The sequence below is a fragment of the Ensifer adhaerens genome, assembly GCF_001270265.1.
GTDB lineage: Bacteria > Pseudomonadota > Alphaproteobacteria > Rhizobiales > Rhizobiaceae > Ensifer > Ensifer adhaerens_B.
The window spans coordinates 171,473-229,143 of the sequence record NZ_LGAP01000003.1 but is presented as its reverse complement, the minus strand read 5'-3'; the positions used below and the strand labels follow the sequence as shown (position 1 = coordinate 229,143).

Sequence of the window (57,671 nt, the reverse complement as noted above, 5' to 3'; positions counted from 1 at the left end):
TTGAGGAACTCGGAGAGGTGTGCACCCGCCTGCTCGAGGGCGGTTCCTCTCACCCGGGCGGCAGGTTCGTCCATCACCGCGAAGCCTGGACAAAGGAAGCGATCATCGGCGCGGCGCTTGCGATCGCCGACTGCGAGGCTGAGAGCGATGCCCAAGCCTTCTTCGAGGCGGCCAAAAAGGCCGGCGTGCCGGTCAACGTCATCGACAAACCGGCCTATTGCCAGTTTCAGTTCGGCTCCATCGTCAATCGCTCGCCTGTCGTCGTGTCCATATCGACCGATGGCGCCGCTCCCATCCTGGCCCAGGCGATCCGTCGCCGCATCGAGACGCTGCTGCCACCGGCTCTGAAGGATTGGGCGTCGCTGGCGCAGGCGATCCGCGACAAGGTCAATGCACGCCTGAAGCCCGGTCTTGGGCGGCGCGTTTTTTGGGAGCGCTTTGTCGATCATGCCTTTCGAGAGACACCGGAGGAGGGTGTAGAGACGCGGCTGGTGACGGAAATGGATCGCCTTGCGGCGAACCGAACTGACACCGGCCGCGTCACGCTCGTCGGCGCCGGCCCCGGCGAGGCGGAGCATCTGACGCTGAAGGCGGTGCGGGCCATGCAGGCAGCTGACGTCATTATATTCGACGACTTGGTCTCTGATGAGGTCCTGGAGCTTGCCCGGCGCGAGGCCAAGCGCCTTCTCATCGGCGACCGCACGAGCTGCCGGCAGGAGGATATCAATGACATGATGGTGTCGTTGGCGCGCGCCGGAAAACGGGTCGTCCGGCTGAAATCCGGCGATGCGATGATTTCCGGATGTGCCGGTGAAGAGATCGCCCGGTTGCAGGAGGACGGCATTCCGGTCGATGTCGTTCCCGGCGTAATAGCCGCCAGTGAGTGGAGAACGGCCAGATCAACCTCGGTTTCACCCGTCCGGTCGAAAACATCGGCTCGTTGAATTTCTCCTCTATTGGGCATGAGCACTATCTGCCAGCGTGATGGACGAGCTCGACCACAGCTACCGCGTCCGCGAATACGCGAATTGCCTGCTTGAACTTTACGAAGCGGACCAGGCGCGGCTCGGTAGCGGAATCTCGGCTATGCCCAGCGTGCACGTGGGCCTCGTAGTGCTCAATACGCTGTTCTCGTCATCTTTGAACAGATGGCTTGGCTTTATCGGTTGGGCCTTTGCCGCCATTATCTTCTATGGTTCCGTTTACGCGGGCTGGCACCACGCCGTTGACGGGTAGTGGCGCTCCTTCGCGAAATTGTCCGCCGGAAGGGCTATGTGCCCAAGGCGAGCCGGTGGAAACTCAGAGTACGGCATCGAGTGTCCGACACTTGGGACAACAATCGGTGAACTACCATTCGCGGCGGCGCGCTCGCAGGCCGAATAGATATCACGACATTCACACCCCGTCCCCGGATAATCCGAGGGCGGGGTTAGCTAGCTTTCTTCAATCCCGCGACCTTCCTAAGGTCGTCGTTCAGTCGACTTTGCCAGCCCTTACCGCAGTTGCGCTTGTAGTGCTCGATTATGTCGGGGTCCAACCGAATGGATATCTGTTGGCGAGGTTTATCGACGGCCGGGCGCCCTCTAGACCTCTTGATGGTCTCAGCTAGGTCGGGGAAAGCTTCCGCAAACGGTCTTGCTTGAGATAACTGCGCATCAGTTGCCTCTGGCGCGTCCGGGTCACTGGCTATCTTGCGTTGGATTTCAACCTCTTCTTTATCGGAGAGGCGGCGAACCTTGCGGGGTTGGTTGGTCATAGTAGGTTCCTTTCCTTTCGGCTAGCGTCACGCATGGAGATGATGGAAATGCCTTCCGTTCCAAGGTGGGCGAACACAACGGCGATAACGCCGTCGCGCTGGAAAGAACTCGCCGTCCAGATCGGCAAAGTCATAGCCGTGCTTGGCTATGTTGGACTGGCGCTTGTGGTTGTTGTAGGTGATCTTCATATATTTTATGTATCACATTTAATTCTGCATGCAAGAATATTGGTGATACGTTTAATGTTGGGAACGCATCTGAACCCTCGCGCAGGAGGCCACAATTTCGCATTCGGTGTTAAGGCCGTGGGTGCGAAGGACGCTTCGAACGGCAGTGGTTTGCGGGCTTTGGGGATTTGCGTCCCAGAGCCCGTAGTTTCAGACTTCAGAGTTTACCATACGTCCGGAGGGGCTGCTTCTCCCGTAGGCTTGACATCACCGGCCGCGCTTTGCGTGAGTTTGCGCGCTATGTCGTAGAATGCATGGACGAGTTTCCCATTGCTGCGTTCGCGCAGGCAGATGAGCGCCTCGTCCATCAGCATTTCCGGGGCATCGATCTTGATCGGCACGAGGCGGGTGTCCTGGCCGAACTCCGCGGAGGAGACGAAACCGACGCCGCCGCCGGCAGCGACGATCTCGCGAACGGCCTCGCGGCCCTCGGCCTCGATGAGCGGCGTCAGCGTGACGCCACACTGTTCGGCCATCGCCTCGAGCTTCTGGCGGGTTTTGGAGCCTCGCTCGCGCATGACGAGCGGATGTTTTGCAAGCTCGGCGAAGGTGACGCTCTGACACGTCGCCAGGGGATAGTCGCGGCTTGTGAAAGCGACGATCGGTGTGGAATTGAGCTTCAGAACGTCGAAGTCGCCCACCTGCGGGATTTCACCGAGAACTCCGATATCCGCCTCATAGGCGTGCAGGCTGGTGATGACCGTCTCCGTGTTGCCTGCGTCGATCGACACCTGCACCGTCGGGTAGGTCCGTCGGAACGCGGCCAGAATGTGCAGCAGATGGTGCGCAGCGTCCGCGACGATCCTAAGCTTTCCGGCCCTTAATGCGCGCGATTCCGAGAGAAGATCGAGTGCCTGCTGCTCGACATCGAACATGCGCCGGGTGACTTCCAGAAGCTGTTGGCCGGACTGGGTGAGCGTGACCTGCTTCTTGTTCCGATTGAAGAGCAGGACGTCATATTCCTCCTCCAGTTTGCGTACCTGGTCGGAGACAGCGGGCTGCGTCAGAAACAGGGCTTCGGCGGCCCGCGAGAACCCGCCGTGGATGGCCACATTGTGAAAGGCACGGAGCTGGACATAGCGCACGGTAACATCCCCACAGATAAATTCTATCGATGGAACCATCAGAACGAACGATTTGATTTATGTAAAGGGGCAAAAGATAGTTTCGGGAGCCCAAACCTTTCCGGAGCGCGCCTATGAACCTTTCGGCCGTCGCCCTCGAACTCGCCGCTGCAACAGTCCTGCTGCTTTACGCCGTCAGCCTCGTCAAGAAGGGTGTCGAAGCTGCCTGCGGCGATGTGGTTACGCGTGCCGTCGGCGGTGCGGGCGGCAGACCGCGCGCAGCGGCCTATGGCTGTCTGATCGCGATTGCCCTGCAGAGTTCGACGGCGGTCGCCATACTCGCCGCGGGCTTTGCCGTAAGCGGAGCGTTGAGCCTTGATGTCGGTCTGGCGGTCCTTCTCGGCGCGGACCTGGGTTCGGCGCTGGTCGTCAAGATCCTGAGTTTCGACCTGCACTGGCTGGCGCCACTATTGATTGCCGGAGGCGGTCTCCTGCATCTCAAGGCGCGATCTCGCAAGCCGGTCGAAGCGGGACGTGCGGTGCTCGGGATCGGACTGCTGCTTCTGTCGCTCCAGATGATCGGCCATGCGACATTGCCGCTTGGTCAAAGCCCGCTGCTGCCCGCAGCAATAGACATGCTCGGCAAGGACCCTCTAACGGTGATGATCGTCGCTGCCGTCTTCACCTGGGGGCTGCATTCCAGCGTCGCGGCTATCCTTTTGATCCTGACCCTTGCTGCAAAAGGTCTGCTGCCGCTCGACGTCGGCATTCCCCTCATCCTTGGTGTCAATCTTGGCGGCGGACTGATCGCCCTGTGGCTGACCCGCGGCCTGAAGATAGAGGGCAGGCGGCTGCCGCTTGGCAATCTCTTCTTCCGCGCGCTGTTCAGTGCCGCCGTCTTCGCGCTGTTTTCCATGCAGGTCTCTTTTGCGTGGCTGCCTGGCGAGACGGTCGCTGCCAAGCTCGTCAATCTGCATGTGCTCTTCAATGCCGCGCTGGTGCTCCTGGGCCTCGTATCGTGTGGTCTGATGGCGCGCTTCGTTCGCCTTCTCACGCCCGAAAACGCCGGGGGAAAAGAAGCCGGTCTTGCAGCGCATGCGAGTGCGCTCGACCGGTCTCTGATCGACAAGCCGGCGCAGGCATTGGCGGCGGCCGCACGCGAAGTCTTGCATATGGGCAACATGATCATGCGCATGCTCGAACCGGTCATGGGGGTGATCGCGTCGCCGACGCCCGAGACGGTCAATGCGCTGCGCCGCGTCGATGAGGACATCCATCGCGCCCATAGCGAGATCAAGCTTTTTATCGCTGCAGTCAATCGAGGCGTGCTGACGGAGGAGCAATCCCGGCGCGGCATCGAACTCACCGAGGCGGCCATTCATCTGGAATATGCCGGTGACGTCGTGTCGAAGAGCCTGTTGCGCATGGCGGAGGAGCGGCTGGAAGGCGCCGGCGCCTTTTCGACTGCAGGCTGGCACGAACTGATGGCGTTGCACGCCGCGGTGTTTTCGAACGTGAAACTTGCCGCCAACCTGCTCGTTTCGCCCGAACCGGTGATTGCCCGCGAGATGGTCCGCCAGAAGGAACACGTGCGCCGGCTGGTGCAGGAAAGCAGTCAAAGCCATCTCGAGCGGCTCAGGCAGGGAGTTGTCGCCAGTATTCACTCGAGCGACATGCACCTGGAGATCGTCCGTGCGCTGAAGGAACTCAATTCGCTGGTCACGACGATGGCCTATCCCCGTCTTCGCGAGACCGGAGATCTGCTCGAAAGCCGTCTCGTTCCGGCGGCCTAGTTGCATAAGTGGAATCTATAGATTTATACAAAAGAACGATTTTACATATATGTCTGCCCGCCGCATTCTCAGTCCCGGAGACGCCAACGTGAGGACGGACAATGCCAAATACCGCTTCTGACAGAACCATCGCACAGCTGGAAACGCCGAGACTCGGCGAGCCCTATCTGCTGACGCCCGGTCCGCTGACGACGGCCTACGAAGTCAAGGAGGCGATGCTCCGGGACTGGGGGTCGTGGGATGGTGATTTCCGCGCGATGACGGCGGAACTGCGTCGCCAGCTTCTCGACATTGCCGGCGATGCGAAGGGCGAGTTCGATTGCGTCCCGATACAGGGCAGCGGTTCGTTCTCGGTCGAGGCGATGCTCGGCAGCTTCGTTCCCCGCGACGGCAAGGTGCTGGTGCTGATCAACGGCGCCTATGGCAAGCGTATCGCCCAGACGCTCGCCTATCTCGGACGCGACCACGTGTCGATCGACAAGGGCGATTACATGCCGCCGCGCGGCCCCGAGGTCGCCGCCGCGCTCAATGCGGATCCGGCCATTACCCATGTCGTCGTCGTTCACTGCGAGACCAGTTCCGGCATCCTCAATCCGCTCAAGGAAATCTCGGAGGTCGTCTATAACAGCGGTCGCAAGCTGCTGGTCGACTCGATGAGTGCCTTCGGCGCCGTTCCGGCCGGGATTGCCGACTTCCGTTACGAGGCGATCGTTTCCTCGGCCAACAAATGCATCGAAGGCGTGCCTGGCTTCGGCTTCGTCATCGCCCGCAGAAGCGAACTGGAGGCCGCCAAGGGCCGCAGCCATTCGCTCAGCCTCGATGTGCACGCACAGTGGGACTACATGAACAAGACCGGCCAGTGGCGGTTCACGCCGCCGACCCATGTTGTCGCCGCGTTCCTGGAGGCGCTTCGCCTGCATCGTGAGGAAGGCGGCGTCGCTGCTCGCGGGGGGCGGTATGCTCGCAACCGCGACGTCATGGTCGCCGGCATGCGCGAGGCAGGCTTCGAGACGCTGCTTGCCGACCGCTGGCTGTCGCCAATCATCGTCACCTTCTTCAGTCCCGCCGATCCGGCTTTCGCCTTCGACCGCTTCTACGAGTTGATGAAGGAGAAGGGTTTCATCATCTACCCCGGCAAGCTGACGGTCGTCGACTCGTTCCGCGTCGGCTGCATCGGCCGCATGGATGAACATGTGATGCGCCGGGTGGTCGAAGCCGCGCGCAGTTCTTTGACCGAAATGGGGGTCGCCAGTGCCGCCCCTCCGGAGATCGCCCTTGCCGAACGCAGCCGTCTCGCCGCTTGAACCGAACGATAGGATTTTCCCGATGAACCAGATGTCCAAGATCAACGTCGCCGTCACCGCCAACCGGCGCACATATCCCTGGCCGAACGTCCCGGCCATCGCCATCTGCCTCGACGGCTGCGAGCCTGCCTATCTCGACGAGGCCATCAAGGCCGGGCTGATGCCGACGCTTGCGCGCATTCGCCAGACGGGCACGGGGCGTACGGCGCTCAGCGTCACCCCGAGCTTCACAACCCCCAACAACCTTCCCACCGCGCCCGGCCGTCCGCCCGCCATTCACGGTATCTGCGGCAACTACCTTTACGAACCGCAGACTGGCAACGAAGTGATGATGAACGACCCGCGCTTCCTGCGCGCGCCGACCATCTTCAAGGCCTTCTACGATGCCGGCGCAAAGGTCGTGGTCGTCACCGCCAAGGACAAGCTGCGTGCGCTGCTTGGTCACGGCCTGAAGTTCGACGAGGGCAGGGCGGTCTGCTTCTCATCCGAAAAGGCCGATAAGTCGACCAAGGCGGAACACGGTATCGAGAACGCTTCGGCCTGGCTTGGCCGCCCGGTGCCGGAGGTCTATTCGGCGGAGCTTTCGGAATTCGTCTTTGCCGCCGGCGTGAAACTGCTGAAGGAGTTCGCTCCTGACGTCATGTACCTGACGACGACCGATTACGTGCAGCACAAATATGCCCCGGGCGTTCCCCAGGCGAACGCCTTCTACGAGATGTTCGACAAGTACCTGACCGAACTCGACGCGCTTGGCGCTGCGATCATCGTGACGGCCGATCACGGCATGAAGCCGAAGCACAAGGCGGACGGTTCGCCCGATGTCATCTACGTGCAGGACGTGCTCGACGAATGGCTCGGCAAGGATGCCGCGCGCGTCATCCTGCCGATTACGGACCCCTACGTCGTGCATCACGGTGCGCTCGGTTCGTTCGCAACTGCTTACCTACCCGAGCGTGCCGACAAGGAAGAGATCATCGAGCGGCTGGCAGCGATCGACGGCATCGACGTCGTTCTTTCGCGACCCGAGGCCTGCATTCGTTTCGAACTGCCGGATGACCGCATCGGCGATATCGTCATCATCTCCTCGGAGAACAAGACACTCGGCACCAGCGAGCATCGCCACGATCTTGCCGCGCTGAACGAGCCGCTGCGCTCGCATGGTGGCCTCACCGAGCAGGAGGTGCCTTTCATTTCGAACCGCAAGCTGCCCGAGCTTACCTCCGCTGCCTCCCTGCGCAACTTCGACGCCTTCTACTATGCGCTGGTCGCAGCGGCACAGCCGGCAAATTAAGGAGCGGACGATGACCAAGGTGGAAACGACATTCGCTCTACGCCACGAGCCCATGCGCATTGTCGGCAAGAAGGTCGATGCCGAGGGGGTGATCGAGGTGCACTATCCCTGGAACGATGCCGTCATCGGTACCGTTCCGGCCGGCAACGCCGAGCACGCCCGCAAGGCCTTCGAGATTGCGGCGGCCTATCAGCCGAAGCTGACGCGATACGAGCGCCAACGCATCCTGCTGAAGGCGGCCGACATGCTGGTCGCCCGCAAGGAGGAGATCTCCGATATCATCACGCTGGAGCTCGGCATATCGAAGCAGGACTCACTCTACGAAGTCGGCCGCGCCTTCGATGTGCTGACGCTGTCGGGCCAGATGTGCATTCGCGATGACGGCGAGATCTTCTCCTGCGACCTCACCCCGCACGGCAAGGCACGCAAGATCTTCACGATGCGCGAGCCGCTGACCGCCATCTCTGCGATCACGCCCTTCAACCACCCGCTCAATATGGTGGCGCACAAGGTGGCGCCGGCGATTGCGACCAACAACTGCGTGGTGCTGAAGCCGACGGAGTTGACGCCGATGACGGCGCTCATCTTCGCCGACATTCTCTATGAGGCGGGATTGCCGCCGGAAATGCTGTCGGTGGTGACCGGCTGGCCGGCGGATATCGGGATGGAAATGATGACCAACCCGAACTTCGACCTTATCACCTTTACCGGCAGCGTGCCGGTGGGCAAGCTGATCGCCGCGAACGCGCACTACAAGCGCCAGATCCTCGAACTCGGCGGCAACGATCCGCTGATCATCCTCAACGACCTGTCGGACGACGACCTGGCAAAGGCGGCCGACCTCGCGGTCGCAGGCGCAACGAAGAACTCGGGCCAGCGCTGCACGGCGGTCAAGCGCATTCTGTGCCAGGAGAGCGTGGCCGATCGTTTCGTGCCGCTCGTTCTGGAACGGGCCAAGAAGCTCCGCTTCGGCGATCCGATGGATCGTGCGACGGAACTGGGCACGGTCGTCCATGCCCGTGCCGCCGAGACGTTTGAGCGTCGGGTGCATCAGGCAGCCGAGCAGGGGGCGGATATCCTCTACGATCCGGGCCGCCGCGGCGCCTTGCTGCCGCCGATCGTGGTCGATCGCGTGCCGCATTCGAGCGAACTGGTGATGGAGGAAACCTTCGCGCCGATCATCCCGATCGTGCGGGCGCCCGACGATGACGATGCCCTGATTGCGCTCTCCAACTCGACCGCCTTCGGTCTGTCGTCCGGGGTCTGCACCAACGACTTCCGCCGCATGCAGAAATACATCGCCGGCCTCAGGGTCGGTACGGTGAACATCTGGGAAGTGCCCGGTTATCGCATCGAAATGTCCCCCTTTGGCGGCATCAAGGATTCGGGCAATGGCTACAAGGAGGGCGTGATCGAGGCGATGAAGAGTTTCACGAACGTCAAGACGTTTTCCCTGCCCTGGTGATCCGGGCCCTGGTGATCTGGGCATCCCCTGCCAAATCACCCTTCCTGGGAGCTGTCGGTCGGCAGCTCCCTTTTTCTTGACGCAAGCTGCGAGACGCTTTGTCAGCATCTGTGGCTCGCGGATGCTAGCATATCCATGAGTGCCCACGTGGCAGCCTTGTGTGCTGCGCGAGGCATGCAAACACTTTGATGTTGCGGGTGTATCATCTGATAGGCTCTGCTCGCCCGGAAGGGATGATCACCATCGCCCGTTACGGGAGAACGGCGCGCTCCTGTCCGCAGCGGCAATTGCGATGAGAATGTTGTTGGTTGTAAGCATTCCCTCCGCTTGGTTTTAAAGGAGACACGGCATGGACCGATTCACTGGCGGTTGCCTGTGCGGCAACGTCCGAATTGTTGCGTCGGGACGGCCATACCGGGTCGGCCTTTGCCACTGTCTCGACTGCCGCAAGCATCACGGGGCGCTTTTTCACGCTTCCGCGATATTCCCTCAGGATGCGGTGACGATCGATGGCGAAACACGCGACTATGCGGGGCGGTTTTTCTGTCCCCGCTGCGGCTCGTCCGTTTTCGCGCGCACAGCAGACGAAATCGAAGTGAGTGTGGGCTCCCTCGATGCCACTGACCAATTGGTGCCAACCTACGAAAGCTGGATCGTCCGTCGCGAGTCCTGGTTGCCGCCGTTTCCGATCACGAGACGATACGACCGCGACCGTGACGCCACGAGCCGCTTTGAGGAGTAGGTCTCACGATCGGTGCGAGGCCGCCGCTATAGGTCATTCCGGAAGACCGGCCTTGCGATAGCCATCAACGAAATGCGCAAGGGTCGCAGCGTCGCGGAATGGCTCCGTCGTGGCCCAGTGGTGGATTGTGAAATTCGGGTTGCCGACGAGAAACAGTTCGACCTCTGCATGCGCCTCGTCGAGCCGGCCCAGTTGGGCAAGGCTTGCCGCCAGGAAGCGCCTTGAGCTTGTGCGATAAGTCTCGTCCCTGCGCAGTGTCTCGACAGCGGCTTCGTATTGGCCGGCCGCATATTGCGCCTGGCCGAGCGTCAGATAGTACCAACTTGCTGGAAACGGGTTCAGCCGGAACGCCTTGCAAATGTGCTCGAGGCCTTCCTCGACCCGCCCGGCCAGGACCGCGATGTCGGATAGCGCCGCCCAGGTGTCAGCCTCGTTCGGGTCGAGCTCGATCGCTGTGGCAAATTCCTGATCCGCCTCGACAAAGCTGCGCTCATAGGCAAGCAGATACGCCAGGATCCAGCGACTGCCGGGATCGTTGGGATCGATCGCGACAGCCTTGCGCGCCAGCTCCAAGGCAGCGCTGCGACCAGGTTCCGTCGGTCCGCCGGAATGTACCCATCCCATCCAGTGGTTCATGGCAAGCCAGCGATAGGCCTCGGCATAATCAGGATCGAGCGAAACTGCGCGCGTGAGCATCAGATGCGCTTCCCGCGCCGCCTGCGGTGAGTCATCCATCAGCTTGCGCGCCCGCACGCAGAGATCGTAGGCCTCGAGATTTTTGGGCCGATGGCGCGGCGGCGGCGCGCGCAGCCGGCCGAGCAGCGCCTCCACGATCTTGCCGGTGACTTCGTCCTGCACGGCAAAGATATCTTCCAGGCTGCGATCGAAGCGTTCCGCCCATAGATGATCGCCACTCACCGCGTCGACCAGTTGGGCGTTGATGCGCACACGCCCCGCGGCGCGGCGCGCGCTGCCCTCCAGCAGGTAGCGCACACCAAGGTCCTCAGCGATCCCGCGCACGTCCATTGGCTTTCCCTTGTAGGCAAAGGCCGAGTTGCGGGCGATGACGAACAGGCCGGAGATCCTGGAGAGGTCGGTGATCAGGTCTTCGGTCAACCCATCCGCGAAGGATTCCTGCTCGGGATCGTTGCTGACATTCACGAAGGGCAGCACGGCTATCGATGGTTTGCTGGGCAGCGGCAGAGGTTTTCGCTTCGCGCCCCCGAGCTCTTCGATGGCCCTGGTGAAGCGGTAGCCGACGCGCGGAACCGTGGAGATCCATTCACCGCCGTCGGCGGCCGGGCCAAGCAGCTTGCGCAACTGTGCGATCTGGACGGTGAGGTTGCCTTCCTCCACGGCCGTGCCCGGCCATGCCGCGTCCATCAACTCGGCCTTTCCAAGGATTTCGCCGGGCCGTCCGACGAGTGCCGCAAGCAGCCTCAGCCCGCGGTGGCCAACGGCAACAGGATCATCGTTCCGAAGGAGTGTTCCCGCATCCGGATCAAGCACGAACGGACCAAAGGCAAAGCGCGATCCCTGCATACGGCGCATCTATAGACCCTTTGGAAGTTTTTGAGAACTTTTTGGGACGGCTTAAGTACGCCGCCGTTCGTATCCTCCAGACTTCATCCTCTTTCAGGTCGAGGCGCTCAGGCCGCTCAAACCCTTGGAGGTTGCCATGGACGATACTCCCACTCTTGCGTCGGCGCCGCATCAGGCATCGCGGCCGAGAACGCCCGTGGGGCCGGCGGAAGTGTCGCGTCGGCACTACAGCCTGGCGACCCTGCGAAGCATTATCGCGACCTGGGACGAGCGGAAACGCGTTCGCTGCGACCTTGAGCGAAAGTTGAAGGAAGATCCCTATCTGATCGACGATATCGGTCTGACCAGACGGCAGGTCGAGGCAGAGATCGCCAAGCCCTTCTGGCAAGCATAAGGCGAAATCTCCATGACTGCCGAAAGCACGATGTTACCGCGAGAGGATCGGATCCCATGGGCCGCGATGGCGGGTATCATCGCGACCGTCACGGTGTTCGCCGTGGCACAGGGTCTGACCTATCCGCTGCTCAGCTTCATCCTGGAGCGGCAGGGGACAACGCCCGGCCTGATCGGCTTGTCGGCGGCGATGACGCCGCTGGGTTTCATTGTATCCGCGCCCTTCATTCCGGCGCTGGCGCGGCGCGTGGGCGGGGCGCGGCTTGCCATTCTGTGTTCGATCCTGGCCGCGCTCGCGCTGGTCGCGATTGCCTGGGCGCAGGACGTCTGGGCCTGGATGCCGCTGCGCTTGCTGCTCGGCTTCTTCGCCAATCCGCTTTACGTGATCAGCGAAACCTGGCTGATGTCGATTACACCAGCGCCGCGCCGGGGCCGCATCATGGGCCTCTATTCATCGATCGTTTCGGGTGGCTTTGCTATCGGCCCGCTGTCGCTCGGGCTGGTCGGCACGCAGGGTTGGCCGCCCTTCATGATCGGCATCGTGGCCTTCCTTCTTTGCGGCCTGATCGTGCTTGCGGTCGTGCCGCGCCTGCCTGATATGCCGCAGGAAGGCGAGGCAACATCGGTCGCCGGCTTTTTCGCACTGGCGCCGCTCCTGTTGTTCGCGGTTTTCACTGCCGCCGCCTTCGAGCAGATCCTGCTTTCCCTGTTCGCGATCTATGGCGCAGCACTCGGCAGCGTCGAGGCGCGCATCACTTCGCTCATCACCTTTTTCATTGCGGGCAATGCCGTGCTGCAGATTGTGCTCGGGCGCGTGGCCGAACAATTTGGCTCGACGCGGACCATGTCATTGTGCGCCCTGGTGTCGCTGGTCGGCTGCCTGCTGCTGCCGTCGATCTTCGACTCGTGGCTCATCTGGCCGCTCGTCTTCGTCTGGGGCGGGGTCTCGTTCGGGATCTACACCATGTCGTTGATCCAGCTCGGCGAGCGTTTCACCGGCCAGGCCCTGATCGCCGGTAACGCCGCCTTCGCGTTCGTATGGGGTATCGGCGGCATCGTGGGTTCGCCCGCGACAGGGCTGGCGATGCAACTGATCGGACATCAGGGGCTGCCATCGTCCCTTGGCCTGCTGTGCTGTGCACTGGCGGTGTTTCTGATGACGGACGGACGGCGGGTCGAGGCAGAGCTCGCCAAGCCCTTAGGCGAACACATCACAACCAGCGGTCTCCTACGGCTTCTCGGAAGGCTGGGCATTTTGGCCACCCATTGGAAAATATGGGGAGGTCGCCTGGCAATCCGGGGACAGAACGACGACTTGAGCGAGGGACAGTTGCTTGAACTGGGCATTTGCCGTGTTGCACGCAGGGAACGCTGGCTTGACGGCTGTGAGACGCTGCTCCCCATGGATTATTTCGAGTACAGCCTCCATCCGGACGTCTCAGAACGCTAGGCTGTGTGGACGGCTTGCGTCCAGTGAGGCTGCGTCTGACCCATAGTTTTTACTTTGACAATGATAAGAATAATAAATTTTACTAATTGAATACGTCCACGCAGAATGCCTCCTGAAGCGTGCGAGACAAGGGCAGCGACAGATTGCCCGCCATGCTTCCCGGATTTTTTCCAGGCCTCCAGAGGAGATTTTCAGCATGAACAGACGCATGTTTTTTATGCTTGCCGGTGCCATGTCCGTGGCTCTTCCCGTCATCGCATCCGCACAGACCGAGCTCACCGTTTACACCGCCGTCGAGGCTGTCGATCTTGATCGTTACAAGGCGACCTTCGAGAAGGCGCATCCCGATATCAAGATCAATTGGGTCCGGGATTCAACCGGCGTCATGACGGCGAAACTGCTTGCCGAGAAGGACAACCCGCAGGCGGACGTTGTCTGGGGGCTTGCTGCCACATCCCTGCTTCTCCTGAAAGCAGAGGGCATGCTGGAAGCGTACCAGCCGAAGGGCGTCGAGGCGCTCGACAAGAAATTCGTTGACGGTGACACGCCGCCGAGCTGGGTCGGCATGGACGCCTATGTGGCAGCACTCTGCTACAACACGGTAGAGGGCGCAAAGCTCGGGCTGACGCCGCCTCAAACCTGGGAAGACCTGACGAAGCCCGAATACAAAGGCCACATCGTCATGCCGAACCCGAGCTCGTCGGGCACCGGCTTCCTCGACGTCTCCGGCTGGATGCAGATGTGGGGCGAAGAGAAGGCCTGGTCCTTCATGGACAAGCTTCACGAGAATATCTCCGCCTATACGCATTCCGGCTCGAAGCCCTGCAAGATGGCCGGCGCCGGTGAGGCCGTCATTGGAGTTTCGTTCGAATTTCCAGGCGCCAAGGCCAAGAGCGCCGGCGCGCCGATTGACATCATCTTCCCCGCCGAAGGGTCGGGCTGGGAGGCCGAGGCGACGGCGATCATTGCCGGCACGGCGAACCTCGATGCGGCCAAGACCCTGGTCGACTGGTCGGTCACCAAGGAAGCCAACGAAATGTACAATGTCGGCTATGCCGTGGTCGCCTATCCGGGCATCGCCAAGACCGTTGAGCATCTGCCTTCCGACATCGCCGCAAAGATGATCGACAACGACTTCGAATGGGCCGCGAACAATCGCGCGATCATCCTGAAGGAATGGCAGAAGCGTTACGACGCGAAGTCGGAACCGAAGAGCTGAGCTCTGATCGATCTCGGGCGGGGTGCACGTGCGCTCCGCCCGTCGCATTCTCCAGAAATCCCTGACAGCCAGCGGAGCTTGCAGATGAGACATGCCATGTCGATCGAACCGACACCCACGAGCATTCCCCGCGCCGCTGACCAGGCGATCACCCCGTCATCCCCCTATCTCGAAATCCGCGATCTCTGGAAGAGCTATGGCGATTTCACGGCGCTGCGCGACATATCGCTCGACATCGGCAAGGGTGAGTTCGTCTGTTTTCTTGGGCCCTCCGGCTGCGGCAAGACGACCCTTTTGCGGGCGATCGCCGGCCTCGATCTGCAGACACGGGGCGTCATCCGGCAAGGCGGCCGCGATATTTCGGTTCTGCCCGCATCGAAGCGCGACTACGGCATCGTCTTCCAGTCCTACGCGCTCTTTCCCAATCTCAGCATCGAGCAGAACATTGCCTTCGGCCTGGAAAATACCGGCCGCTCGAAGGCAGAGGTCGCCGCGCGCATCGCCGAGCTTCTGGAGACGGTCGGGCTTCCGGCTCAGGCAAAGAAATACCCCGCCCAGCTTTCCGGCGGACAGCAGCAGCGTATCGCTCTCGCCCGCGCTATTGCGATCTCCCCCGGCCTGCTTCTGCTCGATGAGCCGCTTTCCGCACTTGATGCCAAGGTGCGTGTGCATCTGCGCCATGAGATCAAGTCGCTGCAAAGGAAACTCGGTGTCACGACCATCATGGTGACGCACGATCAGGAGGAGGCGCTCGCCATGGCGGACCGGATCGTGGTGATGAATCACGGCGTCATTGAACAGGTCGGATCGCCCACCGAAATCTACCGCCACCCGAAGACCCTGTTCGTTGCCGACTTCATCGGCGAGACAAACCAGTTTCCGGCAAAAGTTCTGCCTGATGCTCAGGTCGAGATCGGCCATTCCGCCTTCTGTTGTCCAACGGATGGCTTTGCTACCGGGGATGCGACCACAGCCGTTGTCCGTCCGGTCGATATCATTCCGCACGGTGCCGACGCGCATGCGGTCCATTCGCTCGACCGGCCGGCAACACCGCAGAACCTGATCGATGCCGAAGTGCATGAGATGGAGTTCCTCGGCATGTTCTGGCGTACGCGACTGACCGCACCGCGGCTCGGTGACCGGACGCTCGTCGCCGACTTTTCAGTCAATGCCGTGCGCCGGCTGCACATCGAAACAGGCGGCGTCATCCAGGTCGAGATACCGCGGGAGCGCCTGTTGCTCTATCCGAGGGGCGCGTGACCATGAGCATAACGATCGACTATGCACCATCGCGGAAAAAGCTGCGCCAGCAGGCCTCGCGCGACGATCTCGCCAAACTCGGCTTCATGGCCGTCATCGGGCTCTACCTGATCGTCGCTTTGGGCGCGCCGCTCTTCGTCATGCTGTCGAAGTCGCTTTCGACTTATCGCTTCGATCTGAGTGCCTTCGAGTTTCAGGTGAGCGACGAGACCGGCGCGAACTGGGCAACGGCCGTCACCGCCGATGCGCTCAACAAAGAACTCGGTGTTGTCGCGCAGAAGGACCTTGCCACCAACTCGGACGGACGCCTTGCCGTTACGAAATTCTTCCCGCAATTCAATTTCCGCAGCCCCGTCCATTATCGCATTCGTGGCGTCACGGACGATGCCGCGTTTCTCGTCGGCTCCACCCTGGAGAAGGGCACGGCATGGCGCGAATACGATTCCGCCACATTTCGGCGGGTCGTGCTGCGCCCGGCAAGCACCTTCGGCGTCGAAAACTTCAAGACCTATTTCTCGACGCCGGCGCTTGCCCGCTCGATCTACAATTCAGTCCTGATGGCGTCGATCAGCACGGTGGTGACGGTCTCGATCGCTTTTGCGCTCGCCTATGCACTGACGCGCAGCTGCATGCCGCTCAAGGGGCTGTTCCGGGGCATTCTCACGATACCGATCCTCGTGCCGTCGCTTTTGCCCGGCATTGCGCTCGTCTACCTCTTCGGCAATCAGGGTGTCTTCAGGGACTGGCTGATGGGCTACTCCATCTACGGCCCGATCGGCATCGTCATCGGCTCGGTGTTTTTCACGCTGCCACATGCCTTCCTCATCATCCTGACCGCCTTGTCCGTCGCCGATGCGCGCCACTATGAGGCTGCGGCGTCGCTCAGGGCCAGCAAATGGCGCATCTTCACCACCGTGACGGTGCCGGGCGCGCGTTACGGCCTCGTGTCGGCCGCCTTTGTCGTCTTCACTTTGGTCATCACCGATTTCGGATTGCCCAAGGTGATCGGCGGCCAATACGGCATGCTGGCCGTCGATATCTATAAGCAGGTGATTGGCCAGCAGAATTTCGAGATGGGAGCGGTCGTCTCCGTCATTCTTCTGGTGCCGGCGGTGCTTGCCTTTGCCGTCGATCGCCGGATGCAGAAGCGCCAGGTGGCGCTGCTCTCGGCGCGCGCGGTGCCCTATGCGCCCAAACGCAATGTCCGCATGGACGGCTTCTGCTTTGCCTTCTCATGCCTCGTCAGCCTGTTCATTCTCGGCATGATCGCCATGTGCCAGATCGCGGCGCTGGTGAAGTTCTGGCCATACGACCTGACGTTGACGACGAAGAATTTTGCCTTCGATCTGATGGATGGCGGGGGGTGGGCGGCCTATGCCAACTCGATCAAGCTCGCCTTGCTGACGGCATTCTTCGGCTCGGTGATCGTCTTTGCTGGCGCCTATATGGTCGAGAAGGCGGATGGGTTCCGCTTCGGCCGGGGCATCTTCCATTTCCTCGCCATGATGCCGATGGCCGTGCCGGGCATGGTGCTCGGGCTTGCCTATATCTTCTTCTTCAACAACCCGGCCAATCCGCTCAACTCCATCTATGGCACGATGACGATCCTCGTCGTCTGCACGGTGACGCACTTCTACACCGTCGCGCATCTGACGGCCCTGACCGCGCTGAAGCAGATGGATCCGGAATTCGAATCCGTTGGAGCGTCGCTCAAGCAACCCTTCCACCGGCTTTTCTTCCGGGTCACTTTGCCGGTCTGCCTGCCGGCGATCCTCAACATCGGGATCTATCTCTTCGTCAACGCCATGACGACGGTTTCCGCCGTGGTCTTTCTCTATGCCACGGACACCAAGCTTGCCTCGGTTGCCGTGCTCAACATGGATGACGCGGGCGACATCGCACCGGCTGCCGCAATGGGCATGATGATCTTCTACACCAATGTCGTGGCCAAGCTCATCCACGCGGCGGTTGCCCGTGGACTGCTCGTGCGCACGCAGGCGTGGCGGTAGGCTTTTCGGCATCGGCACAGGGCGGCTTTCGGTCGCCGGAAGTCAGCGCGAAATGCCGCCCTGTGCCGATGCCGTCTCGGGCTAGAGATGGTCGCCTAGGCCACCCTCCTGACTGGCGACACGCGATCACGCATAGGCTGGCGGTGCTCATATGCCGCCAGGCGCGTGCGCTGCGGCGTACAGCCGTAGATGTCCCTGTAGGTCCGGGAGAAATGGGAAGCCGAGGAAAACCCGCATGCCACGGCGATCTCGAAGACGGGAAGCGACGAATTGACGAGCAGCAGGTGCGCCCGTTCCAGCCGCATCTGGAGATAGTAGCGTTTGGGGGACTGCCCCATCTCGCGGCGGAACAGGCGCTCGATCTGACGACGCGACAATCCTGTCGGGGTAGACATTTCGGCAAGTTTCAACGGTTCGGCGAGGTTCGCCTCCATCTGCTCGATGATGCCGATCAGCAAACGGTTGTCGATGCCGACGCGGGTCTGAAGGGGTAGCCGCTGGCGCTCTCCGGCCTTGCGGACCCGTTCCGACAGAGCCACCTCGCAAATGCGATTTGCAACGTCCCGGCCGAGATCGTCTTCGACTATGCGCAGGAACATGTCGAATGGTGCGTTGCCGCCAGCGCAGGTAAAAAGTTCGCCATCGATCTCGAATGCAGTCTGGCGAGCTTTCGCTGCGAAGAACCGTTCGGAGAAATCTGGGAAGTGTTCCCAATGCACGGCACAGCGACGCCCGTCGAGCACGCCGGCGCGCGCCAGACTGTAGAGGCCGCCCGCAAGCCCGGCGACGGGAACCCGGCCCCGCCGGGACATCCGTAGCCAGCCTTCCGCCTTTCCGTCGGCGGGAGGGATGGCGCGGCCGCCGCAGACCACGATCATGTCAGGGCGCCCCGGTCGATGCAGTCCGTCCCGCTCGGAGGTGAGCGCTGCGTCGGCCGCCATGCGCATTCCGCAGCTTGACCGCGCCGCCTGGCCGTCCCGCGTCACGATACGCCAGATATAGTACGGTCTGCCCAGGACATCGTTGGCGAGGCGAAGCGCCTCGAGCGCGGACGTGAATGCGTGCTGCGTGAAGCCGTCAAGCAGGTAGAAGGTGAATCGGCGGCTTTGTGTGCATGCCTGTTGCACGGCCTGCCTCCCTTTCCACTAATGAGTGCCTCAGGACATAATGCAAAGAATAGTTACATTATGCAACATAAATAGACATCGCTTCTGCGCGCTTATGCGCGACTGGACGGTTTGACCCGTCTCAGGTGAGAAGAATGACGGTACAATTGGATTGCGGTGACGCGTTTTGCGGTGCGTCTTGTCAAAACGCCAAAAATGATCGCAGATATCCGCATGTCAGATAGTCAAAACGCTCGAGCCCTTGCCCCCCGCCGTCATGGCGAGATCCTTCGCCGTCTGGCTGCCGACGGTACGGTCAGCATCACCGAGCTTGCGGATTTCTTCGATGTGTCGCGGCAGACGATCCGCCGCGACTTGAAGCATCTGGCGGAGCGCGGCCAGCTTGATCTCGTCCACGGGGGCGCGACACTTTTTGAGGCGACCGAGGCCGCCTTCACGGAGAGGCGTGGGGAGAATGCGGCGGCGAAGGCGTCGATCGGCAGGGCCGCAGCTGGTCTTGTGCGCGACGGCATGGTCGTGTTTCTCGATTCCGGCACGACCACGCTCGCGGTGGCTCATGCGCTGGCAGAGCGGAAGAACCTAACGATTTGCACGACTTCCCTCTCCATCGCACTGCAGATGTGCCGCCAGCCGCTGGTGCGGGTGCACATGCTCGGTGGCGAGATCGATCCGGCGGAAGAGGCGGCCGTCGGCATTGATGCGCTCGAGGCGATCAGCCATTTCCGGGTTGATGTGGCCTTCCTCGGCGGCGGTGGTTTGTCGCCAGATGGCGAGGTGACGGACTTTACCCGCAATGGTGCCGAGCAACGCTCCCGCATGATCGCGATGGCGGCCAAGGCCTATTTCATTCTCGATAGCTCGAAGTTCGGCCGGTTGACGCCGCTGCGTATCCCGCGTTTCGAAGCGGCAACCGGGGTGATCGTCGACGCGCGACCGCCGCAGGCGATCTGCGAAGCGCTGGAACGGCGGGGCCCTGGCCTGATCGTCGCCGCTTGATGTAATATTTTGTAACTTTTTGTCTTGTTATTTGCGTTTCTGTTGTTATGGTGTGGCCTTCCATGGCTTCGGGAGGCTATTTCATGGCTCAGAATTTTCCAACGCAGGCACAGGTCGTCATCATCGGCGGTGGCATTATCGGCTGTTCGGTTGCCTACCACCTGACCAAGCTCGGCTGGACGGACGTCGTGCTCTTGGAGCAGGGGCAACTAAGCGGCGGCACCACCTGGCACGCAGCCGGCCTTGTCGGCCAGCTCCGCAGCCACGCGAACATGACGAGCCTCATCAAATATTCGACGCAGCTCTATAGCGAGCTGGAAGCCGAAACCGGGCTCGCCACCGGCTGGAAGAATTGCGGCTCCGTTTCCGTGGCGCGATCTGCCGACCGCATGACCGTGCTGAAGCGGACCGCCGCGTCTGCCCGCGCACAGGGCGTCGCCATCGAAGTGATTTCACCTAGGGAAGCTCAGGATCTCTGGCCGGTGATGGCGATCGACGACCTGGCGGGTGCCGTCTGGCTGCCCGGTGACGGCAAGGCGAACCCGACCGATCTAACGCAGTCGCTGGCGAAGGGCGCACGCAATCGCGGTGCACGCATTATCGAGCGCGTGCGCGTCACCGGCATCGAGGTTACCGATGGCGCGGTGACCGGCGTCGAAACGGACCAGGGGACGATTGCAGCAGAGATCGTTGTCAATTGCGCCGGCCAATGGGCGCGCAAGGTCGGACTGATGTGCGGCGTGTCGGTGCCACTGCATTCGGCCGAGCACATGTACATCGTGACCGGCAGGATCGACGGCGTGCACCCGGATCTGCCGGTCATGCGCGATCCCGACGGCTACATCTACTTCAAGGAAGAGGTCGGTGGCCTCGTCATGGGTGGTTTCGAACCGGAGGCGAAACCGTGGGGCATGGCGGGCATTCCGGACGATTTCGAATTCGCCTTGCTGCCGGATGACTGGGACCAGTTCGAAATCCTGATGCAAAGCGCCCTGCAGCGGGTGCCACAGCTGGCAACGGCCGAAGTGAAGAAGTTTTACAACGGTCCTGAAAGCTTCACGCCCGACAACAACTTCATTCTCGGCGAGGCGCCGGAGCTGAAAAATTTCTACGTCGGCGCCGGCTTCAATTCGATGGGTATCGCGAGCGCCGGTGGCGCCGGGCGGGCCCTCGCGGAATGGATCGTCAACGGCGCGCCGACCATGGATCTCTGGCCGGTCGATATCCGTCGCTTCGCAACCTTCAACAACAATCCGCGCTGGCTGCATGACCGCGTCAAGGAGACACTCGGGCTGCACTACGCCATGCCCTGGCCCAACCGCGAGCTAGATACGGCGCGGCCCTTCCGCCGCTCGCCGCTCTATGACCGGCTTGCAGCAAGGGGTGCCTGCTTCGGCTCGAAAATGGGCTGGGAGCGGGCCAACTGGTTTGCAGCCGAGGGCGAAAAGCCGGTAACGGAGTATGCCTTTGGCCGGCAGAACTGGCACGAGGCGGTCAAGCGCGAGATGAAGGCAGTTCGCGAGGCGGCCGGCATCTTCGACCAGACCTCCTTTGCCAAGCTCCTGGTCCAGGGGCGCGATGCCGCCGTGGCGCTCAATCGTGTTTGCGCCGCCGATATCGACGTTGCGATCGGCCGCTCCGTCTATACCGGGCTGCTCAATGCGCGCGGCGGTTATGAAAGCGACCTGACCGTGCTGAGGCTTGCTGCGGATCGCTTCCTTCTCATCACCGGCTCGGCGCAGCCGGTGCACGACGCCGACTGGATCCGCAAGAACCTGCCGGCAGACGCGCATGTGGCGCTCACCGACGTCACCTCCGCCTACGCGGTCCTCGCCCTCATGGGCCCAAGCGCGCGAGACATCCTGTCGCGACTGACGTCGGTCGATCTCTCCAATGCCGCTTTTCCCTTCGCGACAGTCAGGGAGATCGATATCGGCTATGCCACGGCCTATGCCAACCGCATGACCTATGTCGGTGAGCTGGGCTGGGAGCTGATCGTGCCGACGGAGTTCGCAGTCGGTGTCTCCGAGGCGTTGCACGAGCTCGGGCGCGATTTCGGGCTGACCGATTGCGGTTACTATGCGCTGGAGGCACTTCGGCTGGAAAAGGGCTATCGCGCCTGGAGCCGCGAGCTGACACCGGACATCAACCCTTACGAGGCGGGCCTTGCCTTCGCGCTCTCCTTCGACAAGCCGGGTGGCTTCATCGGCCGCGACGCATTGATCGCAGCCAAGGAGAAGGGGGGGGCCACGCGGCGCGTCGTGCAGTTCACGGTGGATGATCCATCGCCCATGCTATGGGGCGGTGAGCTGGTCCTTCGCGATGGCAAGCCGGTCGGTGAAGTCCGCTCGGCCGCCTACGGTCACACGCTCGGCCGCTCAGTCGCCCTTGGCCTCATCGAACATTCCACTGGCATCAACAAGGCGTTCGTGGAGGCCGGTCGGTTCGAAGTCGAGCTCGCTGGCATCAGGTTTTCTGTGACCGCACACCTCTCACCGGCCTATGATCCGAAAGCCCTCAGGGTCAGATCTTAGGCAGGGTCAATGTATGCAGATCGGGCTGGAGACCGATGAGCGAGCCATAGGCGCAAACGTCGGTGATCCGTAAAGGCAAGGCCGAGTTTTCGGCCTTCGCCGGCAGAGGGTCACGTCGGCGTGCTGGCGAGCGGCACTCGGAAATATGGCTCGCCGGAGGCAGTGGCTTCAAAGTTTCCGTGAACCTCGAAGGTTGTCTGAAGGTAGCTGGTGTTGGCCAGTGCCTGGCTCCGACCTTCAAAAATGAGCTTGCCCTTGGAGAGCAGTATGACGTTGTCGGCCACGGCCATCGCATGATTTAGGTCGTGGATGGCAAGCACGACCGCGATGCCCCGCTCGGTGCTCAGCCGATCAAGCAGTTCCAGGACTTCGACCTGATGACCGATATCGAGGAATGAGGTCGGTTCGTCCAGCAGGAGGATTTCCGCCTCCTGCGCCAATGCAGCTGCGATCCAGGCCCGTTGACGTTCTCCTCCCGAAAGATTGGCGAGATCACGGTCTGAGAGCGCGACGAGGCCCGTCTGCTCAAGCGCCCAGTCGACGACTGCGAGATCCTTCCGCGAAAAGCTCTGGAACAGACCGAGATGCGCGAACCGGCCCTGGCGAACGAGTTGCTCGACGGACATGTTCTCGGGAGATGTCGGGTTCTGCGGCAGGAAGGAGAGCCGCTTGGCAAGGTCGCGCCGCCTCCAGGTTTCGATCGGCTTGGTATCAAGGCTGACTGTGCCGCGTGTACAGCGTGCAAGGCCGGCCAAAGCATGCAGCGCCGTACTCTTGCCGGAGCCGTTCGGACCGATCAGCGACGTAATCTCGCCCGGGCGCACCTCGATCGACAATCCGTCCAGTGCGGTCATCGCTCCGTATTTGATAGTAATCTCGTCGGCTCTCAACGGCATAGCGGCCTCATCGATATCGGCGGAGCAGGAAAAGCAGGAACGGCGCACCAGCAAAGGCTGTGACCACTCCGATCGGGATTTCTTCGGGGCCGCCGACCAGTCGGCCCGCCAGATCCGCTCCGGTCACAAGCGCCGCTCCGATCAGCGCGGCAAATGGGATGACCAGTGCGAAATGTCTGCCGGCGACGAAGCGCGCCAGGTGCGGCACGACGAGGCCGACGAAGATCAGCGGCCCAACGGCACCCACGGCGCTGGCGGCCAGGATCGAGGCGACGCCAAGCGTCAGGCTGAAGTACAGCCGGTACGAAAGACCGAAGGATCGTGCAACATCCTCATCGAAACGCAACATCAGCACCGGCCGATAGAGCGTCGGCAGGACGGCAAGGCCGGCCACAGTAAACGGCAGCAGGAAGAGCACGTGTTCCCATCCGCGCGCATAGAGACTGCCTGAAAGCCACTGCATGACGATCTCGAAACGCGAGCTGCCCCAGCCGACGACGATGCCCATGGCAATGGCATGCAGGAAGGCGCCGATGGCGATTCCGCACAGCGTCAGTTGCAGCGCGGCCATGCGTTTGGCGATTGCAAGACTGTAGATGACAAGGCCGCTCATCAGCCCTCCGACACAGCCTACCAGTGGCAGCCAGGAAACGGGCAGTGTGTAAAGCGCGTTGGCATCTGAGTTGAAGCGATAGACGGCAAAGAACAGGAACACCGTCACCGCAAGGGTAGCGCCCTGCGATATGCCGATGATGGTTGGGTCGGCGAGCGGATTGCGGGTGATGGACTGCAGCAGCGTCCCGGCGACCGCGAAATGAATGCCGGCCAGTATTCCTGTCAGAATGCGGGGAAGGCGGATCGTCAGAATGATCAGGTCCGACTGTTCAGAGCCGTTGCCGGCCAGTGCCGCAATCACCTCGGTCGTGGGGATATCAACGACGCCGAGGAGAACCGCGATCAATATCAGGCCCACAGCCAGAAGTGTGAGGGCGAGGATGCCGCGCGTTGGCGTCGCGCGTGTTGCACTGTTGGTGCTTGAGGTCATGGGCGTGGTCCCGTCGTCATTCCCAGACGCCGTCGCTGGATCAGATAGATGAACACCGGGCCACCGATCAACGCCGTGAAGATGCCGACAGGGATTTCGCGCGGAGCCGCGACGGAGCGTGCCAATGCGTCCGCCGTCACCAACAGGGCTCCACCGAGTGCGATGTTGAGCAGGATCGCCCAGAGCGTGTCTGCCGGTCGCAGAAGACGAACGAGGTGGGGAGCAGCGAGGCCGATGAATGCGATCGGGCCGGCGACAGGCGTCACGCCGGCAACCAGAATGATGGCGCAGATCAGCACGATCGGCTTCCAGACGGCGGTGTTGACGCCCATGCCTGCCGCCGCCTCGTCGCCAAGACCGAACAGTCCAATCACCCGGTGGCTGACAAGCGCGCCGAGGAGGCCGATGACGATCCAGGGTAGCATGTAAACGACCTGTGGCCAGGAGCGACCCTGGAACCCACCGGAAAGCCAGAACAGCACCGATGGGGATTGCGGACCGCCGCGCAGCAGCACACAGGTTGTGATTGCGCTCAGGAAAAGCGCGACCGTAACGCCAGAAAGCGCAAAATGGAGTGGCGAGCCCCGTCGGCCGTTCGATGCAAAAAGCGTCAGCGCTGCCGCGCCCACGCCGCCTGCCATGCCGATCGGCGGATAGTAGGCGGACGATACGTCGGGAAAGAATATGAAGGTCGTGACGATCGCCGTGACGGCTCCAGCCGAGACACCCGTCAGGTCAGGCGCTGCAAGCGGATTTCGCGTCACCGATTGAAGCAGGAAGCCGGCGGTCGCCAGTGCCGCCCCCGCGAGGAACGCGGCCAGGCTGCGTGGCATCCGAAGCGTCCAGACGATAAATCCGTCGGTCCCCTGATTTGGAGACAGGAGCGCGCCGACGGCCTTGGCAAGGGTCATGGGCTTGGCTCCGTAGAGCAGCCCGAGAACGAACATGACGAGTGCGCCTGCCAGAATGAATAGAAGTGAGGACGCGGAACGCGAGTGCCGTCTCATGACATGGACCGGGAAAATTCGAGCTTGGCGGCCGTCTGCTCAAAGAGAAACACCATGCCGACCCCGGCGGCGACCAGACCTGCGCCCATCCCGAGCCAGACGCCATATGCGCCGAGCTCCGTCTGCGTGCCAAGCACCCAGGCCAGCGGCAGGCCGAACGCCCAATAGCAGGCAATCGTTATCCAGAACCCGTGGCCCGCCCGGCCGACACTGCGCACTGCGCCAACGCCGATATTCTGGACGAAGTCGAACACTTGAATGAACGCGGCCATCACTATGAGGATAAGGGCTATCCCATGAGCTTGGGCGGCTGACGCCGGATCGAGTGAAAACAGTCGCAGGATCGGCCCGGGAAACAGGCCGAACAGCACCGAGAAGAGGCCGACGACAGCCAGGCCGAGGCAGAAGCCGCTACGCCCAACGCGCAGGGCTCCATTCCTGTCCTTGCTGCCGAGCGCCTCGCTGACGCCCACGGATGTCGCATGCGACATCCCAATCGACAGCATGAAGACGACATACATGATCTGATTGACCACCGCGTGCGCTGCAAGTGCTGAAGCGCCAAATGCGCCCATCATCAGCGCGATTGAAAGTGTAAAGCCCGCCTCCGATCCGTAGGAGCCTGCGGTCGGCAAGCCAATCGCGAGCAGCCGGCGGAAAGACCCAAGAACCTCGGCGCGGGACTTCACCGGCGCAAACCGGGTCGTTCGATGCGTCGCGACTGCGACCGCGACAAATTGCAGGAGGAAGGAAATCGAGCTGGAGGCAGCAACGCCGGGTATGCCAAGCATAGGCAGACCGAAAGCACCGAACAGGAAGCCGTAGTCGAAGACCGCGTTGATGACGACGGTTCCCAATGTGATCGCGAGCAGGACGTTGGCTTTGCGCCGTCCCACCACCACACCTCGGTAGGCATAGAACCAGAATAGAGGGATGTAGCCGGGTGCAATGAAAATCAGGTAATCGCGGACTTGCGCCGAAATGTCCGGATCTTGCCCGAACCATTCCAGCGTGGACCCTGCCAAGGCGAGCATGACCGCTGCAGCAACGGCCGCGATCGACGCCATGATCAGGGCGGCCGCAAGATGCTCCCTGCCCACATCCTCGCCCCTGTCCTGCGCCACCAGGTTGGATGCTCCGATGAGCATCCCGAACCCCATCGTCCGCAGCAGGTTGAACAAGGTATAGCCGAGTGCGCCGACCGCAATCGCAGCGCCACCGGACCAGCCGAGCATCACCATGTCGGTCGTTGAAATGGCGACCTGAGCGAGTTGGATGAATGAAAGCGGTAGCGCCAACTCGGCGATGCGCCGCGCTTCGTGAAGGGTAGGGGTGCTGTCTGACACTGCGAAGGTCCGGATTGGGCCGGCCCCCGAAGGGCCGGAAACTTGGTGCTACTTGACCGATTCCGGTATCAACTTGCGGGCCTCGGCCTTGACGTCCACGGCCTGGAACGTCTCGGGATGAAGCAGATGTGCGGCTTCCTTCAGCACGAGTTCGCGGGCGATCGGCCCATGCGCTTCAACCCAATGATCGCCGACATAGTGGACGCGACCGTTCTTTACGGCGCTCAGCTGTTGCCAGATCGGATTGTTCTCCTGAGGACGGTCCGGACCATAGTCGTAGACGAAGATAACCTCGGGATCCTTCTCCAGCATCGTTTCGAGGCTCATTTCCAGGCCCCAGTTGTCGGGTACTGATGGTGTCGGATTCTGGCCGCCGATGTTGTCACCTCCGAGTGCTACGAGAATGGCGGCCGTCATGTTCTCCGAACGAAAGACCCACGGCGTCTCTCCACCCCACATCACGACGAAACGCGGATGCACATCCTTTGGAGCTTTCGCTGCGTAGGCTTCAAGGTCTGCCTTGAACTGTTTGTTCAGTTCCTGACCGCGTTCCGGCTTGCCAAGGATCGTTGCCAATTGGCCGATCGTGCGGTCGCTGTCGGCATATAGTTCGAGGTTGTAGGCCAGATACGGTGCTACTTTCTGATACTGGACGGCATTGCCTTCCGTGTAGCGCCGGATGGCGACGGTTATGTCGGGCTTGGCCTCGGCGAGCAGCTCGAGATTTGGAGCGGCGCGCTGACCAATCTGCTTAACGCCCTCCAGGTAACCACCCAGGAAGTCAGGATTACGGCCCTCGACCATGTAGGTGGCGGCGACTGGCTTGATACCAAGGGCGAGTGCTACATCCGCAGCGAAATATGATACCGACGCCACCCGCTTCGCGTCGGCCGGCACTGCAACGATCACGCCACGGTCGTCAATGACGTTGAGCGTTGAAGGCGATTGGGCGTTGGCGGGCAGCACGCATGCATTCCAGGCAAGGAAAGCAGCTATGGCATGTCCTGCGGCCGCGGCGCGGCCCAAGCTGGCGTGTAGCATCAGGGTCTCCATCGATGTGTGGTCCCGGCATGTGCCAGGCATGAATAATGATCATCTCAGCAAGCCGTTGCGGGACCGGCTCGGTTCCCACATCGGGGATCTCAGCCTTTACAGCGCTTTGCTTTATGCGATTGTTGATATTAATAGTCCACTTTAAAGCAATCGAAAGTTTCTCAAGCGAGCATGAAAAAAACTCAAGCCGAAAGCCTGAAAAACCCTCCGTTGAACACCCTCATTGCGTTCTCAGCCGCAAGCAGGCGCGGCAGCCTGACATTGGCGGCTGCGGAAATGCACCTCACTCCCGGGGCCGTGAGCCGGCAAGTGAAGCAACTGGAAGATGCGCTTGGGGTGACCTTGTTTCACCGGTCCCACAACGCCATCACGCTGACGGATGCCGGACAGCGTTTCCTAACGTACGTGAATGCGGCTCTCGCGATGCTCGAGACGGGCGCGCGTGGTTTGAACACGCAACGGTCGCGGCTCGTTATCCAGGCTCCGATAACTCTCGCCCGTCGATGGTTGATCCCGCGCATCGGGTCGTTCCGGCAGGAGAACCCGACCGCCGATCTTGTCATCCAATCGCTGGCGCTGGGCTCGCTTGAGAGACCCGACCTAACGATAACATATCGACGAAGCGCTGATGCTGCGGAAGTCGCGTCGGCGTTCTTGTTGGACAGGACGATGGCGGTTTGCTCGCCGAAATTGATAGCCGGAAGCAGGGGCCAGTTCGAGGCCAGTGACATCCTCGAATTGCCCATCCTGCTGGACACAGCAGACGCATGGTCTTGGCGGTGCTGGTGCAATTCCGCGGGCCTCACGTTCGAGCCGCGGGGCGGCAGCATCGCGTTCGACACCGACGAGGCGTCGATTGACGCCTGTATTTCGGGCTTGGGAGTGGGGCAGGCGAGTCCGCTGTTTATCGAACACGAACTGAGATCGGGTCAGCTTGTAGCCTTGACGGCATCGGTGGCACCCGTCGTCGGCGCTTACGACATTTCAAAGCCTGTCGAATTTGGAATGGCGGGAATTTTCCTGGATTGGTTGGAAAAATGGACGAACGTCGGAGCCGAATGACAGAGTTGGCAGGCAACAACGTGGCCCGGGTCGTGTCATTTGCCGCCGGAAAACCGTTGAGATCGTCGCCAGATCGCCTGCTTTCTTCAGCAGCAAGTCAAACCAAAAACCCATAAATGCAGGCGGTGTCACCGTCTGCCAGGCGATGTTAGCTTGCCTTCGGGAGGAAACCGAAGGAGCTGACCATGCCAAAATCGATTGTCAACGCCGTGGGCACCCCGCTTTTTTACAGTGGACCATCCACTGCGTGGTTCTCTGCGACGGGTTCGGGGCCAGTGCTTTACGGCACTCAGGCAAACGACTCGATCTGGGGCGATGGCTCCGTCAATGTCACCATGGCGGGCGGTAAAGGTGATGACATTTACTATCTCTATTCGAGCATCAACCGCGCTATGGAGACGGCTGGAGCTGGTGTCGACACCATCAACACGTGGATGAGCTATACCCTACCCGAGAATTTTGAGAACTTGACGGTCACCGGCAGCGGCCGGCATGCTTTCGGCAACAACGCCGACAATATTATCTCGGGGGCTTCAGGTAGCCAGACGATCGACGGTCGCGGCGGCAACGACATTCTGGTCGGCGGCGGCGGCGCGGACATCTTCGTCGTCGGTCGAGGTGGCGGCAGTGATCTGATCGTCGACTTCGACAGTTCCGATACGGTCCGGCTGAATGGTTACGATCTAACAAGCTTCCAACAGGTCATCAGCCTTGCGACGCAGGAAGGCGCAGATTTAAGGCTGAACCTCGGCGATGGCGAGAGCTTGTTATTCGCAGACACGACCGTGGCTGATCTCGCGCCGGAGCAATTTCAGCTCAGTCTCGATCGCTCCAACCTTGCGCTGAGTTTTGCCGACGAGTTTGACAGTCTCTCCCTTCATGATGGCGATCAGGGCGTATGGGATGCCAAGTTCTGGTGGGCGCCTGAAAAAGGCGGAACCTTGGCCAGCAATGGCGAACTGCAGTGGTACATCAATCCCGCCCATGCGGGGACAGCCGCAATCAATCCGTTTTCGGTCGAAGATGGCGTCCTGACGATCAAGGCAGAGCCGACGCCGGATGCACTGAAACCAGAGATCGACGGGTACGAATACACGTCCGGCATGCTGACGACGTACTCGACCTTTGCGCAGACCTACGGCTATTTCGAAATCAGAGCGGACATGCCAGCCGAAACGGGCACTTGGCCGGCGTTCTGGCTGTTGCCGGCAGATGGCACCTGGCCTCCCGAACTCGATGTTGTCGAGATGCGGGGGCAGCAGCCGAACACTGTCAACGTAACGGTGCACAGCAACGAGACCGGCGAACAGACAAGCGAGACGACCGCAGTCAAGGTAGCCAGTACCGAAGGGTTCCATACCTACGGCGTCCTATGGGAAGAGGATGAGATCGTCTGGTATTTCGACGACGTCGCCGTGGCGCGCGCCGATACGCCCTCCGACATGCACGAACCCATGTACATGGTGGTCAATCTCGCCGTGGGAGGAGCAGCGGGGCAGCCGAACACAGACTTCGGCGACGGAGCGGAAATGCGGATCGACTACATTCATGCTTACTCTCTGGATGAAACGCAGTCGGCGAGTGGCGAAGCGCAGTCTATGGACGACTGGCTATCCTGATTTCTCGGGTAGGTGATGGAGCATCAAGAGGTTGCCCTCGGCCGGGCCGAGTCAGCCGATTGGCGTTTGAGACTTTAGGCTGCCGTGCGGCCTGTGCCAGTCGAAAATGTGGCAGCGAGGTCTGCAGGCCGCGAAAGCACGGCTTTTCTGGTTGATCCATTGCGCCTTGGCCCGCTCCGATTCGCCGGCTGGCCAGCAAGGATCGGCAGCAAAATGACAAGCTTGCCGGCATCGAGGAGACGGGACGCGATCGCCTCGCGGGTCGTTTGAATGGTTTCTTTCGTTTCCACCATCAGGGTGGGCGTGACACGCGGCTTCACTGGCTTCAACGCCGGCGTCTCGGGCCAGAAGGCCCGGGATATCGGCAACCGGATCGACCAGGTCCTCGCTCTCGATTTCAACCTCATCATCGTCGATGCCGGAACCAACGACAGGCCGCTCGGCTCCCATCCGGGATGCACGCGGGGATCGTGGACGACAGCGATGTCGAGCTGGCCATGGGTCAACACCTCCGCCCATGTCGCCCAGCCCCTTGCCGACGACCGGATATGCTGTTCGCTGGCATCGTGATTCTGCTGGACGAGGGAGGTCCCGACCCTGCTGCCATGGATCGGAGATGTGACTGCCATGTTCCGGTACCGGGCGCCGGCGTATCAATGCAATTGACATCGCCTGTATCCTGGATACAATTTGCCTCGATCTTGGGAGGGATCTATGAGCCAAACCTTCGAATGGCGAAGTCAATCGCGCCTTCTCGACGAAGTTGCCCAGGCGCTTCGCGAGCGCATCTATGCCGGCGTCTATGCACCTGGGGCGACGTTGCGCCAGGAGCGGATCGCCGCCGAGTTCGGCATCAGTCGCACGCCGCTTCGTGAAGCCTTGCGGGTGCTGGAGCGTGACGGGCTCGTGGTCAACAAGCCCGGCAGTGGCGTCAGGGTGGCCACCGCCGACCTGCCGAAGCTTCTGGACGCCTATGCCGTGCGCGAGGCGATGGACGGAGTGGCAGCACGCAACGCCGCCGAGCGCGCAACCGCATCAGAAATCAAGGAGCTCGCGAAACAGATCGAGCGGCAGGAAAAGGTCGTCGAGCGCTGGGATCCCGGCGCATACACCCAGTCGAACGTCGTCTTTCATGAGGCTATCGTCAGCGCCTCGCGCAATGCGTCGTTGGCGTCGCTCGGACCACTTCTGCGGATGACCTCGCAGGTCTTTGCTCCGGCCTTTTCGCTTTCCAGCGAACGCGCCAGCACTGCTGTTGCCGAGCACCGGCTGATTGTCGAGGCGATTGCGGCAAGGGATCCTGATCAGGCTGAGAAGCTGGCGCGTGCGCATATCCATGCGACGGCAATGAGATTGAAAACGCTCCTCCCGCAGGGCGAGACCGACAATGAGGCATGATGTGAAGACCTACGGCAATTTCATCGCGAACAAATGGCAGGACGCAGTCGGCGGCGAACACATCGCCGTCAGGGATCCCTCCAACGGCCAGGAGTTCGCGCGCATCGCCCGGGGAACCCGGGACGACATCGATCTGGCCGTGCGCTCGGCACGCGCGGCTCTCTCCGGCGATTGGGGGCAGATGACCGCAACCGAGCGCGGGCGGGTGCTGAGCCGAATCTCGGGGGCAGTGCTGCGCAACATCAACCTCTTGACGGAACTCGAAGCGCAGGACGTCGGCAAACCCCTGACGCAGGCGCGAGCGGATGTCGTCGCGCTTGCCCGCTATCTCGAATTCTATGGTGGCGCCGCCGACAAGGTGCATGGCGACACCATCCCCTACCAGAACGGCTTCACCGTTCTGACCGTTTACGAGCCGCATGGGGTCACCGGGCATATCATCCCGTGGAACTATCCGATGCAGATCCTTGGTCGCAGCCTTGGCGCCGCACTTGCGATGGGCAATGCGGCCGTGGTCAAGCCGGCCGAGGAGGCTTGCCTGACCATCCTGGAGTTTGCGCGCATCGCCGAAGAAGAGGGCCTACCGCCCGGAGCGCTGAACGTCGTCACCGGATTTGGCTCGGAAGCGGGTGCCGCACTTTCCGAACACCCTGATGTCAATCACATCTCGTTTACCGGCTCGGTCCGCACAGGAGAACAGGTGCAGGCGGCGGCGGCGAAGAATGCGGTGCCGGTGACGCTTGAGCTCGGCGGCAAGTCGGCGCAGATCGTCTTTGCCGATGCGGACCTCGACCGGGCTGTTCCCTTCCTGGTGAATGCCGGGATCCAGAACGCCGGCCAGACCTGTTCGGCCTCGTCGCGCATCCTCATCGAGCGCGCCATCTACGAAGAGGTCGTGGCGCGGATGAGCGAAAGATATCGCGCGCTCAAGGTCGGTCCGGCCGACGCCGATCTGTCGCTCGGCCCGGTCGTCTCGCACAGGCAAAAGGCGATCGTCGAGGGCTTCCTTGCCGATGCTGCGAAGGATGGCCTGAGGATTGCGGCGCAGGGCGAGATCGTCGCCGATGCACCCGCTGAAGGCGCCTATGTCGCACCGACGTTGCTGCGCGACGTGCCGCATGACCATCGCACGGTACAGGAGGAAATCTTCGGCCCGGTTCAGGTGATCATGCCGTTCGACGGCGAAGAGGAAGCCGTTCGTCTCGCGAACGGCACCTCATACGGTCTCGTCTGCGGCGTCTGGACCAACGACGGCGGCAGGCAATTGCGCATGGCGCGCGCCGTCCACGCCGGTCAGGTCTTCGTCAACAACTACGGCGCGGGCGGCGGCGTTGAGCTGCCCTTTGGTGGCGTCAAGAAATCGGGGCATGGCCGCGAGAAGGGTTTCGAAGCCCTCTACGGCTTTGCCAGCATGAAAACCATCTCGGTTTACCACGGCTAGTTCAGCGTCGGGAGGAACAAATGTCACTAGAAGGTAAGGTCGCTCTCATCACCGGCGCGGGCTCCGGCTTCGGCGAGGGTATTGCGAAGCGTTTCATCGAAGGCGGTGCAAAGGTGGTCGTTGTCGACCGCGATGCCGCCGGGGCGGAGCGGGTGGCCAAGGAACTCGGCAGCAATGCGTTTGCTGTCGTCGCTGATATCGCCAAGCAGTCGGATGTCGATGCCGCCGTTGCGGCAGGGCTCGAGAAATTCGCGCGCATCGATATTCTGGTCAACAATGCCGGCATCGGCCACAAGCCGCAGAATGCCGAACTTGTCGAGCCGGACGAGTTCGACCGGATCCTCGGCGTCAATGTGCGCGGCGTCTATCTCATGACGCGCGCGCTGCTGCCACACATGAAGGAGAACAAGTCCGGCGTGATCGTCAATATCGCCTCCACCGGCGCCAACCGGCCGCGGCCGAACCTAGCCTGGTACAATGCGACCAAGGGCTGGGTGGTCTCCGCGACCAAGGCGCTGGCGATCGAACTCGCGCCCTTCAACATTCGCGTTGTCGCACTCAATCCCGTTGCCGGCGAAACGCCGCTTTTGGCGACCTTCATGGGCGAGGACAGCGAGGAAATTCGCAAGAAGTTCCGCGATTCCATTCCCTTGGGACGCTTGCTGAAGCCCGAGGATCTCGCCGAGGCTGCAGCCTTCGTCGCATCGCCGCAGGCGTCGATGATCACCGGCGTTGCACTGGACGTCGACGGCGGACGTTCGATCTGATGACTACAGCGCCGCGCGTCTTTTGAGACGCGCTAAGGTCGCTGTAGCACTTTGATTGACTGCATGTTTCTGTCCTTCAATCGGATACGATTAACGGAAACATGCAGTGGGACCATAAACAACGAAACCGCAAAGCGGGGGAACCATGCTTAACTTGACGAAATGGGCGCTTGCCTCGTGCTTCATTGCCGCATCGCTGACGACGGCGATGGCCAAGGATACGATTACCGTCGGCCAGGTGCTGGAGCCGCCGGGCCTCGACCCAACCGCGGGTGCCGCCGCGCCGATCCGCTACATCACCTATGGTAACCTATTCGAAGGTCTGGTGCGCGTGGTGGAGGATGGCACCGTGAAGCCACTCTTGGCCGAGAGCTGGACCGTCTCCGATGACCAGAAGACTTACAGCTTCAAGCTTCGTCAGGGCGTCAAGTTCCACGACGGGACGCCCTTCGACTGCTCGATCGTGAAATTCTCCTATGAACGCGCCGTATCGGCCGACTCGACCAATGCCCAGAAGGGCCTCTTCGAGCCGATCGAAAAGACCGAATGCCCGGATCCGGCCACGGCGGTCGTGACGCTCAAGCGCCCGGCGTCCAACTTCCTGTTCAACATGGCCTGGGGTGACGCGGTCATGATTGCGCCGTCATCGGCGGCCGACAACAAGACCAAGCCTGTTGGTACCGGCCCCTTCACGTTCAAGGAGTGGGCGAAGGGCGACAAGGTCGTTTTGGAAAAGAACGCCGACTACTGGGGCGAACCGGCCAAGCTCACCGAAGTCACCTTCAAGTTCATCAGCGACCCGTCGGCGGCCGCAGCGGCCGTACTCGCCGGCAATGTCGATGCGTTCCCGATGTTCCAGGCCGCCGAACTCGTCAGCCAGTTCCAGAGCGATCCCAACCTTCAGGTCGAGGTCGGCAGCACCTCCGGCAAGGTCGTGCTCTCCCTCAACAATGCGCGCAAGCCGTTTAACGACGTCAGGGTCCGCCAGGCGCTTGCCCATGCAATCGACCGGAAGGCGCTGGTCGAAGGCACCTATTCGGGTTTCGGCACGACGATCGGTTCGCACTATTCACCGGTGGAGCCCGGCTATGTCGATCTGAACGAAACCTATCCCTATGACCCGGGCAAGGCGCAGCAATTGCTGCAGGAGGCGGGCGCCGAAGGCCTGGAGATGACCATCATGCTGCCGCCGCCGGCCTATGCGCGCCGCGGCGGCGAGATTGTCGCCGCAATGCTCAGCGAAGTCGGCGTCAAGGTGAACCTCGTTCCGATCGAATTCGCGCAATGGCTCGACCAGGTATTCAAGAACTCGGATTTCGACGCGACGATCATCGCGCATGCCGAGGCTCGCGATCTCGATATCTATGCTCGCGACAAATATTACTTCAACTACCAGAACCCGGAATACAAGGCGCTCTACAAGTCCTTCACGCTCGCTTCGACGGAAGCCGAGCAGCTGGATCTCGCCGGCCAGCTCCAGCGCAAGCTGGCGGCCGACGAGCCGAACGTCTTCCTCTATGCGCTGCCGAAGATCGGCGTCTGGAACAAGAAGGTGAAGGGCCTCTGGAAGAACATGCCGGTGCCGGCCGACGACCAGACCCAGACCTATTGGGAAAACTGACGATTGGCATCCGCCCCTCATCCGAGGGGCGGATGCAGATCAGCCGCTGACCGCCGCACCCGGTGGCGGTCAACGCTCGCTCATTCCGGGAGGTTGATGTGATTTCCTTTATTGGCGGTCGCCTCGTGTCGCTCGTTTTGACGACACTGGTCGCCTCAGTCATCGTCTTTCTGCTGATGCAGGTGCTGCCCGGAGACCCGGCGGTGCTGATGCTCGGCATGAACGCCGACCCGGACGCGATTGCGGCACTGCACCGGCAACTCGGCCTCGATCAACCGATCTGGATTCGCTATCTCCACTGGATCGGCGGCTTCGTCGTCGGCGATTTCGGCATGAGCCTTACCTATTCGGTGCCGATCCGCGAACTGCTCGGGCCGCGCATCCTGGTGACGTTGCCTCTCGCTCTGCTCTCCATGGCGATCTCCGTCGTCGTCGCCATCGCGATCGGCGTCTATGCCGCGGCCAATCGCGGCAAGACCGGCGACACCGTCGTCATGGGCATCGCCCAGGTGGGCGTCGCCATCCCGAATTTCTGGCTTGCCCTGCTCTTCATTCTGCTGTTCGCGCTGAAACTCGCCTGGTTCCCGGCCTCCGGCTTTGCCGGCTGGGAAGGCGGCATCTGGAGCGGCCTGCACTCCCTCATCCTTCCGGCCTTTGCGCTCGGCCTGCCGCTCGCCGCCATTCTCGGGCGCGTCACCCGCTCGGCCGTCATCGAAACGCTCGGGGAGGATTTCATCCGCACCGCCCGCGCCAAGGGCCTTACCCGCTCAGGCGCTCTCTGGAAGCATGCGGTGCCGAACGCACTCATCCCTGTCGTCACGATCATCGGCCTGCAGTTTTCCTTCCTGCTTGCCGGCACGATCATCATCGAGAACGTCTTCAACCTGCCGGGCATCGGCCGCCTGGTCTTTCAGGCGATTGCTCAGCGCGACCTGGTGACGGTCCAGACGCTGGTGACGCTGTTGGCTGCCTCCGTGATCACCATCAATTTCCTCATCGATCTGGTCTACGGCTATCTGGATCCGCGCCTGTCGCGGGGAGGCCACTGATGAGCAACCCAGCGATCGCTTCAGAGCCCGGTCTGTTGTCCAAGCTGCTTGGCAGCCGAAGCCTGATGTTCGGCGTCACGGTCACCGCCATCCTCGTGGCGATGGCCCTGGTTTCCTATGTCTGGACGCCGTTCTCGCCGACAGCGATGAACTTCCGCGACAAGCTTCAGGGGCCGAGCCTTGCCCATTGGTTCGGTACCGACAATTTCGGTCGCGACATCCTTTCGATGATCATGGTCGGCGCGCGCAATTCGATCACCGTTTCGATCGTCGCGGTGCTGGTCGGCGCCGGCATCGGCGTACCGCTCGGCGCCTGGGCTGCAGCGCGCGGCGGTTGGGTCGACGGCCTGGTCATGCGCATGAGCGACCTTGCCTTCGCCTTTCCAGCACTGCTGACCGCGGTCATCATCACCGCCATCTTCGGCCCCGGCGCGACCAATGCCATGATCGCCATCGGCATCTTCAATATTCCCGTCTTTGCCCGCGTGACCCGCGGCGCTTCGATGGGGCTGTGGAAGCGCGAATATGTGCAGGCGGCGCGCTGCGCCGGTCGCGGCGACGTGGCGATCACGCTTCTGCACATCCTACCCAACATCAACCACGTGCTCCTGGTCCAGGTGACGATCCAGTTCGCCTTAGCGATCGTAGCCGAAGCCGGTCTTTCCTATGTCGGCCTCGGCACACAGCCGCCGATGCCGAGCTGGGGCAAGATGCTGAACGATGCCCAGACCTTCATCTATCAGGCCCCGTGGCTTGCCATCTTCCCGGGACTTGCAATCACGTTCGCCGTGCTCGGCCTCAACCTCTTGGGCGATGGCCTGCGCGACATTCTCGATCCGCGCGTGAGGCGGCAAAGATGACGAAACCCTTGCTTCAAATGGCCGCAATGTCGGTCGAGCTGTCAGCGGGCACGAGCCAGGTCGATATCGTCTGCGATGTCGATCTCGAGCTCAACCGCGGTGAGCGCCTCGGTATCGTCGGGGAATCCGGCAGCGGCAAATCCATGACGGCGCTTGCCGTGATGGGCCTGCTGCCGCAACGCATGCGGGTTCGCGGCGAGTTGCTGTTCGACGGCCGGAACCTCACAGGCCTGCCGGAAGCCGAGTACTGCAGCTATCGCGGCCGGCGCATCGCGATGATCTTTCAGGAACCGATGACCGCGCTCAACCCGGTAAAGTCGATCGGCGCCCAAATCGCCGAAGGGCGGCGGCTTCATCTCGGTGAAACCAGGGCCGATGCCGAGAAGAAGGCGCGTGCGCTTCTGGACCGGGTCGGTCTGCCGGCGCCGCGCTTCAATCTGGACCTTTACCCGCACCAGCTCTCCGGCGGCCAGAGGCAGCGCGTGATGATCGCCATGGCGATCGCCTGCGAACCGGACCTGTTGATCGCCGACGAGCCGACGACCGCGCTCGACGTGACGGTGCAGGCACAGATCCTCGATCTGCTCGACGACCTGATCGAAGACACCGGCACGGCGCTCATGCTGATCACCCACGATCTCGGCGTCGTCTCCGAAATGACCGACCGCATCGCGGTCATGTATGCCGGACGCATCATCGAAACGGGGCGCACCGACGATGTGTTCGCGCGGATGGCGCATCCTTATGCGAGGGGCCTGTTCGCCGCGTCTCCGCATGGAGCTGCACTGGCACCGCGTCAATCCGGCGAGGGAAGGCCGAGGTTGAACGCCATCCCCGGCATCGTTCCGGACCCCTTTGGCCGTCCACCCCATTGTTCCTTCGCCGAGCGCTGCGCCTTTGTTCAGCCGGATTGCCAGCGGGCGATACCGACCCTGGACTTGATCGACACCGACAGGAATGTTGAGCATCGCGCCGCTTGCTTTCATCCACGCGAAAGGATGGTGGCACCATGAGCGACGTTATTCTGAGGACCACCGACCTGGTGCGCGAATACCAGTTGCCGCGCCCATCGATCTTTTCGAAACAGACCAGCTTGCGCGTCCTGCACGGCGTCAGCATCGAGCTTGCCGCGGGCAAGAGCCTCGGCATCGTCGGGGAAAGCGGTTCCGGCAAGTCGACGCTTGCGCGCGCCGTCATGGGGCTGGAACGCCCGCAGTCAGGGCAGGTTTCCATTGCCGGCAAGGATATTTATGCGCTGGACCGCTCAGGGTTGCGCGAGGCGCGCAGGGGATTTCAGGCGATCTTCCAGGACCCCTACGGCTCGCTCGATCCGCGCCATACGGTCCGGACGATCGTCTCCGAGCCGATCTTTTCGCTGGAGCGCGGAACCAGCACCACTGAGCGCAACCGGCGCGTTGCAGAGGTGTTGGAGGCGGTCGGCTTGCCACTGGCGTCGGCCGACAAATATCCGCATGAGTTCTCCGGCGGCCAGCGCCAGCGCATCGCAATTGCGCGCGCACTCATCACCCGACCGGCGTTGATCGTTGCCGACGAACCGGTTTCGGCGCTCGACGTCTCTATCCAGGCGCAGGTCCTGAACCTGATGATGGATCTGCAGGAGGGGCTCGGCCTTTCCTATCTGTTCATCAGCCACGATCTGGGCGTGGTTCGCGCCATCACCGACCGGGTCGCGGTCATGCATCTCGGCCGGATCGTCGAAGAGGGACCGACAAGTGACGTGTTCGACAACCCTCGTCATCCCTATACGCAGGCGCTGGTGGCCGCCGTGCCGAAGCCGTTTTCCGGACGCCGCAAGCGGGTCCGCTCCGATGCGCCGCCGCCGACGCCGGTTCACACCGCAACGACGGCAGCCGGCTGCGCCTATGCCGCCGTCTGCCCGCGCAGGCAGGATCTCTGTCTGACCCAAACGCCCGAGGCCAAGCCGGTGACCCCGGCTTGGTCTGCCCGCTGTCACTTCGCCTAGATCAGTTCCTTGAAACAGTGACGTGATCTAACTTTTTGAAATGACGCAACTCCGGACGGAAGACCGTTTTACACTTTCCTGGAGTTGCTCTTGTTGCAGGAATTTTCACCCATGTCCGATCTCGCTGATTTCTCCGCCGTCGATCTTGTCGAGGCTTATCGCCTGCGAAAGCTCTCTCCTGTTGATGTCGTTGATGCCGTGATCGCGCGCATCGATGCCTCGGAGCCGAAGCTCAATGCGCTATGGGCCTACGATCCGGATGAGGCGCGTGAAGGCGCAAAAGCATCAGAAGCGCGTTGGGCCAAAAACGAACCTCTGGGCGCGATCGATGGCGTGCCGGTGACGATCAAGGAGAACATCGCGACGAAGGGAACGGCCGTGCCGCTTGGCTGCGCCGCCGTGCCGCTGGTGCCGGCCTCCGAAGACGCGCCGCCGGCGGCGCGCACCCGCGAGGCGGGCGGCATCATTCTGGCCAAGACCACCATGCCGGACTACGGCATGCTCTCGTCCGGCCTTTCCAGCTTCCACAAACTGGCCCGCAATCCATGGGACCTGTCGACCAATCCCGGCGGCTCGAGCGCCGGTGCGGGGGCGGCTGCGGCCGCCGGTTACGGCCCGCTGCATATCGGCACCGATATCGGCGGTTCTGTTCGCCTGCCGGCCGGCTGGTGCGGCATCGTTGGTCTGAAACCGTCGGCGGGCCGAATCCCGATCAATCCGCCCTTCATCGGCCGCGTGGCCGGCCCGATGACCCGCACCGTGGCCGACACGGCGCTTTACATGTCGGTGCTGTCGAAGCCGGATGCGCGCGACACGATGTCCTTGCCCTATGCCGATATTCCCTGGCTCGACCTCGACCGCGATGTAAAAGGCTTGAAGATCGGCCTGTGGCTCGATGCCGGCTTCGGCCAGGCGGTGAGCGAGGAAACAGCGCAGGCAGTCAGCCAAGCGGCGAAGCTCTTCGCCGATGCCGGTGCGATCATCGAGCCTGTCGCGCCTTTCCTGACCCGCGAGATGATCGATGGTCTCGATCGCTTCTGGCGGGCGCGTGGCTGGGAGGACGTATCGCGCCTGGCGCCGGAACAGCAGGCGCAGATATTGCCCTACATCTTCAACTGGATCGAGACGGCCAAGGACTTTTCCGGCCGTGACGTCTATACCGGCTTCGCCCAGATCGACGCCATGCGGGGTGCCATCCACGCAGCGCTGACCGGCTTTGATTTCATCCTCTCGCCGACGGCACCGACAGCGTCCTACCCCGCCGAATGGGCCTCGCCGATCAACGACCCGCAAAAACCGTTCGAACACATCGCCTTCACGGTTGCCGTGAACATGGGCGGTCAGCCGGCGATCTCGCTCAATTGCGGTTATACCGCCGGCGGCCTGCCGATCGGGCTCCAGATCATTGGCCAACAGTTTGACGATATCGGCGTCCTGCGCCTCGCGCGGTCCTTCGAAACCCTGCGCCCGCAGCAGCGGCCCTGGCCCAAGGTCACGGCATGAGCCACACGATGCGCTACACCGTCGAAAGCGACGATCTCGAGAACATCCTCTCACGCTTGCTCGACGTGATGCGCCGCCTGGGTGTCAGCGTCTCGAAGCTTGCCGTCGAGGTCGATGGCGGGCAAGCGAGGCTCGACATCGACGTGTCGTCGGCCTCGCACGCCGTTTCCAACACGCTTCGGGAGCGCATCGCCCAGATTGCGGGAACGCAGCCCGCGCAGGATCTCGAACATGGTGGGTGCGCCGCTGTATCCTAGTCAGACGAAGCTCCGCACAAACACCAACGCGGCGAACCACCGCCAAAACGACAACCACAGAACAATTTAACAGGAGTGCCGAAATGGCCGATCGTAAGCTTTTCATCCTTCCCGGCGACGGCATCGGCCCGGAAGCCATGGCGGAAGTCCGCAAAATCATCGCCTACATGAATGCCGAGCTTGGTAGCGGCTTCGTGACGGATGAAGGCCTTGTCGGCGGCTCGGCCTATGACGCCCACGGCCAGGCGATTTCGGAAGGGGACATGGCAAAGGCGCTCGGCGCCGACTCCGTGCTGTTTGGTGCCGTCGGTGGTCCGAAGTGGGATGCGGTGCCCTATGAGGTTCGTCCGGAAGCCGGCCTGCTGCGGCTGCGCAAGGACCTGCAGCTGTTCGCCAACCTGCGCCCGGCGATCTGCTACCCGGCGCTTTCCGCCGCCTCGTCGCTGAAGCCGGAACTGGTCGAAGGCCTCGACATCCTGATCGTGCGCGAGCTGACCGGCGGCGTCTATTTCGGCGAGCCGAAGGAAATCATCGATCTCGGCAACGGCCAGAAGCGCGGCATCGACACCCAGGTCTACGACACCTACGAGATCGAGCGCATCGCCGGTGTTGCCTTCGAACTGGCCCGCACCCGCAACAACCGCGTCTGCTCGATGGAAAAGCGCAACGTCATGAAGTCGGGCGTGTTGTGGAACCAGGTGGTCACCGAAACCCACAAGGCGAAATATTCCGACGTCCAGCTCGAACACATGCTGGCGGATGCCGGCGGCATGCAGCTGGTGCGCCAGCCCAAGCAGTTCGACGTCATCGTCACCGACAACCTGTTCGGCGACATGCTCTCGGATGTGGCGGCGATGCTGACCGGTTCGCTCGGCATGCTGCCCTCGGCGTCGCTCGGCGCCCCGGATGCCGTGACCGGCAAGCGCAAGGCGCTCTATGAGCCGGTGCACGGCTCGGCGCCGGACATTGCCGGCAAGGGCATCGCCAACCCGATCGCCATGATCGCCTCGTTTGCCATGTGCCTGCGCTACTCCTTCAACCTCGTCAAGGAAGCCGACAACCTGGAGAAGGCGATCGCCACCGTGCTCGACAAGGGCATCCGCACCGGCGACATCATGGCCGAAGGCGCCCGCCAGGTCGGCACGGGCGAGATGGGCGAAGCCATCCTCGCCGAGTTCAAGAGCCTGTCGGCGTAGCGGCAGCCCAAACGGCCGTAGGCCCTCAAGGGGCGCGGGTGCGGCAGCGCGCTGGCCGGCATGACCCCGAGCGACTATCGCCGCTCGGGTGAACTTCCGGACGCGCGCGCTGCGCTACGGCTTGACCGGAATGGATCTGACGAGAAAACCGATCACGAGAAAGCTGATTTCTCGGTGCACCTCTTCGCGGCTGCGCGTTCCGCCGTCCTTACAGATGACGCCGTTGCCGGGTTCCACCTTTTCTATGAACGCAACAGCGTCCGGCTTGCAGAGCCCCACGAAAGCAAAGTGCATTGCGTCAGGAATCTCGACATGGGTCGAGGACGACTTTGGCAAATGCTCCGCGAGATATCGGGATTCGAGCTTCGGCGGTAATCCTCCAATATCAATCCCCGCGCCGATAACAAGGGCCGGCATTTGAACGGTGGCCAAGCTTTCGGGCGAAAAGCCTCTTGCAATGCCGAGGTCGAGAGACACGAACGCCTTTAGCCGTGTGTCCTCCATGTCCCTTTCGAGCTCCTTGCGGCCAAGGCCTAGCTCGTTCTTGAGATCACATGCTCGGGGCTGGTGTTGGCTTTGCAGTCCGCTTCAAACCGTTTTGTGTCGAAACGCGCACCGGCCAACGCCGCAACCGTCCATCCTCCCAACGAATGTCCAATGGCGGCAATCCTGTTTCTATCGACCTTGCCCGCCAGCGTTGAATCGCGTTCCAGCGCATCGATGACGCGGCTTAGATCGCGTGGGCGCTCCCACATCATCGCTGCCCGCACAGGATCCATGTCGAAAGTCGTCGTACCGGGATGGTCCGGTGCCGCTACGATGTAGCCGTGTCTGGCTAACTCTTCGGCTAACCAGGAGAGATTGCGCCAACTGCCTCCGTAGCCATGCGATAGAACAACCAGTGGCAGGTCATACGAGGAAGGTGCGGCATCGAGTATGACTGGAACGCCGTAAAAGGCGGGATTTTCTCCGACGATTTCCGTCTCGGTACTCTGTTCAGTAGGGTACCAGATGCTGACGTGAAGCGGTCGCGAACCGCTCTTGTCGAGGTTTGTCTGCTGAAAGCCGACGGCGGGGGCGGAGTGGGCAAGGGATGTGGTCATTAGCCATAACCCGATGACGCAGAATGGAAGTTTGAGCATGGAAGCCTCTCGTTTGGATGAGCCGTGCTTTCATGCTCCAACTTCCGTCCGGAAGAGACCTCGAACGCGATCTAGAACGTTGAGATCGTTTCTTTCCGCGTTGACCGCGCCTGACGCTATCTCATTTTGAGATGACAGCATCTAATAAGTCTATTTGTCAGACGCACCCCCCGTCGACATAGTCCGCGTCAGGGAGAAACTTCATTTAGGACGCGCCAGCACCGACGAGAGGGCGGCACAGCGGCCGCGGATCAACGCGCCGGCGCTTGCGAAGGTCGAGCGTCATCGTGCTTGCAAAAGCGACGCCGACCGGTTCGTCGGTCTATTTCTTTACTCGCGACCTCAGCCGGGTCTGGCGCGTCGCGGCTACGCTTGAGGCGGGCATGGTCTACATCAACGAAGGGGTGGTCTCCACCGAGGTCGCGTCGTTCGGCGGATTCAGGCAATCGGTGCTTGGGCGCGAAGGCGCCAGTGAGGCCTCGACGTGTATTTGGAGAGCAAGTGCATGCTGTTCGGGGGGCTTTCCGTGCAATGATGGAAGCCTGTGTCAACTCGAACAGAAAGGATCCGCTGATGGATCGCCGACGTCTTCCGCTCAACGCGCTGCGCGCCTTCGAGGCCGTCGCTCAATTTGGCAGCTTTACGGCGGCGGCAGCCACTCTCAGCATCTCGCAGAGCGCCCTGTCGCGGCATGTGATCAGCCTTGAGGAGAGCATCGGGCGCAAGCTGTTTGAGCGGGGTCACAAGGCCATTCAGTTGACGAGGGAGGGCCGGGTTTTACTGGCAGGTGTAGCAAAGGGATTTGACCGGATCGACCAGGCGCTGCAGGAAATCAGCAGTCAGCCGGGGCATCACCAGCGCAAGCTGCGGATCAACCTGCCACCCAGCTTTGCGACGAAGCTGGCAGTGCCGCTCCTGACCGATTTTCAGCGGAGCTTTCCCGATGTGGTGCTTGAGGTTTCGACACCATATGGCGGGCCGACAACCGAGTTCGACGTCGCCGTGGTCTATACACGACCGACTGCGGACGAGTGGGTTACCGATCTTCTTTGGGAGGCCCGTCCGGCGATCCTTTGCCATCCGGATCTGGTGGGACGCGGATCCAATAATATTGCAGCCTTCATCAACGCCAACGAGCTTGTCCATGTGAAGATCGTCGAGACGGAGCCCTACCACACCTGGCAGCGCTTCGTTTCGCAGAACGGCATTTCCGGCGTCACGACGGCTCGCGGCGTCACGTTCGACACGGCAAGCTTCGCCATCCAATATGTGCTTTCCGGTCAGGGCTTGGCCCTGGTCGATCCCATTCTGTTTCGTGACGAGATCGAGAACGGGCGCGTCGTCGCTCCCTTTGACGCCCATCATTATGAAGGCTTCGGCTACTATCTGAAAATCGATGCCGAAGGGTTGGCCGACCCGCTGATGGCGGGCTTCCGTTCATGGCTCATCAGCCGTTTCAGAAATCACAATCGCGACGAAGGCGAAAAGCCGGTGCTACGCCTGGTGTCGAGCAGCGACGGCGCCTGAGCGAATGTGATCTAAGGAGGAGGAATGAATGAGGGAATCGAGCACGTTCTGAAGCCCGTCCTCCGGCGTAAACACGGAAGGATATCGTCTTGACCGACTACCGCAACTTTGTCGCCGGCGCGTTTCAGCCCGCGTCGGACCTGGTCCCGGTGCTCAATCCCGCAAGCGGAGAGACCTCCGCGCGGGTGCCGGCGGCAAGCGCACGGGAGGCAATCGCAGCGGTCGAAAGCTCCGCTACAGCGCAGAAGGCATGGAAAGCCTTGCCGGCGATCGCCCGCGGGGATGCCTTGCGGCGTTTCGCGGCGGCTATCGAGGCGCGCGCCGAAAAGATCGGCCAGGCGCTTGCGCTTGAGTCCGGCAAGAGCCTCGCCGATGCCACGGCGGAGGCGATCTATGGCGCGGAATTGATGCGCTACCATGCGGAATGGGCGCGCCGGATCGAGGGGGAGGTGATCCAGAGCGACAATCCGGGTGAGACTCTGCTTTTGAAGCGCGAGCCGATCGGGGTCGTCGCCTGCCTCATCCCGTTCAATTTTCCGGTCTATACGCTGGTGCGCAAGATTGCCCCCGCACTGATCGCCGGCAACGCCGTCGTGGTGCGGCCGAGCAATTCGACGCCGACCTCCGCCTTCGAGATCGCCGAAGCGGCGCTGGAAGCCGAGCTTCCACCGGGGCTGGTCAACATCTTGACCATGTCGCACGATGTCGCCGCGACGCTTTGCACCCAGCCGTCGGTCGGCATGATAACGCTCACCGGCAGCCTGCAGGCAGGCCGCGTGGTTCTCGAATATTGCAAGGCCAATATCGCGAAGCCATCGCTGGAACTCGGCGGCAAGACACCTGTCATCGTCGAACCCGATGCGGATCTCGATGCGGTTGCCGCTCAGCTTGTTGCCGCCAAGACCAATCATTGCGGGCAGGTTTGCACTGCGCCGGAACGGGTCTATGTGCACAGTTCCATCCATGACGCGCTTATCGAACGGCTTCGCACCGGCTTCACTGCAAGGGCGTTCGGCAACCGCGCCGACGACCCGACGCGCATGGGACCGCTGGAAACGAAATCGGCGCAGGTCAATATTCATGCGATGGTTCGCCATGCGGTGGAGCAGGGGGCACGCATCGAGGCAGGCGGCATGCTGCCGGAGGGCGTGGGCAATTACTATCCGCCAACCCTGCTTTCCAATTGCCGACAGGATATGGATGTCGTTGCCGAAGAGGTGTTCGGCCCGGTTCTCGCCGTGCTGTCCTATGACAGCGCCGAGGAAGCCTTGGCGCTTGCCAACGATCACCAGTTCGGCCTGAGTTCGGTTCTCTTCACCAACAACTACAGCACGGTCATGCGCTTCGCCGACGCCATCGAGGCCGGTGAACTTTACGTCAACCGATTTCCGGCCGATCCCTATCAAGGATTTCATGCAGGCTGGAAGCGTTCGGGTCTCGGAGGCGATGACGGCAAGCATGGCATGCTCGAATTCACGCAAACCCGTCTTGTGGTGCTGAAGCACTGATCGGATTGCCAGAAGGAACGTCAACATGCAGATCGCTTCGCTCGCCATTCATGTCGTTGCCGTCCCGCCGCCCCATATCGGCGGGATGTACTGGATCTTTGTCAGGCTCACCACGAAGGACGGCATCGAAGGGGTTGGGGAAATCTATGCGACCGCCTTCCATCCAAAGGCGTTGGTGCCGCTGATCGAGGATATGTTCGAGCGCCACCTGCTCGGCCACGATCCGCACGATATCGAGCGCTTCTGGCGCTCGGCCTATTCGAGCGGCTTCACGCAGCGCCCGGATCCGACGATCATGGGCGTTGTCTCCGGCCTCGAAATCGCCTGCTGGGACATTATCGGCAAGGCGGCCGGCCGGCCGGTGCACAAGCTGTTGGGTGGCCTCGTACACGAAAAGCTGCGCGCCTATACCTATCTCTACCCCAAGAATGCAGCCGGCGAATACGACTATAACGATCCCGAGCTTGCCGCCGACTTTGCTGCGGAAATGGTCGACAGGAAGGGCTTCACGGCCGTCAAGTTCGATCCTGCCGGACCCTATACCGTCTATTCCGGTCACCAGCTTTCGATTGGCGTCATGGAGCGGTGCGAAGAGTTTTGCGCCAAGATCCGCGCCGCGGTTGGCGGGCGTGCCGATCTGCTTTTCGGTACCCATGGCCAGATGGTGCCGTCCTCGGCCATTCGGCTTGCGCGGCGGCTTGAGAAGTACGATCCGCTCTGGTTCGAGGAGCCGGTGCCGCCCGGCCAGGAGGCAGCGATGGCGACAGTCGCCAGTGCGACCTCGATCCCGATAGCCACCGGCGAGCGACTGACCACCAAATACGAGTTCCAACGGGTGCTCGAAACGGGTGCAGCCTCGATCCTGCAGATGAACGTCGCGCGGTGCGGCGGTTTGCTGGAGGCAAAGAAGATCGCTGCCATGGCCGAGGCGCACTATGCCCAGGTCGCGCCGCACGTCTACAACGGGCCAGTCGGCGCGGCGGCGAGCATCCAATTGGCGGCGGCCACCCCCAATTTCCTCATCCATGAGGCGATCGTCGACTTCTCCGGATTCTACGCCGAGATCCTCAAGACGCCGTTGCAGTTCGACGATGGCTATCTCATTCCGTCGCGCGAGCCGGGGCTCGGCGTGGAGCTCGATCTCCAGGTGGTTGAAAAGCACTCTCCCTACGAAGGAAAGCGTCTGCACCTGCAGATGGACGACAAGCCCGCCGACATCAAGGCATTTGCCCCGGCGCGCGGTTGAGGATCACATGGCGACCTACGATTACATCATCGTCGGGGCCGGGTCCGCCGGCTGTATCGTTGCGGCGCGCCTGAGCGAGGCAGGCAAGCACAGCGTGCTTCTGCTCGAGGCGGGCGGCAACGACAGCTCGCCATGGTTTCGCATCCCGTTGGGCTACGCCCGGTCCTACTACGATCCGAACGTCAACTGGATGTACTGGACCGAGCCGGAAGCCGCCCTGAGCAATCGCCGCATCTATGCGCCGCGCGGCAAGGTGCAGGGAGGTTCGGGCTCGATAAATGCCATGATCTTCGTGCGTGGTGCCGCGGCGGATTTCGACGACTGGGCCAAGGCCGGCAATCCCGGATGGGCCTATGAGGATGTGCTGCCCTATTTCAAGAAACTTGAAACCCATGCCGATGGCCAGTCCGAATTTCATGGGGGAGATGGGCCTGTCCACGTCACGCCGATGCGCGATCAAACCCATCCGATTACCGCGCGGTTCCTATCCGCCTGTGCCGAACTGCAACTGCCGCTCAATTCCGACTTCAATGGCGCATCGATCGAGGGCGCAGGGATTTACGATATCAACACGCGAAATGGCGTGCGCTCTTCCTCTTCATTTGCCTATCTGCGTCCGGCTCTCAACCGTCCCAATCTTTCCATCCAGCGCAAAACCCGCGCCCGCAGGGTCGTCTTCGACGAAGGAAAGGCCGTCGGCGTGGAGGTAGCCTCACCTGAAGGGATGGTAACCCATTCCGCCCGCAGCGAGGTGATCCTATGTGCCGGCGCGGTCGATACGCCGAAGCTGTTGCAGCTCTCCGGCATTGGCGATGGCCGAGAGCTGCAGGCGTTCGGCATACCCGTTGTCCGACATTCGCCGGCGGTCGGGAGAAACCTCCAGGATCACCTTTGCGCGAGCTTCTACTACCGCTCGAGGGTCCCGACACTGAACGACGAGCTGGGGAGCCTGTTCGGCCAGGCTCGGCAGGCGCTGCGCTATGCGCTGACAAGGCGCGGCCCCTTGGCTCTCAGCGTCAACCAGGCCGGCGGCTTCCTGCGCGGTCAACCGGGGGAGGAAAGGCCCAACATCCAACTCTACTTCAACCCGCTTTCCTATCGCATTCCGTCCGACCCACGTGCAGGACTGAAGCCCGAACCCTATTCCGGCTTCCTGTTGGCATTCAATGCATGCAGACCAACAAGCCGCGGCAGCGTCACGATCGCTTCACCGGATTTTACCGATGCGCCGCGCATCAACCCCAACTACCTGACGACGGCTCACGACGAGGCCGAAGTCCTTCAGGCAAGTCGGCTTGCACGCAAAATCATGGGTGCGCCGGCACTGCGCTCGATTACTGCAAGCGAAATGCCTCCTTCCGCAGAAGCCTCCACCGACGCCGAGCTGCTGAACTACTTTCGGGAACATAGCGGTTCGATCTATCACCTGTGCGGTACTGCGGCGATGGGGCCGGGTGCTTCAACCGCCGTCGTCGATTCATCGCTGAAGGTCCACGGCGTACAAGGGTTGCGCGTCATCGACGCTTCGATCTTCCCCAACATCACGGCCGGCAACATCAATGCCCCGACGATGATGGTCGCCGAAAAAGCCGCTTCCATGGTGATCAAAGGGAGCTCGATTTAAGGTTCCAAAGGGACCCAGGCCCGAAAGGCGCGTAGCGAAACATGCCTGGGATCTGCACGATGGCGCCGACACGCACCGGCTACCACGCAAGGAAGGGCTTCCAGCGGGGCGGCGTCGTGAATGGCATTGACGGTTGCAGCGCTAACTGGCCGCCGAACCAGTGCGACCGTTTTGCCGATCGTTGCGTCGCGAGGATGTCAACCGCGCCGCGCCGCCTCGATCTTGGCGACGTCGATTTTCTTCATGGTCATCATCGCCTCGAACGCGCGCTTTGCTTCGCCGCCGCCAGCCGCCAGCGCGTCCATCAGTACCCGCGGAGTGATTTGCCAGGAAATTCCCCACTTGTCTTTGCACCAGCCGCACTCACTCTCCTGGCCGCCGTTGCCGACGATGGCGTTCCAGTATCGGTCGGTCTCTTCCTGATCGTCGGTGGCGATCTGGAACGAAAAAGCTTCGCTATGCTTGAATGCGGGGCCGCCGTTCAGGCCGAGGCACGATGTGCCCGCAACTGTGAATTCGACCGTCAAGACGTCGCCTTCTTTGCCGGCTGGGTAGTCACTGGGTGCGCGATGTATGGCACTCACGGCGCTGTCTGGAAAGACCTCGGAGTAGAAGCGGGCGGCGGCCTCGGCGTCCTTATCGTACCAGACGCAAATCGTATTCTTTGCCATTGCGGGTTCCTTTCGCTCTTGAGCCATCCGGCCCTGTCCCCATCGCTATGCCTCGAAGTAGGCGCCCAGCCGTTTTTTTCCACCCCGAAAGTGCCCGTTTCGCCCAGGCGATCACAAGGGGCGCCGACCCCAGCGTCGTTGTCCGCTTAGAAATTCGCTATGAGGGTTGCCCGAGCAGCGCGAGCCATGGTTAATGATTCTCTACCATAGCTGGTGTCGCCGATGGGGCGGAGCTCAAAAGCTGATCGAACGCCGGTGCCCCCGTTGTTGCTGCCGTTTCGGGGAGAGTGAAATCAGCCACTGACTTTTATCTTTGGTTTTGTCGAAATCTGAAATTTTCACTCAATATTTGCAAGCAAAAACAATATGATGGATGCAGAATAAAAGGATGCTTTGTATCCCGGTCATCTGCAGCGATTTGAGATCTCGCCGCCCCAACCGCGAAACCTGCCGATCGCTTTGTGCGCGCGCTCACCAGGCACGCGATTTTCAGGATCGGTACAACCTGTTAAGCAGGCAGGATGGGATTCGGAGTTTTCATTCATCGCTCAGATTCGATCTACGATGACAGTCCGGCGGAACAGTATCAGTTCCCGCGGCAGTATCTCGGTCGCGTTCAAGCCTGTGTCGGAGATTGGATAATATACTACGAGCCACGCAAGGTTGCAGCCACTCGGGGCTATTTTGCCGTTGCGAAAGTATCTCAGGTCATCCCCGACCCGAAAGCGCCTGGAATGTTCGTCGCGCTCATCGAGCCCGGCAGCTATCTCGATTTTATCAACCCGGTACCATTCAGCGGACTGGATGGCGTGGTCGAACGCGGCGTCCTCAATGAGGACTTGCGGATTTCGGGCAGGGCGCAGTCTGCTGTAAGGCCGATCTCCCCGGGGGACTTCAATCGCATTGTGTCCTTGGGCATTGATGAGCAAGAGCCTGAGCTACCGCGCGTGGGCGAGGCGATCGACACAGGTCAAGTTCGTGAGCTCGACGAAGCGCCCCAGACACCCTTCATCATCGAGCAGGAGCGTGATCGCGTCACGCTCCTATCGTCACGGATTGTCCGCGACCGGCTCTTCCGCCGCCGGGTACTTCAAGTCTACGACAAACGCTGCGCGGTCACCGGCCTGAAACTCATCAATGGGGGAGGCCGCGCCGAGGTGGATGCCGCCCACATTCGGCCGGTCGAGGCGAATGGGCCTGACATTCTTACCAATGGAATTGCCCTTTCGGGAACCGCTCACTGGATGTTTGACCGGGGCCTGATCAGCTTTTCAGATGACTTCGACATCATGGTCTCAAGACAAGTCAACGATCCCGATGGTGTTCGAGGTCTGATCAACAGAACCGGCAAAGCGATCGTGCCATTGCGGGCACTTGATAGACCGCATCCCCATTTTCTGCGCTGGCATCGCGAGAACTGCTTCAAGCATTGAGCGCCAGGAAAACCGTGGTCGATGGGCCAGTCGGTCTGGCCCATTGACTTCATACCTCGAAGACGTCCTCGAACGATTCCGGAAAGCTTTGGCGGGCGACCCTTTCGTTGATGACGAGCAAGGCTTCGTAGGACGTCGGGTCGAAGTCCTTTTCAGCGGACAAAACCTCGCGGCCGAACAGGAGGTTAAGCCGGGCGGCGTCAAGATTGCCACGCTCAAACGGCTCCGCGCCGAAATGGTGCCAAAGGGCGTGGAGGAATGCCGCGTCGATGCGGTGCGCGCCCGAGCCCGGGCGGGCATGGCGGGGCAACGCCTTGATCGGCGTCGCCCCTTTTGGATTGGCGCGGCGGATGACAAACTGGATGCCGGTGCCCGGCATGGCGTAGGGAAAACCCCGGTGTTTCGTCATGTCAGGCAGCTTGGCCATTCGGTCCTCCTTACGCGATCTCGTTCTGGGCAATCTTGTCCTGCGTCTTCGTATCGAAGTCGGAGGCATCGTGGCGTTCGTGCAATTGCTCGGACGGATCGCCGCTCAGGCGGTTGACCATGCGGCCGCGCTTGACCGCCGGGCGCGCGGCGATTTCGGCCGTCCAGCGCTGGACGTGCCTGTAGCTCTGGACATCGAGGAAATTGCCGGCGTCGCCATAGACCTGATTGAGTGCCAGGTTGCCGTACCAGGGCCAGATGGCCATGTCGGCGATGGTGTATTCGGAACCGGCCATGAACTGATTGCCTTCGAGATGGCGATCAAGCACGTCGAGCTGGCGTTTCACTTCCATGGCATAGCGGTCGATGGCGTATTTGATTTGCATCGGCGCATAGGCATAGAAATGCCCGAAGCCGCCGCCGAGGAAGGGGGCGGAGCCCATCTGCCAGAACAGCCAGTTGAAGGTTTCCGTGCGGGCGCGAAGCGCAGCTGGCAGGAACGCACCGAATTTTTCCGCGAGATAAAGCAGAATGGAAGCAGATTCGAAGACGCGGACCGGCTTCCCGCCGCCCTTCGGCCCATGGTCCATCAGTGCCGGGATCTTGGAATTCGGATTGACCTCGACGAAGCCGGAACCGAATTGGTCGCCATCGCCGATGCGAATCGGCCAGGCATCGTACTCGGCGCCCGAATAGCCGGCGGCCAGAAGCTCTTCCAGCATGATCGTGACTTTCACGCCATTGGGTGTGGCGAGCGAATAGAGCTGCAGCGGATGCTTGCCGACGGGAAGTGCTTTTTCGTGGGTCGGGCCGGCGGTGGGGCGGTTGATACTGGCGAACGCGCCGCCATTGCCCTTGTCCCAGGACCAGACCTTGGGGGGTTCATAGCCGGCGGGGAAATTGTCGGCGGGGGGTTTCTCGGTCATGAAATTCAACCTTGTCTTCGCGGGAACACGTCAATCTGCCGGATTTGGCATTTCTCGATAGGGGAAATCAATCACTCTTGCTCGAGACCTACCTTTTGCCGATCGACGTCAAGGTGGGTGCGAAGGAGAAGATCAACAAGGGGTTGACGTCACTCGGTCAGTTGGTGGCACCATCCTGACGGTAGCTAGCACTGATTGTTGTCGTCCGCGCGCCGGACCCAGGCCGTGGCGTTCGCGCAACTCAGCGTAAAAGGTTCAAGGCACCGTCTAATCCGGAACTATTGATGCACTGCCGGCGCCTGCGACGGCGCCCCTTAAGCCAGGGTGTAGGCCGTCTTGACGGTTATCAGGATATTCCTCGTTCAGCGGCTCGGGACAGGGTTGTATCGGTGCTGAGCGAGAGCGGCGATCAACGCATTGCGTCTCCGGCGTAACGGTCGAAACCGATCGGCTGCGCGGTCGCGCGGCGATGGATCTCAGCCACAGAAACGTGGAAAATCGAGTTGAGTTTCTCCAGTTCCGCATGCGCTGCGAGATGCGCGGGAACGCGCTCGCGGATCTCGGCGAGCACATCGTCTTCGTTGACGGTCTGGAGGCGGCCGCCTTGAACGACGATCTCACCATCGACCATGACGGTCTCGATGGATGATCCGTTTTCGGAAAATACCAGCTGCTTCGGTATGTCGTTGAGCGGAAAGAAGTTGAACGTGTTGAGGTTGAGGATCAACAGATCGGCCGCCTTGCCCGGAGCCAATGACCCGGTGCGCTGTTCGAGCATGGCGCTGCGCGCACCGCCGATCGTCGCCATGGCGAGGATCTCCTCCGCCTTGATCCAGCGCTCGTAATCGGGCCCCGATGTGCTGTGAATGAGGGCAGCCGTCCGCATGACATCGAAGATGCGGGCAGTATCGTTTGAAGAAACGCCATCCGTGCCAAGTCCGACAACCACGCCGGCATCGAGCAGTTTGCGGATCGGCGCGATGCCGGCGCCGAGTTTCTGGTTCGACACGGCATTGTGGGCAATGGAGCAACCTGCAGCACCCATCAACGCGATGTCGGCGTCGCTCACCCACACGGAGTGCGCAATGGTGGTGTTGCGCGACAGAGCGCCCAGCTCGTGCATGTAGGCAATCAGGCTCTTTCCGTAGAATTCCGGGCCGGTTACGGCCTGCGTCTTGGTCTCCAGCACATGGGTGTGGAGCGGAACGCCCATTTCGATAGCGAGATCGTGGCAGGCGGCAAGCATGTCCGGCGTGCATCGCTGTGGCGCGGAGGGCGCGATCATGAAACGCAACCGTTCGGGCTTTCCGTGCAGCGAGGCGAATGCGGATCGGCAATAATCGATGTAATCGCCTGCCGGCATGAGCGGGCCAAAATCGAGCTTGTCCTGCAGCGCTTTCGGTAAAACCTCGCGGGCATAAGGCAAGGCATCCAGCGTATGCACATTCATGACGGCGCTCGACACGTTGGCGCGGATGCCGGCCTGTTCGTAAGCGCGAAATGCGGCCCCGAGACGTGAAAGATCATGAGTTGGCGGATCGAAGAAGTCGTCGCAGATGGTCGTCACGCCGTTGCGCAGCGAATCCATCGCCAGCAGCAGGCTGCGGAGATAGAGAAGTCGTTCGTCAATCACCGGGCCCATGAGCAGGGGATAGGCATAGAGGAGCCAGACCTCGAGCGGCATGCCTTCATAGCGGCCGCGAAAGAAAGTCTCGCTTGAATGCGTGTGCGCGTTGATCAGGCCGGGCATGACCAGGCGATTGCGACCGTCGATCACCTTGGCGTCGGATCTGGCGACGACGTTTTCGCCGATGGCGGCGATCCGGCCTCCTTCGATCAGGAGATCGGCTTCGAAGGGTTTGCACCCGTTCGTACCCTCCATCGTCAGTAGGGTCGCCTTGCGTATCACGATCTGGTTCATAGACGGCTCCTGGCGATAGGTTGATCGCGGCGTGCTGTGTGCGTCACTCGTTGCGCAACTCGGTGAAGCCGTTTGCGGCTTTGGTCCCGCCTCGTAGCTTGGTGCTCACCCAGATACCGAGCACGGTCGCGATATAGGGCAGTCCTAAGAGAAGGTCGTGGGGGATGCGGTCGCCGAAGATCAGCTGGGCCTTGATACCGATCGCGCCGACGATCGCAAAGAACAGCGCAGCAAGCGTCGCGCCGATCGGGTGCCCGGCGCCGAAGATGACGGCTGCGAACCCCATGAAGCCACGGCCGGCGGTCATGTTTTGCGCGAAGATCTGCAGGCTGCCGGTGGCAAGCTCGGCACCCGCCAGAGCGCAAAGGGCGCCGCCCATGACAAGTGCGGCAAGGCGCATGGCCGATGGGTTCACGCCGACGCTGCGCGCGGCAAAGGGGTGTTCGCCAGAGGCTGCCAACCGAAGACCGAAGCGGGTGCGTCGAAGCATGACCCAGACCGCCAGCACCAGGACGGGCATCAAGACCACGAGGACGGACAGTGAGCCATAGGCGCCGAAGGCGGGTCCCAATCGAGGCAGGCCGAATGGCGCGCTGACGGCGGCCTGCGTTCCGAAGATCGACTGGACGGCGAGTGTTGTACCGCCAAGCCCCAGGCCCGTGAGACCGAGGCCGGCGATGATCTGGTTGGCGCGCAGCTTCTCGACGACGAACCAGAACAGCACCGAGCCCGCAACGCAGACGGCGATAGCCCAAAGCAGCGCTGCCCAGATAGAACCGGTCAGGACGATGCCAAGCACGGTCGCGCAAGCGCCTGTGATCATCAGCCCTTCAAGACCGAGATGCCAGATGCCGGCGCGCTGGGCGATGACGCCTGCAAGGGTGACGTAGACGAGCGGCGTTCCCGACCGCAGAATGGCGATCACGATGTCTTCCATGTCCGTCCCTTAAGTTTTGCGATCCGGTCGATCAGACTGGACTTGGCCGTGATGAAGAGTGCGATGGCGGCATTGATGACATCGATGGCAGCCGATGGCAGACCCGCCATGATGGGCAGGTAAAGTGCGGCCGACGCCAGGCCGCCGAAGAACAGGGCGACGAATGCGGTGCCAACCACCGAAAAATTGGCAACGAGGGCGATGAGGATCGCGGTGAAGCCGTGCCCGGGCAGGAACCCGCCAGTCAACCGCCCGTTCGGACCCATCAACTCAACGGTTCCGGCAAGCCCCGCCAAGGCGCCGCTGATGAGGAAGCTGGCCAAGCCAATCCGCCAGGTGCGGGCGCCCTGCCATTCCACCATCGTCGGGTTACGGCCGGCGAGACCCGAAAGAACGCCGAAGGTCGTGCGGTTGATGAGGAGCCAGATCGCGACGCCGACAACAGCGACGATGGCCACGATCGTCGGCGACAGCCCCATGGAATCGCTGATGCGATAGGCGGCGTCGAGCGGGCGGCTCGATGCCTGCTGGCCGGAACCGGAAGGATCCTTCAGCGGGCCGGAGGTTACATAGAGCAGGACGAGGCCGGCAAGGAAGTTGCCCATCAGCGTTGTGATGACTTCATCGGCCCCTGACTTCAGCCTCAACAGTCCCGGCCAAAGCGCCCAGGCAGCACCACCGAGCATGCCGCTGGCAATGCAGGCTGGGATGACGATCGCGGCGGGGGCGCCATTCAACCACTCGGCCATGAAGGCTGCCGACACGGCGCCGACGTAGAACTGGCCTTGCGCGCCGATGTTGAAGTAGCCGGCTCTGAACGAAAGCGCGACGCCCGTGGCAGTTATGAACAGCGGAAGGCTCCACCGCAGGGCCTGCTGCAGCGCGCCCGCTCTGAGGAACGCGCCGTCAGCGATGGCCTGAAACATCAGCGGAGCGGAGTAGCCCGCGAGCTGGAACATGATGCCGCAAAGCGCAAGGCCAAGCAGCACGAAGATCACGGCGCGTAGCACCGAGACGAAACGTTCGTTCATTTCAGGACTCCCGTCATGGCGGCGCCGACAGCGGAAATATCATAGGGCGGGCGAAATTCCGCGACGATCCGACCGGAGAGCATAACGACCACACGGTCGGATATGTCGAAGATTTCATCGAGGTCGGACGAGATGAACAGGAGACCGCAGCCGCGCGCCTTCGCGTCGCGCATGGCATCCCAGACGAAGGAGGTTGCGCCGATATCGAGGCCCCGGGTCGGCTGTGCGGCAAGAATCAGCCGGGCGTCATCGTCCATCTCGCGCGACAGAATGACCTTTTGCGCATTGCCGCCCGAAAGCGAGCTGGCACGCTGGGTAACGTTGGCATAGCGCACGTCCCACCGGTTCAACGCCGCCGCACAACGCTTTTGTATCGTTATCGGATTGATGGCGGCGAGAAGCGGCATTTGCAGCAGGCTGCGCGCTGACCAGTTCTCCCAGAGCGAGCTTGAAAGGCTGAGGCCCTCGACGTTTCGTTCAAAGGGAATGATGCGCAGACCGGCGGCCCGTCTTGCTGCCAGCTGCTTGCCGGTGACGTTGTCGCCACCGATGGCGAGCTTGCCGTCGACAACATCGACGAGCGCGGAGATTGCCCGCACCAACGTCCTTTGGCCGTTGCCTTCGACGCCCGCGACACCAATGATCTCACCTGCCGAGATCGTCAGGTCGACGTTGTCGAGCGCCGGTCCTTCCGTATCGGGCCGTGTCGAGACGGCGCGCATGTCCAGGACTGTGTTCTTCCCAGCGGAAGGTGTTTCGTTGTGCGCATGGGCGACGGTCGCAGAGCCGGTAAGGGCCGCCTTGTCGTCGGCATTGAGGCCGCGTGCGGCCGCCGGACCAATGATGAGCTCGGCAAGCCTGTCCGCATCGATTTCAGTGCAATCAAGCGGGCCGTCGACGAGGCGGCCGCTGCGCAGCACCGTGACGGTGTCGGCAATCGCCAATACCTCCCTAATCTTGTGCAGGATCAGGATGACGGTGACGCCGCGCGCCTTGAGCCGC

At 61.7% G+C, this 57,671-nt stretch carries 50 protein-coding genes and 4 pseudogenes (2 of these 54 running past the window's edge); 35 read left to right on the top strand and 19 right to left on the bottom strand.

Features of this window, described 5'->3' with window-relative positions; all coding sequences use genetic code 11:
* From AC244_RS09795 to AC244_RS09790, 3 genes and pseudogenes are all read left to right on the top strand, one after another.
* Positions 1-881 (top strand): annotated as a pseudogene (locus tag AC244_RS09795) (SAM-dependent methyltransferase); its annotated part reaches 196 nt to the left of the window's first position; the annotation flags it as partial.
* 2 nt (positions 882-883) lie between these two features.
* Positions 884-982, top strand: a pseudogene (locus tag AC244_RS38000) (LysR family transcriptional regulator); the annotation flags it as partial.
* Positions 983-984: 2 nt separating this feature from the next.
* On the top strand, positions 985-1,236 hold the full coding sequence (locus AC244_RS09790; RefSeq protein WP_053248626.1) for a phosphatase PAP2 family protein: 252 nt from the start codon (positions 985-987) through the stop codon (positions 1,234-1,236).
* 193 nt (positions 1,237-1,429) lie between these two features.
* Here the strand turns inward: AC244_RS09790 and AC244_RS09785 are convergent, their stop codons facing one another.
* The 3 genes and pseudogenes from AC244_RS09785 to AC244_RS09775 all read right to left on the bottom strand — a co-directional run bounded on the left by AC244_RS09785 (position 1,430) and on the right by AC244_RS09775 (position 3,069).
* Entirely contained in the window at positions 1,430-1,756 is a 327-nt protein-coding gene (locus AC244_RS09785; protein ID WP_053248625.1) for a BrnA antitoxin family protein, read from the bottom strand.
* Positions 1,753-1,945: pseudogene (locus AC244_RS09780) on the bottom strand (hypothetical protein). Before AC244_RS09780 ends, AC244_RS09785 begins: the two are co-directional and overlap by 4 nt.
* Before the next feature lie 203 nt (positions 1,946-2,148).
* A complete protein-coding gene (locus tag AC244_RS09775; protein WP_053248624.1) occupies positions 2,149-3,069 on the bottom strand; it encodes a LysR substrate-binding domain-containing protein in 921 nt (306 codons plus the stop codon).
* A 113-nt stretch (positions 3,070-3,182) separates the two neighbouring features.
* Between AC244_RS09775 and AC244_RS09770 the strand changes: the two genes are divergently transcribed.
* The 5 genes from AC244_RS09770 (at position 3,183) to AC244_RS09750 (ending at position 9,643) form a co-directional block, all read left to right on the top strand.
* Positions 3,183-4,841, top strand: coding sequence for a Na/Pi cotransporter family protein (locus AC244_RS09770; RefSeq protein WP_053248623.1), 1,659 nt, complete (start codon positions 3,183-3,185; stop codon positions 4,839-4,841).
* A 101-nt stretch (positions 4,842-4,942) separates the two neighbouring features.
* A complete protein-coding gene (locus AC244_RS09765) occupies positions 4,943-6,145 on the top strand; it encodes a 2-aminoethylphosphonate--pyruvate transaminase (RefSeq protein ID WP_053248622.1) in 1,203 nt (400 codons plus the stop codon).
* A 22-nt stretch (positions 6,146-6,167) separates the two neighbouring features.
* Entirely contained in the window at positions 6,168-7,436 is a 1,269-nt protein-coding gene (gene phnA, locus AC244_RS09760; protein ID WP_053248709.1) for a phosphonoacetate hydrolase, read from the top strand.
* Between the two features lie 10 nt (positions 7,437-7,446).
* Complete coding sequence (phnY, locus tag AC244_RS09755) at positions 7,447-8,901, top strand: phosphonoacetaldehyde dehydrogenase (protein WP_053248621.1); 1,455 nt, start codon at positions 7,447-7,449, stop codon at positions 8,899-8,901.
* 349 nt (positions 8,902-9,250) lie between these two features.
* Positions 9,251-9,643, top strand: a complete 393-nt coding sequence (locus AC244_RS09750) for a GFA family protein (protein WP_053248620.1) — start codon at positions 9,251-9,253, stop codon at positions 9,641-9,643.
* A gap of 33 nt (positions 9,644-9,676) precedes the next feature.
* On the opposite strand, the gene AC244_RS09745 is transcribed toward AC244_RS09750, so the two are convergent.
* Positions 9,677-11,185, bottom strand: a complete 1,509-nt coding sequence (locus AC244_RS09745) for a winged helix-turn-helix domain-containing tetratricopeptide repeat protein (RefSeq protein WP_053248619.1) — start codon at positions 11,183-11,185, stop codon at positions 9,677-9,679.
* Positions 11,186-11,321: 136 nt separating this feature from the next.
* Here AC244_RS09745 and AC244_RS09740 point away from each other — a divergent pair, with 136 nt between their 5' ends.
* From AC244_RS09740 to AC244_RS09720, 5 genes and pseudogenes are all read left to right on the top strand, one after another.
* Positions 11,322-11,579, top strand: coding sequence for a DUF1127 domain-containing protein (locus AC244_RS09740; protein ID WP_234716900.1), 258 nt, complete (start codon positions 11,322-11,324; stop codon positions 11,577-11,579).
* Between the two features lie 12 nt (positions 11,580-11,591).
* Positions 11,592-12,776, top strand: a pseudogene (locus tag AC244_RS09735) (MFS transporter); the annotation flags it as partial.
* A gap of 448 nt (positions 12,777-13,224) precedes the next feature.
* Complete coding sequence (locus AC244_RS09730) at positions 13,225-14,247, top strand: putative 2-aminoethylphosphonate ABC transporter substrate-binding protein (RefSeq protein ID WP_053248617.1); 1,023 nt, start codon at positions 13,225-13,227, stop codon at positions 14,245-14,247.
* A gap of 84 nt (positions 14,248-14,331) precedes the next feature.
* On the top strand, positions 14,332-15,507 hold the full coding sequence (locus AC244_RS09725; protein WP_053248616.1) for a putative 2-aminoethylphosphonate ABC transporter ATP-binding protein: 1,176 nt from the start codon (positions 14,332-14,334) through the stop codon (positions 15,505-15,507).
* 2 nt (positions 15,508-15,509) lie between these two features.
* A complete protein-coding gene (locus AC244_RS09720; protein WP_053248615.1) occupies positions 15,510-17,516 on the top strand; it encodes a putative 2-aminoethylphosphonate ABC transporter permease subunit in 2,007 nt (668 codons plus the stop codon).
* 95 nt (positions 17,517-17,611) lie between these two features.
* Here the strand turns inward: AC244_RS09720 and AC244_RS09715 are convergent, their stop codons facing one another.
* On the bottom strand, positions 17,612-18,643 hold the full coding sequence (locus AC244_RS09715) for a GlxA family transcriptional regulator (protein WP_053248614.1): 1,032 nt from the start codon (positions 18,641-18,643) through the stop codon (positions 17,612-17,614).
* Positions 18,644-18,856: 213 nt separating this feature from the next.
* Here AC244_RS09715 and AC244_RS09710 point away from each other — a divergent pair, with 213 nt between their 5' ends.
* Positions 18,857-19,639: a DeoR/GlpR family DNA-binding transcription regulator gene (locus AC244_RS09710; RefSeq protein ID WP_053248708.1), complete on the top strand. Its 783-nt coding sequence runs from the start codon at positions 18,857-18,859 to the stop codon at positions 19,637-19,639.
* 83 nt (positions 19,640-19,722) lie between these two features.
* Complete coding sequence (locus tag AC244_RS09705; protein ID WP_053248613.1) at positions 19,723-22,173, top strand: GcvT family protein; 2,451 nt, start codon at positions 19,723-19,725, stop codon at positions 22,171-22,173.
* A 110-nt stretch (positions 22,174-22,283) separates the two neighbouring features.
* Here the strand turns inward: AC244_RS09705 and AC244_RS09700 are convergent, their stop codons facing one another.
* Genes AC244_RS09700 through AC244_RS09680 form a run of 5 tightly spaced genes read right to left on the bottom strand, consistent with a single transcriptional unit; the run spans position 22,284 to position 27,508 of the window.
* Positions 22,284-23,069, bottom strand: a complete 786-nt coding sequence (locus AC244_RS09700; RefSeq protein ID WP_053248612.1) for an ABC transporter ATP-binding protein — start codon at positions 23,067-23,069, stop codon at positions 22,284-22,286.
* A 7-nt stretch (positions 23,070-23,076) separates the two neighbouring features.
* Entirely contained in the window at positions 23,077-24,114 is a 1,038-nt protein-coding gene (locus AC244_RS09695; RefSeq protein ID WP_053248611.1) for a FecCD family ABC transporter permease, read from the bottom strand.
* Positions 24,111-25,061, bottom strand: a complete 951-nt coding sequence (locus AC244_RS09690) for a FecCD family ABC transporter permease (RefSeq protein WP_414735899.1) — start codon at positions 25,059-25,061, stop codon at positions 24,111-24,113. Before AC244_RS09690 ends, AC244_RS09695 begins: the two co-directional genes overlap by 4 nt.
* Positions 25,062-25,117: 56 nt before the next feature.
* Positions 25,118-26,467 (bottom strand): MATE family efflux transporter, encoded by a 1,350-nt coding sequence (locus AC244_RS09685; protein ID WP_234716899.1) that lies wholly within the window; start codon positions 26,465-26,467, stop codon positions 25,118-25,120.
* 48 nt (positions 26,468-26,515) lie between these two features.
* A complete protein-coding gene (locus AC244_RS09680; RefSeq protein ID WP_082366802.1) occupies positions 26,516-27,508 on the bottom strand; it encodes an ABC transporter substrate-binding protein in 993 nt (330 codons plus the stop codon).
* A gap of 183 nt (positions 27,509-27,691) precedes the next feature.
* Here AC244_RS09680 and AC244_RS09675 point away from each other — a divergent pair, with 183 nt between their 5' ends.
* From AC244_RS09675 to leuB, 14 genes are all read left to right on the top strand, one after another.
* Positions 27,692-28,582 (top strand): LysR family transcriptional regulator, encoded by an 891-nt coding sequence (locus AC244_RS09675; RefSeq protein WP_053248608.1) that lies wholly within the window; start codon positions 27,692-27,694, stop codon positions 28,580-28,582.
* Between the two features lie 185 nt (positions 28,583-28,767).
* Complete coding sequence (locus AC244_RS09670; protein WP_053248607.1) at positions 28,768-30,201, top strand: family 16 glycosylhydrolase; 1,434 nt, start codon at positions 28,768-28,770, stop codon at positions 30,199-30,201.
* Positions 30,202-30,471: 270 nt separating this feature from the next.
* Positions 30,472-30,771 (top strand): SGNH/GDSL hydrolase family protein, encoded by a 300-nt coding sequence (locus tag AC244_RS09660; protein ID WP_053248605.1) that lies wholly within the window; start codon positions 30,472-30,474, stop codon positions 30,769-30,771.
* A 144-nt stretch (positions 30,772-30,915) separates the two neighbouring features.
* Complete coding sequence (locus AC244_RS09655) at positions 30,916-31,599, top strand: GntR family transcriptional regulator (RefSeq protein ID WP_053248604.1); 684 nt, start codon at positions 30,916-30,918, stop codon at positions 31,597-31,599.
* Positions 31,589-33,040 carry an aldehyde dehydrogenase family protein gene (locus AC244_RS09650; RefSeq protein ID WP_053248603.1) on the top strand — a complete coding sequence of 484 codons (1,452 nt, stop codon included), beginning with the start codon at positions 31,589-31,591 and terminating at the stop codon, positions 33,038-33,040. The genes AC244_RS09655 and AC244_RS09650 overlap by 11 nt, the downstream gene beginning before the upstream one ends.
* Positions 33,041-33,060: 20 nt before the next feature.
* Positions 33,061-33,807 (top strand): glucose 1-dehydrogenase, encoded by a 747-nt coding sequence (locus tag AC244_RS09645; RefSeq protein WP_053248602.1) that lies wholly within the window; start codon positions 33,061-33,063, stop codon positions 33,805-33,807.
* Between the two features lie 145 nt (positions 33,808-33,952).
* Positions 33,953-35,428 (top strand): ABC transporter substrate-binding protein, encoded by a 1,476-nt coding sequence (locus AC244_RS09640; protein ID WP_053248601.1) that lies wholly within the window; start codon positions 33,953-33,955, stop codon positions 35,426-35,428.
* Positions 35,429-35,526: 98 nt separating this feature from the next.
* Positions 35,527-36,477 carry an ABC transporter permease gene (locus AC244_RS09635; protein WP_053248600.1) on the top strand — a complete coding sequence of 317 codons (951 nt, stop codon included), beginning with the start codon at positions 35,527-35,529 and terminating at the stop codon, positions 36,475-36,477.
* Positions 36,477-37,337 (top strand): ABC transporter permease, encoded by an 861-nt coding sequence (locus AC244_RS09630; RefSeq protein ID WP_053248599.1) that lies wholly within the window; start codon positions 36,477-36,479, stop codon positions 37,335-37,337. Before AC244_RS09635 ends, AC244_RS09630 begins: the two co-directional genes overlap by 1 nt.
* Positions 37,334-38,350 (top strand): ABC transporter ATP-binding protein, encoded by a 1,017-nt coding sequence (locus AC244_RS09625; protein ID WP_053248598.1) that lies wholly within the window; start codon positions 37,334-37,336, stop codon positions 38,348-38,350. Before AC244_RS09630 ends, AC244_RS09625 begins: the two co-directional genes overlap by 4 nt.
* Positions 38,347-39,321 (top strand): ABC transporter ATP-binding protein, encoded by a 975-nt coding sequence (locus tag AC244_RS09620; protein WP_082366801.1) that lies wholly within the window; start codon positions 38,347-38,349, stop codon positions 39,319-39,321. Before AC244_RS09625 ends, AC244_RS09620 begins: the two co-directional genes overlap by 4 nt.
* 111 nt (positions 39,322-39,432) lie before the next feature.
* A complete protein-coding gene (locus tag AC244_RS09615; protein WP_053248706.1) occupies positions 39,433-40,824 on the top strand; it encodes an amidase in 1,392 nt (463 codons plus the stop codon).
* Entirely contained in the window at positions 40,821-41,081 is a 261-nt protein-coding gene (locus AC244_RS09610) for an ACT domain-containing protein (protein ID WP_082366800.1), read from the top strand. The genes AC244_RS09615 and AC244_RS09610 overlap by 4 nt, the downstream gene beginning before the upstream one ends.
* A gap of 83 nt (positions 41,082-41,164) precedes the next feature.
* Positions 41,165-42,277 carry a 3-isopropylmalate dehydrogenase gene (gene leuB, locus AC244_RS09605; RefSeq protein WP_053248596.1) on the top strand — a complete coding sequence of 371 codons (1,113 nt, stop codon included), beginning with the start codon at positions 41,165-41,167 and terminating at the stop codon, positions 42,275-42,277.
* A 114-nt stretch (positions 42,278-42,391) separates the two neighbouring features.
* Here leuB and AC244_RS37995 read toward each other — a convergent pair whose 3' ends face one another.
* Entirely contained in the window at positions 42,392-42,781 is a 390-nt protein-coding gene (locus AC244_RS37995; protein ID WP_234716898.1) for an alpha/beta hydrolase family protein, read from the bottom strand.
* A 29-nt stretch (positions 42,782-42,810) separates the two neighbouring features.
* Positions 42,811-43,419 (bottom strand): alpha/beta hydrolase family protein, encoded by a 609-nt coding sequence (locus AC244_RS37990; RefSeq protein WP_234716897.1) that lies wholly within the window; start codon positions 43,417-43,419, stop codon positions 42,811-42,813.
* Between the two features lie 287 nt (positions 43,420-43,706).
* On the opposite strand from AC244_RS37990, the gene AC244_RS37985 reads away from it, so the two are divergent.
* From AC244_RS37985 to AC244_RS09580, 5 genes are all read left to right on the top strand, one after another.
* On the top strand, positions 43,707-44,126 hold the full coding sequence (locus AC244_RS37985; protein ID WP_234716896.1) for an aldehyde dehydrogenase family protein: 420 nt from the start codon (positions 43,707-43,709) through the stop codon (positions 44,124-44,126).
* Positions 44,023-44,946: a LysR substrate-binding domain-containing protein gene (locus AC244_RS09595; RefSeq protein ID WP_234716911.1), complete on the top strand. Its 924-nt coding sequence runs from the start codon at positions 44,023-44,025 to the stop codon at positions 44,944-44,946. Before AC244_RS37985 ends, AC244_RS09595 begins: the two co-directional genes overlap by 104 nt.
* A gap of 89 nt (positions 44,947-45,035) precedes the next feature.
* Positions 45,036-46,454, top strand: a complete 1,419-nt coding sequence (locus AC244_RS09590) for an aldehyde dehydrogenase family protein (protein ID WP_053248594.1) — start codon at positions 45,036-45,038, stop codon at positions 46,452-46,454.
* A gap of 25 nt (positions 46,455-46,479) precedes the next feature.
* Complete coding sequence (locus tag AC244_RS09585) at positions 46,480-47,700, top strand: mandelate racemase/muconate lactonizing enzyme family protein (RefSeq protein ID WP_053248593.1); 1,221 nt, start codon at positions 46,480-46,482, stop codon at positions 47,698-47,700.
* Between the two features lie 7 nt (positions 47,701-47,707).
* On the top strand, positions 47,708-49,324 hold the full coding sequence (locus tag AC244_RS09580; RefSeq protein ID WP_053248592.1) for a GMC family oxidoreductase: 1,617 nt from the start codon (positions 47,708-47,710) through the stop codon (positions 49,322-49,324).
* A 197-nt stretch (positions 49,325-49,521) separates the two neighbouring features.
* On the opposite strand, the gene AC244_RS09575 is transcribed toward AC244_RS09580, so the two are convergent.
* Positions 49,522-49,995, bottom strand: a complete 474-nt coding sequence (locus AC244_RS09575; protein ID WP_053248591.1) for a VOC family protein — start codon at positions 49,993-49,995, stop codon at positions 49,522-49,524.
* 521 nt (positions 49,996-50,516) lie between these two features.
* On the opposite strand from AC244_RS09575, the gene AC244_RS09570 reads away from it, so the two are divergent.
* Positions 50,517-51,428 carry an HNH endonuclease gene (locus tag AC244_RS09570; RefSeq protein WP_053248590.1) on the top strand — a complete coding sequence of 304 codons (912 nt, stop codon included), beginning with the start codon at positions 50,517-50,519 and terminating at the stop codon, positions 51,426-51,428.
* Positions 51,429-51,477: 49 nt separating this feature from the next.
* Here the strand turns inward: AC244_RS09570 and AC244_RS09565 are convergent, their stop codons facing one another.
* From AC244_RS09565 to AC244_RS09540, 6 genes are all read right to left on the bottom strand, one after another.
* On the bottom strand, positions 51,478-51,855 hold the full coding sequence (locus AC244_RS09565; protein WP_053248589.1) for a hypothetical protein: 378 nt from the start codon (positions 51,853-51,855) through the stop codon (positions 51,478-51,480).
* 10 nt (positions 51,856-51,865) lie between these two features.
* Positions 51,866-52,780 (bottom strand): glutathione-dependent disulfide-bond oxidoreductase, encoded by a 915-nt coding sequence (gene yghU / locus AC244_RS09560; protein WP_053248705.1) that lies wholly within the window; start codon positions 52,778-52,780, stop codon positions 51,866-51,868.
* 409 nt (positions 52,781-53,189) lie between these two features.
* A complete protein-coding gene (locus AC244_RS09555; RefSeq protein WP_053248588.1) occupies positions 53,190-54,701 on the bottom strand; it encodes an amidohydrolase family protein in 1,512 nt (503 codons plus the stop codon).
* Positions 54,702-54,744: 43 nt separating this feature from the next.
* The gene (locus AC244_RS09550; protein WP_053248587.1) at positions 54,745-55,638 is read right to left on the bottom strand and encodes an ABC transporter permease; all 894 of its coding nucleotides are present in this window, start codon (positions 55,636-55,638) and stop codon (positions 54,745-54,747) included.
* Positions 55,623-56,669 (bottom strand): ABC transporter permease, encoded by a 1,047-nt coding sequence (locus AC244_RS09545; protein ID WP_053248586.1) that lies wholly within the window; start codon positions 56,667-56,669, stop codon positions 55,623-55,625. Before AC244_RS09545 ends, AC244_RS09550 begins: the two co-directional genes overlap by 16 nt.
* Positions 56,666-57,671, bottom strand: the 3' portion of a protein-coding gene (locus tag AC244_RS09540) for an ABC transporter ATP-binding protein (RefSeq protein ID WP_234716895.1). Its footprint extends 512 nt past the window's final position; only the last 1,006 of its 1,518 coding nucleotides appear in the window; its start codon lies off the right edge, out of view; its stop codon occupies positions 56,666-56,668. The genes AC244_RS09545 and AC244_RS09540 overlap by 4 nt, the downstream gene beginning before the upstream one ends.

Coding starts and splice junctions, on each gene's coding strand:
- AC244_RS09575 (WP_053248591.1), bottom strand. CDS start 49,995: ATGGCAAAGAATACGATTTGCGTCTGGTACGATAAGGACGCCGAGGCC.
- yghU (WP_053248705.1), bottom strand. CDS start 52,780: ATGACCGAGAAACCCCCCGCCGACAATTTCCCCGCCGGCTATGAACCC.
- AC244_RS09585 (WP_053248593.1), top strand. CDS start 46,480: ATGCAGATCGCTTCGCTCGCCATTCATGTCGTTGCCGTCCCGCCGCCC.
- AC244_RS09680 (WP_082366802.1), bottom strand. CDS start 27,508: ATGCTACACGCCAGCTTGGGCCGCGCCGCGGCCGCAGGACATGCCATA.
- AC244_RS09630 (WP_053248599.1), top strand. CDS start 36,477: ATGAGCAACCCAGCGATCGCTTCAGAGCCCGGTCTGTTGTCCAAGCTG.
- AC244_RS09545 (WP_053248586.1), bottom strand. CDS start 56,669: ATGAACGAACGTTTCGTCTCGGTGCTACGCGCCGTGATCTTCGTGCTG.
- AC244_RS09650 (WP_053248603.1), top strand. CDS start 31,589: ATGAGGCATGATGTGAAGACCTACGGCAATTTCATCGCGAACAAATGG.
- AC244_RS09615 (WP_053248706.1), top strand. CDS start 39,433: ATGTCCGATCTCGCTGATTTCTCCGCCGTCGATCTTGTCGAGGCTTAT.
- AC244_RS09710 (WP_053248708.1), top strand. CDS start 18,857: ATGTCAGATAGTCAAAACGCTCGAGCCCTTGCCCCCCGCCGTCATGGC.
- AC244_RS09565 (WP_053248589.1), bottom strand. CDS start 51,855: ATGGCCAAGCTGCCTGACATGACGAAACACCGGGGTTTTCCCTACGCC.
- AC244_RS09750 (WP_053248620.1), top strand. CDS start 9,251: ATGGACCGATTCACTGGCGGTTGCCTGTGCGGCAACGTCCGAATTGTT.
- AC244_RS09660 (WP_053248605.1), top strand. CDS start 30,472: ATGGTTTCTTTCGTTTCCACCATCAGGGTGGGCGTGACACGCGGCTTC.
- AC244_RS09725 (WP_053248616.1), top strand. CDS start 14,332: ATGAGACATGCCATGTCGATCGAACCGACACCCACGAGCATTCCCCGC.
- AC244_RS09570 (WP_053248590.1), top strand. CDS start 50,517: ATGGGATTCGGAGTTTTCATTCATCGCTCAGATTCGATCTACGATGAC.
- AC244_RS09700 (WP_053248612.1), bottom strand. CDS start 23,069: ATGCCGTTGAGAGCCGACGAGATTACTATCAAATACGGAGCGATGACC.
- AC244_RS09620 (WP_082366801.1), top strand. CDS start 38,347: ATGAGCGACGTTATTCTGAGGACCACCGACCTGGTGCGCGAATACCAG.
- AC244_RS09690 (WP_414735899.1), bottom strand. CDS start 25,061: ATGTTCGTTCTCGGGCTGCTCTACGGAGCCAAGCCCATGACCCTTGCC.
- AC244_RS09765 (WP_053248622.1), top strand. CDS start 4,943: ATGCCAAATACCGCTTCTGACAGAACCATCGCACAGCTGGAAACGCCG.
- AC244_RS09730 (WP_053248617.1), top strand. CDS start 13,225: ATGAACAGACGCATGTTTTTTATGCTTGCCGGTGCCATGTCCGTGGCT.
- AC244_RS09645 (WP_053248602.1), top strand. CDS start 33,061: ATGTCACTAGAAGGTAAGGTCGCTCTCATCACCGGCGCGGGCTCCGGC.
- AC244_RS09625 (WP_053248598.1), top strand. CDS start 37,334: ATGACGAAACCCTTGCTTCAAATGGCCGCAATGTCGGTCGAGCTGTCA.
- AC244_RS37990 (WP_234716897.1), bottom strand. CDS start 43,419: ATGCTCAAACTTCCATTCTGCGTCATCGGGTTATGGCTAATGACCACA.
- AC244_RS09695 (WP_053248611.1), bottom strand. CDS start 24,114: ATGACCTCAAGCACCAACAGTGCAACACGCGCGACGCCAACGCGCGGC.
- AC244_RS37995 (WP_234716898.1), bottom strand. CDS start 42,781: ATGGAGGACACACGGCTAAAGGCGTTCGTGTCTCTCGACCTCGGCATT.
- AC244_RS09675 (WP_053248608.1), top strand. CDS start 27,692: ATGAAAAAAACTCAAGCCGAAAGCCTGAAAAACCCTCCGTTGAACACC.
- AC244_RS09580 (WP_053248592.1), top strand. CDS start 47,708: ATGGCGACCTACGATTACATCATCGTCGGGGCCGGGTCCGCCGGCTGT.
- AC244_RS09790 (WP_053248626.1), top strand. CDS start 985: ATGGACGAGCTCGACCACAGCTACCGCGTCCGCGAATACGCGAATTGC.
- AC244_RS09745 (WP_053248619.1), bottom strand. CDS start 11,185: ATGCAGGGATCGCGCTTTGCCTTTGGTCCGTTCGTGCTTGATCCGGAT.
- AC244_RS09640 (WP_053248601.1), top strand. CDS start 33,953: ATGCTTAACTTGACGAAATGGGCGCTTGCCTCGTGCTTCATTGCCGCA.
- AC244_RS09670 (WP_053248607.1), top strand. CDS start 28,768: ATGCCAAAATCGATTGTCAACGCCGTGGGCACCCCGCTTTTTTACAGT.
- AC244_RS09705 (WP_053248613.1), top strand. CDS start 19,723: ATGGCTCAGAATTTTCCAACGCAGGCACAGGTCGTCATCATCGGCGGT.
- phnY (WP_053248621.1), top strand. CDS start 7,447: ATGACCAAGGTGGAAACGACATTCGCTCTACGCCACGAGCCCATGCGC.
- leuB (WP_053248596.1), top strand. CDS start 41,165: ATGGCCGATCGTAAGCTTTTCATCCTTCCCGGCGACGGCATCGGCCCG.
- AC244_RS09740 (WP_234716900.1), top strand. CDS start 11,322: ATGGACGATACTCCCACTCTTGCGTCGGCGCCGCATCAGGCATCGCGG.
- AC244_RS09610 (WP_082366800.1), top strand. CDS start 40,821: ATGAGCCACACGATGCGCTACACCGTCGAAAGCGACGATCTCGAGAAC.
- AC244_RS09720 (WP_053248615.1), top strand. CDS start 15,510: ATGAGCATAACGATCGACTATGCACCATCGCGGAAAAAGCTGCGCCAG.
- AC244_RS09550 (WP_053248587.1), bottom strand. CDS start 55,638: ATGGAAGACATCGTGATCGCCATTCTGCGGTCGGGAACGCCGCTCGTC.
- phnA (WP_053248709.1), top strand. CDS start 6,168: ATGAACCAGATGTCCAAGATCAACGTCGCCGTCACCGCCAACCGGCGC.
- AC244_RS09655 (WP_053248604.1), top strand. CDS start 30,916: ATGAGCCAAACCTTCGAATGGCGAAGTCAATCGCGCCTTCTCGACGAA.
- AC244_RS09785 (WP_053248625.1), bottom strand. CDS start 1,756: ATGACCAACCAACCCCGCAAGGTTCGCCGCCTCTCCGATAAAGAAGAG.
- AC244_RS09770 (WP_053248623.1), top strand. CDS start 3,183: ATGAACCTTTCGGCCGTCGCCCTCGAACTCGCCGCTGCAACAGTCCTG.
- AC244_RS09555 (WP_053248588.1), bottom strand. CDS start 54,701: ATGAACCAGATCGTGATACGCAAGGCGACCCTACTGACGATGGAGGGT.